Here is a 49,659-nt window from a genome sequence, read left to right on the forward strand (position 1 = left end):
GCGCGAGCTGCACCTCGGTCGGCGTCGCGACGCCGGGAAGGATCGGGATGCCGGCATCCTGCGCCGCCCGCACGACGACCGGGTCGAGTCCGGGCGACACGAGATAGGCGGCGCCCGCGGCCTGGGCCTGCGCGACCTGCTCTGCCGACACGATCGTGCCCGCGCCGACGAGCTTGCCGCGCTCGGCGCCGAGGCGCACGAGCTCGCGCAGCGCGCGCTCGTCCTCGTCGGTCTGCAGCGGCACTTCGACCGAGTCGATGCCGAGGTTCCACGCGGTGGTCGACAGCTCGGCGGAGCGCTCCACGCCCATGCCGCGCAGGATCGCCATGACCGGCACGCGCCCGAAGATGGTCTCGAAGTCGGTCATGTCGTGGTCCTCTCGTCGACGGAGTCGCTCGTGGTCTGCAGGGTGAGCGCCGCGCGGTGATGCCCGCGCCGCAGGCGCTCGGCCGGGGCGAGGCCCTCGAGGAGCGCCGAGAGGTAGCCGCCCGCGAAGGCGTCGCCCGCGCCGACGGCTTCGACGACCTCGACCCGCAGCGCGGGCTCGAAGACGGCCCCCGAGCCGACGAAGGCCGTCGCGCCGACGTCGCCGTCCTTCACGACGAGCTCGGCGACTTCGGGCATGAGATCGCGGATGGATGCGGCATCCCCCGTGTCCCAGAGCACTTCGGCCTCATCCCGCCCGACGAACACGATGTCCGCGCGAGCCGCCAGCGCGAGCAGCGCGGGTCCTGCCGCAGCAGCGGACCACAGCGGCGCTCGGTGGTTGACGTCGAAGCTCACCGTCACCCCCGCATCCCGGGCCCGCCCGATCAGAGCCTCGAGGAAGGATGCCGCCGAGGAGGAGATCGCCGCCGTGATGCCCGACACGTGGAGCACGGCGACGCCGTCGAGGTCGACCGCCGAGGCGTCCGCGGCGGAGAGGAAGGAGGCCGCCGATCCCGCGCGGTAGTACCGCACGCCGTGGCCCGGGTCTTTGAAGTACACGCCGGTGGGATGCCGCGCATCGAACTCGACCGCCGAGACATCCACTCCCCGCTCGCCGAGCTGCCGCGCGATGCGGTGCCCGAGCGGGTCGTCGCCGAGTCGGCTGAACCACCGCGCCGGAACGCCGAACGAGGCGACGTGCGCCGCGACGTTCGACTCGGCGCCGCCCGCGTCGACACGGAAGTCCGCGGCATCCGTCAGCCTCTCCGCGGTCGCCGGCGTGACCATCGCCATGGTCTCGCCGACCGCGAGAAGTGCTCCCATCATCGCAGGTCGGTGACCGGAGCCGGGTCCATGTCGTCGAACGCCTGGTTCTCGCCCGCCATCGCCCACACGAACGAGTAGGCCGCGGTGCCGACGCCCGAGTGCAGCGACCAGCTCGGCGAGATGATCGCCTGGCGGTCGGCGACGACGAGGTGGCGCGTCTCCTCACGCTCGCCCAGCAGGTGGATGACGCGGGCGTCCTCGGGGATGTCGAAGTAGAGGTAGCACTCGGTGCGACGGTCGTGCGTATGGGCGGGCATCGTGTTCCACATCGAGCCCGGGTGCAGCTCGGTGACGCCCATCACGATCTGGCACGAGCGCACGCCGTTCTCGTGGATGTACTGGTTGAGCGTGCGGCGGTTCGAGGTGAGCTGGTCGCCGAGCTCGCGCACGGTGCCCTCACCGGGCGAGACGAGCGCGCTGGGGTACGACGTGTGCGCGGGCGCCGAGAACAGGTAGAACTGTCCTTCCCCGTCGAACGTGACGGACAGGATGCCGCGGCCGAGGTACAGGCACGCGCCCTTGACGAGCGTGTAGACCTCGCCGTCGGCGGTCACGGTGCCCGTGCCGCCGACGTTCACGATGCCGAGCTCGCGGTGCTCGAGGAAGTGGTCGCTGCGGATCTCGGGGTAGCCCGTGAGCTCGAGCGGGGCACCTGAGGGCACCGCGCCGCCGAGCACGACGCGGTCGTGGTGCGTGTAGACCAGACGGATCTCGCCGGGCACGAACACGTCGGGCACGAGGTACCGCTCGCGCAGGTCGGCCGTCGTCATGCCAGGGATCTGGTCGGGGTTGGTCGCGTAGCGCTGCTGCATGGCTGCTCCTGGATATCGGGGTGAAGGGGGTCTCAGCGCACGAGCCAGCCGCCGTCGACGGGCACGATGGCGCCCGTGACGTAGGCCGCGGCGTCCGAGGCGAGGAAGACGAAGGCGCCCTGCAGGTCGGCGGGTGTGCCCCAGCGGCCGGCGGGGATGCGGGAGACGATGGATGCCTCGCGCGCCGTGTCGGCACGCAGCGCCGCCGTGTTGTCGGTCGCCATGTAGCCGGGGGCGATCGCGTTGACCGTGACGCCCGAGGCGGCCCACTCGTTCGCGAGCGCTTTCGTGAGGCCCGCGACGGCGTGCTTGGACGCCGTGTAGGCGGGGACGAGGATGCCGCCCTGGAACGACAGCATCGACGCGACGTTGATGATGCGGCCATGGCCCTGCGCGATCATGTGCCGCCCCGCGGCCTGCGAGAGGTGGAAGACGGCGTCGAGGTTGACCGAAAGGACGTCGGTCCAATCCTCCGCGGCGTACTCGGCGGCCGGCGCACGGCGGATCGTGCCGGCGTTGTTGACGAGGATGTCGACACGGCCGAGCTCGCCGACGACCTCGTCGACCGCCGAGGCGAGGTCGGCGGGGGCCGCGCCGACGAGGTCGCGGCGCACGCTGTGCACGCGACGGCCGGCCGCCTCGACGAGGGCGATCGTCTCGGCGGGGTCGCCGCGATCGATGAGGGCGATGTCGGCGCCGGCCTCGGCGAGCGCGACCGCGGCGCCCTGGCCGAGCCCGCGGCTCGACCCCGTGACGAGGGCGACGCGACCGTCGAGGCGGAACGAGTCGAGGATCATGCGGCGGCCTCCTGTGCGGCGACGAAACGGGTGGTGAGCTCGCCGAGGCGCGAGACGCGCACCGTGACGGCGTCACCGTCGGCGAGCGGCCGGTGCACGGCCTGCGCGTCGGAGAGCTTCTGCGGCGTGCCTGTCGAGACGATGTCGCCGGGCTCGAGCGTGAGCACCTGGCTCAGATGATGGATGACGAACGCGACGCTGAAGATCGTCGTCGACGTCGACTGCGACACGGTGACGACGCCGTCGCGCACGACCTCGACGAGAAGATCCTGCGGATCGGGCACCTCGTCGGGCGTCACGACCCACGGCCCGAGCGGCGCGAACCCGTCGGAGCACTTGCCGAGCGCCCACTGGCTCTGCCGCCGCTGCCAGGCCCGATCGGAGACGTCGTTGAGGATCGTGTAGCCGCCGACGTGCTCGAGGGCGTCTTCCAGCGACACGCGCTGCGCGCGGCGCCCGATGACGATCGCGACCTCGCCCTCGTAGTCGACGTCGGTCGCGCCGGGCGGGATCACGACGGCGTCGCACGGACCCGCGAGCGTGTTCGGCGTCTTGACGAAGACGTCGGGCCACTCGGGGTCGTTCGCCGTCGGGTCGACGCCGTCGGGGACGTGCCCGCGGTAGTTGTAGCCGAGGCAGAGGATCTTTCCGGGCACGACGGGGGCGAGCAGGTCGGCGTCGTCGAGCCGCGGCAGGCGGGCCCGATCGTGGGCGTCGGTCTCGGCGCGGACGGCGGCGAGCAGGTCGGGGTCGCCGAGGATCGCGACGAGGTCGGCCGCGGCATCCGCGAGTTCGACGACCCGGTCGGTGCCCTCGGCGTCCGTCACGACGGACGCCGCGCGTGGACCCGCCGACGTGCCGATGGTGACGAGCCTCACCAGTAGGGCTTCCAGCCCGGGAGCGCGCGCCGCGTGAGCGCCTCGAGGTAGAAGTAGTCGCCCCAGAGGTTGCCCTCGTCGACGCCGTTGTCCTTCGGCAGGTCGTAGACGCCGTGCAGGAGCAGCGCGTCGGAGTCCTCGGAGCGCTCGGGCGTGTAGTTCTCGATGAGCGAGACGAGGATGGCGTGCGCCGCCGCCGTCGCGCGCGCAGCGCGCTCGGTGCCCGGCTCGAGGTCGGCGAGCTCGAAGAGCCCGCACACGGCGATCGCCGCCGCCGAGCTGTCGCGGGGCGCGTCGCTGCCGTCGTGGTAGACGAGGTCCCAGTACGGCACGTCGTCGGAGGGGAGGTGCGCGAGGAAGTAGTCGGCACACCGCCACGCCGCCTCGAGAAGCTCGGGGTCGCCCGTCGCGCGGTGGTTGAGCGCGAAGCCGTACACGCCCCAGGCCTGGCCGCGCGCCCAGCACGAGTCGTCGTGCGCGCCCTGCTCGGTCGCGCCGCGCAGCGGCTCGCCGGTGGAGGCATCCCAGTAGAAGGTGTGGAAGGTGGAGTCGTCCTCGCGGAGGATGTGCACACGGAGCTCGGTCGTGTGGCGGCGCACCGCCTCGGCGAAGCGCTCCTGGCCGGTCTGCTCGTACGCCCACGTGAGCAGCGGCATGTTCATGAGGCTGTCGATGATCGTGCGGCCGCGCTGCGCGGGGTCGGACAGGTCGCCCCACGCCTGGATGACGCCGGCAGGCTCGAGGTAGCGCAGCATCAGGTGGTCGGCCGCGAGGAGCGCCGCCTCGCGCGCGCTCTCGTCGCCGAGCAGGCGCCAGGGGGCGACCGAGGCGAGCGTGTACAGGAAGCCGAGGTCGTGCGTGTCGAGGTCTTCGCCCGCCCGCACGCGACGCTCGAAGTCGGCGGCGTGGCGGAGCGCGGCATCCCGGAATTCGCCGTCGCCCGTGAGCTCGAACGCGAGCCACTGCATGCCGGCCCAGAAGCTCGTCGTCCAGCCGCGGTTGCCGCCCTCGGGGAAGCGCCCCTCGGCGGGCCGCAGCGGGTAGCGGCCGTCGGTCGTGGTGTCGTCGGGATACAGGTCGCCGAAGGCGGTGATGTTGCGGCGAACGGTGGCGAGGGCTCCGGCGAGGGCCGGCTCCGCCGCCACGGCGGTCCGCTCCTGGGTCGGGGGCGTGGTCGTCATCGGTGTCGTGTTCCTTCGTCGGTCTTTCAGGCGGTCTTCGTGTCTTCGATGGCGAGCACGGGCCGGAGGGTGAAGCGGGAGTTGGCCCACGCGAGGTAGAGGGCGGCGGATGCGGCGATCCCGATCGCGATGGCGGGCAGCGACGCGAAGAGCGCGGCCTGCGCCGCCAGCACGAGGAGCGAGACGGCCGATAGGTACCAGCGGCGCACGGCGAGCCAGGCGCTCGCGCGGAGGAGGTCGCGCAGCCGCGCGCCGGGCTCCTCCGCGATCGCGACGAAGGCGAGGAGTCCGATCCCGAGGGCGAGCAGAGTCAGCACGCCGAGAAAGGGGATCGCCACGACGCCGAACGGCGAGTCCGAGAAGAACCGCACATCGACGAGCAGCACGACGACGAGTGCCGACAGCATCCCGCCGAGGGCGACTGCGGGGCGCCAGGTCGCCCGCCAGCCCCGCACGAAGTCGCGGGCGACGCTCGTCGAGCCGGCGGCGTGCTCGCGGAACACCGCGAACGCCGCCGTGACGCCGGGTGCCGCGAAGGGCGCCGCGATCGCGAGGAGCGGCCACGACCGCGCGGGGTCGGTCATCACGAGCAGCACGACCAGCGGGAGGCTCGCGACCAGCAGGAGCGCGTTCGTCATGAGGCCGAGGTAGACGACGCCGAAGACGTTCGCGTACGACTCGTGAGAGATGCGGCGCAAGGCGTTCATCCCTTCATTCCGCTCGTCGCGATGCCCTCGATGAAGAAGCGCTGGCCCAGCAGGAAGATGATCGCGATCGGGATGATCGAGATCGTCAGGCCCGCGAACAGAAGCGCGTAGTTCGTGTCGTACAGGTTCGAGACGAAGCTCTTCAGGCCCAGCTGGATCGTCCAGAGGTCGGGGTTGCGCAGGTAGATGAGCGGTCCGAGGTAGTCGTTCCACGTGCTCACGAAGGTGAGCAGGGTCAGCGAGGCGAGAGCGGGGATCGACAGGGGCAGCATGATGCGGCGCCAGATCGCGTACTCGCTCAGGCCGTCGAGGCGGGCCGCCTCGGAGAGCTCCTCGGGGATGGTCTCGTAGTACTGCTTCATGAGGAACACGCCGAACGCGCCGAACGCCTGGATGAGGATGATGGCCCACAGCGTGTTGGAGACCTTGAAGTTCGAGAGCAGGATGAACTGCGGGATCATGTACGACTGCCACGGCACGGCGATCGTGCCGATGTAGACGAGGAACAGCACGTCGCGACCGGGGAAGCGCATCTTGGCGAAGCCGTAGGCGGCGAACGATCCCGTCAGCACCTGCAGGAACGTCACGACGACCGCGAGCACGAGGGTGTTGCGGATCCACGTGAGCATGTTCGACTGCGTCCAGATGTCGACGTAGTTGCTCCACACGAATGTCTCGGGGAACCACTTGATCGGCACCGAGAAGACTTCGTTGGCCGACTTCAGCGAGCTCATGACCATCCAGAAGAACGGCAGGAGAAGGCCCGCGGCGGCGATGACGAGCAGCGTGTAGCCGACGATGCGGAGCAGACGCTGTCGCGGCGTGAGCTTCGTCTTGTCGACGGGCGGCGGGGACTGCTCCTCCGCGACACCCTGCAGCTGCCGGCGGGTGATGGGGCTTTCGATGGCGGTCATCAGTAGCTCCTCCGCTTGTTCCAGAAGAACTGGATGATCGTGACGACGATGCACATGAGGAAGAGCGCGACGGCGGCGGCGGACGCGTAGCCGAACTGGCTCTCCTCGAAGCCCTTCTTGTAGATGAACTGCGACAGCACGAGGGTCGACTGGCCGGGCCCGCCGTTGGTCATGACGAGGATGAGGTCGAAGATCTTGAACGAATTGATCGTGAGCATGACCGTGACGAAGAACATCGTCGGGCGCAGGCACGGCAGCGTCACGTTGAAGAACCGCTGGAAGACGTTGGCACCGTCGACGCGGGCGGCTTCGTGCAGCTCGCGGGGCACCGTCTGCAGGCCCGCGAGGAACAGGATCATGTAGTAGCCCATGTCGCGCCATGTGCTCACGATGACGACGGCGGGCATCGCCCACTCCGCCGAGGTGAGCCATCCCGGCGGATTCTCGAAGCCGATGAACCGCAGGATCTGGTTGATCGGCCCGTAGTCGGGGCTGAAGAGCAGGTTCCACACCACCGCGATCGCGACGATCGAGGTGATGTAGGGGAAGAAGGCCGCGGTGCGGAAGAACGCGATGCCGCGGAGCTTGTTGTTCAGGAGCAGCGCGAGGCCGAGCGACACCGCGATCGTCAGCGGGATGTGCATGACGGAGTAGTACAGCGTGTTGACGACCGCGATGCGGAAGCTGCCGTCGCCGAGCAGGCGCTGGAAGTTCGCGAGGCCGATCCAGTCGGCCTTGCCGAACACGTTCCAGTTCGTGAACGACATGTAGAACAGCGTCACGACGGGCACGAGGGTCAGCAGAGCGAACCCGAGGAAGTTCGGGAGGATGAAGCTCCAGCCGATCAGGGTGTTGCGCAGCGCCAGCTTCGACCGCCGTCGGCGGGGTGATGCGGGCGGTTTCGCGGCGGTGGCGACGTCGTCGGCGACGAGGCTCGTCATGGGGTCCTCCTGAGGGGGAAGGTCGAGATGGCGGGGCGGCCGGACAGCTCACGCAACGGCCCGGCCGCCCCAGGTCGGTCAGTCGAGACCGACCTCGTTCTTCACGCGGTCCTCGGCGGTCTTGATCGCGTCGTCGATGCTGGAAGAGCCCGACATGACAGCCGTGTGCAGGTCGCCCAGGATGCCCTGGATCGCCGCGGTCTTGCTCGACGTCGGGTTCTCGGGCTTGGTCTCGTGCGTCGAGAAGGCGAACTTCGACAGGTCGTCGGTGGGTGCGCCCTTGACCGAGAAGTACGTGTCGACGACCGAGTCGTTCAGGAGCGCCGGCGTGATGCCGATCGCGGCGAGCGCCTTGGCGGCGTCCTCACTCGAAGCGAACTCGAGGAACTCCTTGGCGGCGGTGACCTTCGCCTTGTCGACGTTGGCGTTGATCGAGAAGCCGGTCGGGTCGCCGAACGTCACCGGAGTGTTGTCGAGTCCCGTCGTCTTCGAGTCGAGCTGCGGGATCGGCGCGATGCCCCAGTTGAAGGTGTCGGCGTCGCCCGAAGCCTGCTGCGCGATGAGCGTCGCGACGAACCACGTGCCCATGGGCAGCATCGCGGCGTTCTGCTTGCCGAACTCGCCCTGGTAGGTGAGCTGGTTCGCGCTCGAGGTGTTGAAGTCGACCTGCGAGCCGTCGTTCTGCAGGGCGAGGACGCGGTCGTAGTAGGGCTTGAGGTAGCCGTAGTCGCCGCTCAGGATGTCGCCGTCCTTCGACTGCGCGTTCGCGAAGCCCTGGACCGTCGACTGCCAGCGGTGCTGGTAGGTGCCCTTCGCGGCGCTGCCGGCGGCGCTGAGGCCGTCGGTGAGCTTTGCTGCGGCTTCGTCGTAGTCGTCCCACGTCCATGTGCCGTCGGGGTAGTCGACGCCGGCCTTGTCGAAGAGGTCCTTGTTGTAGAAGAGCACCCAGGAGTCCTGGCGGTAGGGCACGCCGTAGGCCGTGCCGTCGACCTCGTACGACGAGGTGCCGCTGATGCCGTCGGGCAGCTTGACGTCGGAGACGTCCATGAGCTGGCCGCCCTCCTGGAAGGTCGTGACGTACTTGACCTCCTTCTGCGTGATGATGTCGGGGCCGACGCCCGCGGCGAGGTCGGCGGTCACGAGCGTGTTGTAGTTCGCCGGGTCGTACTCCTTGAGCTCGACCGTGACGTCGGGGTGCTTCTCGTGGAACGCGTCGGCGAGCGTCTGGAACTCGGGCGTCGTCTGGAGGCTCCAGCCCGAGAGCGTCAGGGTCACAGGACCCGACGATTCGGTGGGCTCGTCGCCCGAGCCGCCGCTGCAGGCGGCGAGCGACAGCGTTGCCACGACGGCGATGCCCGCCGCTGCTGCGAACTTGCGCTTCATTGTGATGCTGCTCCTTTGCGAGTGCAGATTCGGGACCCTCCATCGGGTCCGGGGGGTCACCGGGTCGTTTGGACGATCCGGAGGTCTGGAAGGGGCGTCGTCGTCGCGACGCCGTCGGGCCACGTGACGCGGGCCTCGCCCGCGACGGTCTCGAGCCGCGCGGCGCCGAGGTCGGCGGCCGCGCCGGCGAGCTCGACGATGACGGCCACGCGCTCACCCGCGATCGCGGGGAACGTCACGACGGGCACGCTCGCCGTCGCCCCGAGGGGCGTCGAGTCGGGGCGCTCCTCGACGCCTGCGCTGCCCGGCCCGAGGAGGGGATGGATGCCGCTGCTCAGCCGTGCCGTCGTGGCGCGGGCCGTCTCGTTCACCGCCGCCGCCGCGTCGGCGACCGCCCACCCGCCGACGCGGAGGGTCAGGACGCGGTCGAAGCCCGGCTCGAGCGAGTCGACGTCGACGATCCGCACCTCCCACGGGCCGCGCGCGAGGGAGCGGACGGTGAGGCGGCCGGCGACCATGACGTCGCCCTGGATGCCCGAGCCGTGGCGCACCTGGGTGTCGGCGGGCTCGATCCAGTGCGCGGGCCAGGTCGAGGCGGCGACGCCGACCGGGGTCTCGCCGTCCGCGTCGACGTGCACGTCGAGAAGCTCCATGGCGGCGCGGTGCGTCGCCTCCCCCGCGTCGTCGACGAGGGCGACGGACTGCTCGAGCGGCTCGCGCCAGGCACGGCCGTTGGCGAGCGGAGCCGTCGCCGTCGAATAGCCGAGCCGCGCGTACAGCGGCGAGTCGCCGACGAGCGAGCCCTCGATCGCGTGGTCGGTGCCGTGGTTGATCACCCGCACGATGCCGTCGGCGCGCGTGCCCGAGACGAGCCAGCCGGCCGCGCGCACGGCGCGCAGCGAGTCCGACGTCTCGACGGGCAGCGGCTCGGCGGGCGCGCTCCACACGGGGTGGTCGGCGGGGAGCGAGATGCCGAGGAGCCCCTTCGTGGCCCAATACGGCGACGCGGGCCCGGAGTAGGCCTGCGCGAGGCGACGCCAGTCGCCGTGCCAGCCCATGCTGAGCAGGTCGCGGGAGTCGGGCACGCCGTTGCCCTCGAAGTGGCCGACGACGCGGTTCGCGGCGTGGCGCAGGGCCCCGAGCGAGGTGGAGGGGACCTCGGCGAGCGCGCCGACCCAGAACGGAGCGGCGGCGGCGAAGCGGTAGATGAGGCTGCGGCCCTGGATGAGGGGCGACCCGTCGGCGCCGACGAGCGCGACGGCGTCGCGAAGGAAGCGGTCGAGCAGCGCGATGTCCTTGACGGTGCGGCCGCCCGCGAGCTCGGGCGCGCCCTGCATGCGCGACCACAGCACGGGGTAGAGGTGCAGCGCCCAGCCGACGTAGTGGTCGTAGGAGCGCTCGTCGCCGTCGGAGAGCCAGCCGCCCGGGCGGGCGAACGAGTCGTGCAGGGCGAGGTCGTCGGCCACGTCGCGCGGCGACCACGGCCCGCCCACGGAGCGGAGGAAGGTCTGCACGACGAGCCGGAACCAGAGCCAGTTCGTGCGGGGGTAGGTCGCGTCGCCGACGGCGGGCGAGAAGTAGGCGATGACCCGATCCTGCGTGACGCGGTCGAGCCGGTCCCAGATCCACGGGCGCGTCATGTCGAGGATGAGGGCGAGCGAGGCGGCCTCGACCTTGGCCTGAGGGTGCTCGTCGAGCCGCACCCAGCGGTCGGGTGCGTCCGGGTCGACTCCGGTCTGGATGCCGCGGGCATAGAACTCGATGAGGTCGTCGACGCCCTGGCCGCGCTCGCCCGCGATGCGGAAACCCGCGAGCAGGAACGTGCGAGCGAACCCCTCGAGCCCGTCGACGGCGTTCCCGTAACCTCCTTCCGCACCGGGAGGCGTGATGCGAGCGTGGCCGGGCGAGGCCCAGGCCTGCGCGCCGGCGAGGAGACGGTCCGCGTACCGGAGCCACTGCGCGCGGCTCCAGTCCGGCGTCGATGCGCCCTGCGGGGTGTCGTCGTTGCGCGTCACCGTCGTTCTCCTTTGAAGTCCTTCGCGGCCCAGACTGCGGCCGTTTGGGAGATTAGCAATCAATTTCGTTCATAGCAACACATTGTTTTTCCTTCTTGATCGTTTATGATCGTTTACATGACGACCGATGTGGCATCGCGGCTGCTCGACGAGCTGCTCCCGTGCTCGGAGGCGCTTCCCGTCGCGCCCGCGAGCGACCGCACGGTCTGGGATCCCCGAGCCCTGGACGCCGTCACGATCGCCGATCTCCTGGGTCGGGCCGAGGCGGATCTCGACACGTCCTGGCCTCTTCCCCTCGCGAGCCAGGCGGCGCGCGTGCATCGCGACGGCGACCGCTCGGAATGGGAGTCGCTCGCCTTCGCGCGCCAGCGACGCCTGAGCCGCGCCGCCGTCGCCGCAGCCGTCACGCTCGAGGTGCGCTGGATCGACGAAGTGGCCGACGGCGTCGTGCTGCTGTGCGAGCAGAGTTCGTGGTGCTGGCCCGCCCACGACGACACCTCCGTGCGCCACGGCGCGGTCCTCGCGACGGTCGACGACCCGTTCCTCGACCTCGGCGCCGGCGAGGTGGTCGGCCAGCTCGCCTGGATCGACCGGCTCCTCGGCGCGCAGCTCGACGACCGCTACCCGGGGCTGCGCACCCGGATGCGCCGCGAAGCACACCTGCGTGTCGTCGACCCCTTCCTGCGCCGCCGCGACTGGCACTGGCTCGGACTCGACGGCGACGTGCACAACTGGAACCCCTGGATCCACGGCAACGTGCTGCTCGCGGCGCTGCAGCTGCTCGACGACCCCGCCCTCCGTGCCGAAGTCGTCGCCCTCGTCGTCGAGGGGCTCGACCGCTACATCGCGGCCCTCCCCGACGACGGCGCGATCGACGAGGGCTACTCCTACTGGTGGAACGGCGCGTGCCGTGCCCTCGAGGCTCTCGACCTGTTCGCCTTCGCGACCGAGGGGCGATGGGATGCCGCGTCCAGCGTCGCCGGGTTGCGCGAGACCGTCGCGTTCCCGCACCGAACGCATCTCGGCGGCGACTGGTACCTCAACCTCGCCGACGGGCAGGCCCGCCCGACCTGGGAGCAGCCCTGGCACGCGCTGCACCGCGCCGCGCGGCGCGTCGGCGACGACGACGCGCGGCGCCACGCGGCGGCGCAGCGACGCGACGGCGAACCGCTCGTGACCGAGCGTGAGGGGCTCGGCCGCCTGCTGCGCGGGCTGACCGACGCCGCCTGGCGCGCCGAGGAGCCGACGACCCCGCCTCTCCCGCGCGATGTGTGGCTGCCGTCGACGCAGGTGCTCCTCGCGCGCGAGCACGCCGGCTCGACACAGGGCCTGACGCTCGCGGTGAAGGGCGGGCACAACGCCGAGCACCACAATCACAACGACGTCGGCTCGTTCGTGGTCGCGGTCGACGGCGTGCCCGTGCTCGTCGACGCGGGCCGCCCGACCTACACGGCGGCGACCTTCGGACCGGACCGCTACGAGATCTGGACCATGCAGAGCACGTGGCACAACGTGCCCGAGATCCGCGGCACCGCGCAGCCCGCGGGCGCCGAGTACGCGGCATCCGCCGTCGCCGCCTCGGTCGCCGACGCGCGGTCTGCGCTCGCCCTCGAGCTCGCGGGCGCCTACGACGCGCACGGGCTCGTCTCCTGGCGGAGGGATGCCGCGCTGGAGCGCGCCGCGGGACGCGTCGTCGTCGACGACACGTGGGAGCTCGAGCCGTCGACGGGTGCCGACGAGCCGCCCACGACCGTGCGCCTGCTCGCCGCGGGGCGCGTGGAGCCGCTGTCCGACGGTGTGCGCGTGACACCGCTCGACGGTGCGCGCCCCGTCGTCGTGCGCTGGCCCGCCGAGGTGCCCGCGACGCTCGTCGCGAAGCCGCTGCACGACCCGATGCTCTCCGACGTGTGGGGCGACACGCTGACACGCGTCGACCTGCTCGTCACGGACCGCCGAACCCTCCGCGTCACGGTAGAACTGGACGCAGCCACCGACAAGGACCCCCGATGACCGATCAGCCGAACCACGCTCCGCTCGCCCCGGCGCGTCGCGCCCACGTGCTCGCCGCGCTCTCGCGCGACGGCATCGTGCGCGTCTCGCAGCTCATCGACGACCTCGGCGTGACGCCCGTCACGGTGCGGCGCGACCTCGCGCAGCTCGAGGAGGAAGGCCTGCTCGTGCGGGTGCACGGCGGCGCCGTCGTTCCTGACGGCAACGGGCACGCCGAAGCCGCGGGCACGGCGGACGACGCCGTGACCGACGCATCCGATTCCCTCGCCGTGCTCGTTCCCTCGCTCAACTACTACTGGCCCAGCGTCGTGCGCGGCATGGAGCGCGAGGCGCGCCGCCGCGGCTATCGGCTCCTGCTGCGCGGCGCCTCGTACGAACTGCAGGACGAGCGGCCCGTGCTCGAGCGGCTCGTGCACTCGGACGGGGTCAAGGGCCTCATCGTCGCGCCGAACACCGACACGCCCCACGCGCAGGACGTCGTCCAGTGGCTCGCGCAGTGCGGGGTGCCGAGCGTCCTGACCGAGCGCGACGCGTTCGTGCTGCCCGATCGCACGCCGGTCGAGTCCGTGACGTCGGACCACGCGCTCGGCGCCGTGCTCGCCGCTCGTCACCTCGCCGATCTCGGACACCGCAAGGTGGGACTCGTGCTCTCGCGCGACTCCCCCACGTCGCGGAAGATCGCCGCCGGATGGGAGGCGGTGTGCGACGAGCTGGGCCTCACGCCGACGCAGCATTTCGAGCACTTGCTGCCCGACCGCAGCAGCCTCGACTTCTCCGACGCAGTGAACGCGTCGCTCGACCGGGCGATGGAGAGCGGCACGACGGCCCTCCTCGTGCATCCTGACGCCGAGGCGATGGCCTTCGTCGACCTCGCACTCGCCCGGGGCATCTCGGTGCCGGGGGATCTGTCGCTCATCGCCTACGACGACGAGGTGGCGGAGCTGTTCACACCGGCCCTGACGGCCGTGAGCCCGCCGCGGATGGACGTCGGCGCCGCCGCCGTCGACCTCCTCATCCGCCGCATCCAGGAGCCCGACCGCCCCGTCCACCGCGTGACCCTCAACCCGACGCTGCACGTGCGCGAGTCGACGGCGCCGCCGCGCTCTCACTGATCGATGATCGACCCGTTCGAGTTCTCGCCGTGGGACTTCTGGACCCGCGCCGACGCAGCGGCCCACGACCGCCAGCGCGCCCTGCTGTCCGGGCTGGGTGAGCGCCCCGGGCATGAATTGGGTGAGGGATGCTTCGTCTCCGAGCTCGCGTCCGTCGACAACGACGCGCTGCGACTCGGAGACCGGACATACGTCGCGGCCGGCGCGTACCTGACCGGATCGCTGCGGGCCGGGACCGACTGCAGCATCAACCCGTACGCCGTGGTGCGGGGCACGGTCGAACTCGGCGACGGCGTGCGCATCGGCGCGCACACGTCGATCCTCGGCTTCAACCACACGATGAGCGACCCCGAGCTGCCCGTCTTCCGGCAGCCGCTCACGGCGAAGGGCATCCGTATCGGCGACGACGTGTGGGTCGGGTCGCACGTGGTGATCCTCGACGGCGTCACGGTCGGCGACCACTCGGTGCTCGCGGCGGGAGCCGTCGTCACGAAGGACGTCCCCGCCGGAGCGATCGTCGGCGGCAACCCCGCGAAGCTGCTGCGGTGGCGCATCCCTCCCACCGGACCCCGTGGCGACCTGGGCGCCCGGCTCGCGGCGTTCGCCGATCGGGCCCGCGACCAGGCCGGCGACGTGCTCGACCGTTCGTGGGAGGGCTCGCTGTTCGCCGACCGGCCGGGCGTGGCGCCGACCGTGCGTGCGCAGGCCGACGCGATCGAGATCGCCGACCTGCTCCTGGGCACGGCGCCGCCGCAGGCGCCCCTCGAGACTCAGATCGAACGGCTTCGGGGATGGCAGGATGCCGCGACCGGCCGTGTGCCGCGGCTCTGCTCGCCTGCAGCAGAGCCCGACGACCCCGATGTCGCGTATCACGTGCTGTCGGTCGGCTACGCGCTCGACCTGCTCGACTCGGGGTTCGCGCATCCGCTCACGCTCGTGACGGCGTCGTCGGCGGGCGAGATCGCATCGTTCGTCGACGGCCTGCCGTGGGGCGACCGGGCCTGGCACGCGGGGCACTGGGTGGACGCGCTCGGCACGGCGCTGCTCTGGTCGAAGCGCCGCGGCGACGCGCTGCCGACGGGCATCCACGAGTCCCTCCTCGGCTGGCTCGTGACGCACGCCGACCCGGCCACCGGCATGTGGGGCCCGATCGGGGCCGACGGCAGCCGACTGCAGATCGTGAACGGCTTCTACCGCGCCTCGCGCGGCACGTTCGCACAGTTCGGGATGCCGCTGCCCTACCCCGAGCGCGTCGTCGACACCGTGCTCGCGCACGTGCGCGACGACCGGTACTTCCGGCCCGACCGGCACGATGCGTGCAATGTGCTCGACGTCGCGCATCCCCTGTGGCTCACCCGAGCGACCGGCTACCGCGCCGAGGAGGTCGCGGCGACCGCCCGCCGGCTGCTCGCCGACGCGCTCGACCGGTGGGTGGACGGCGAGGGCTTCGGCTTCCGCGCGCCGAGCCGTGACGACCCGTCGCGCGAGGCATCCCGACCCGGGCTGCAGGGCACCGAGATGTGGCTCGCGACGATCTGGTACCTCGCGGACCTCGCGGGCGTCTCGGACGCGCTGGGCTACCGCCCGCGCGGAGTGCATCGTCCCGAGCCCGCCCCGCTCTGACCCGAGCGGCTCAGCGACCGAATCCAGGGTCACCCCACCCCCGGTCCCCGAGCTTGTCGAGGGGTCGACGCCGAACGACACGCTCCTCGGGAGCGCGGGCCTCGACGCTTCGACAAGCTCAGCGACCGAATCCAGGGTCACCGACGACACAAGAGGGATGCCGCGACCCTCTACGGCCGCGGCATCCCGTTTCTTGCTGTCCGTCAGTTGCAGGACGCCGCCGGGTAGGCCGCCTCCAGCGTCGCCTGGGTCGGGTGTCCGTCCACCACAGCGGACACCACCACCCCTGCCGACCCCGCCGGAACGCTCGCGAGCTTCGACGTGAACGTCGCCGACGTCTTCTTGCCCGCCCCGAGGTCGTCGATCTTCTTCGTGCCGTACGCCGTCGTCAGCGCCACGTCGAGCGGCACGTCGTCGGTGTTCTCGACCGACACGACGAGGGTCACCTTGCCGGCGACGCAGCGCGTGACCGCCGTCGCCGTCGCCTGCAGAGCCGGCGCGACCTTCTTCTGGAACGCGACCGTGTAGGTCTTGCTCGCTCCCGACGGCGCGGTCACGCCGATGGTCGCCGTCGGCGTCGCGGCCGTCGCCTGCGCGACGTTCACCGTCGCGTTGCGGTCTACCCCGATCGCCGCGACGGTCGGCAGTGCGCCGCCGTCCCAGTCGACCGTGTACGTGGTCTGCTCCGGCGTGAAGGTCGGCAGCGCGACGCCGTTCACCGTGATCCGCGCGAGATCGGCGACCGCCGAGGCCGACGGCGTCGCGGCGTAGATCTCGACCTCCGACACGATCATGTGCGTGTTCGCATTGGCCGTCAGGACGAAGCGCACGGCATCGGCGTCGACATTCAGCGGGATGTCGATGATCGGCGCGGTGCCGCTCGCCGGCGTCGAATCGGTCACCGTCGGACCGGTCGTCCACGCACCCGTGCCGGTGCGGTACTCGACCGTGATCGACTGCGCCCAGCTGTTGGTGCCGTCCTTGTAGAAGTACAGCTTGGCGTGCTGCACCTTCTCACTCTTCGCGAGCGTGTAGGTCAGGGTGTCGGTCGTGTTCTTCGTGCCCGACTTCCAGTTCGACCAGCCCTTGTCGCTCGTCACCCCGTTCTTCGTGCGGTCGACGCTGTAGCTCGCGCTCTCCGTGAAGGTCGCCGCGGCCGTCGACGCCGGGGCGACGTTCTTCTCCGTCGCCGTCGTGAGGATGACCGACAGCTTGGCGGGCACCTGCGGGTTCGCGGGGTCGGTCGTGGTGGCCGTGCCGGACACGGTCACGACTCCCGGCGACGCGAGCTTCGCGGCATCCACTCCCGTCCAGTCCCACGTGACGGGCACGGCGACGGTGCCGCCGCTCGTGCCGGCCTCGGCCGGGACCGTCGTGGGCGCGGCGCCCTTCACCTGCGCGAGCGAGATGCCCGCGTAGGTCGTGAGCGAGACGGGCTGCGTCGCGGCGAGCGGTCCGACCTCGACCGTGGCCGTGGTCTGGAAGGCCGTCCCGAAGACGTCGGTCCCCGTGCCGGGCACGGTCTTGGAGCCCGCGGCCGACCAGTCGATGCCCGCCGTGTTCCACGTGATGGCCGCCGTGCGCTCGACGTTGCCGGCGTAGACGAGCGTCACCTGAGCGGGCAGCTGCGGTGCGACACCGGTCGCCGTCGCGGTGCGCACGTCCTTGACGCCGGTGACCGCGACATCCGCGAGCGTCCAGCGCTGGTTGCTGCCGCCGTTGGAGGTGTAGAGCCCCACCGACGCGCCGTCGGCCGTGCTCTGCCCGTTGACGTCGAGCACCTGCTCGCCCGCCACGCTCAGCAGCGAGTAGGTCTTGCCGTCGGTCGTCGACGCGATCCACTGGAGGGCGGGGTCGGATGCCGCGGCTTCGACTGTCTTGGTCGAGAGCGTCGTGCCTCCGCCCGACGTGCCGAGCAGGCGTCCGTCGCGGTTCTGCAGCACGAAGCGCTGACGGTCGGTGCCGGCGCCCTCGAGGGTGTGGACCGTCCACGCCTGAGCCGTCGCACCCGCGGCCGTCGTCGCCGACGTGCGGATCGCGAGCGACGACGGGTCGGCCGCGAGGGCTTTGCCGCTCTGCACGCCGAGGAGCTGGTAGGTGTGTCCGTCGCGCAGCACGGGCGCGTTCGCCGAGACGCCCGAGACGCCGCTCACGACGAACGTCGTGACCGACTTCGCCGGGACGCTGACCGTCGCGGTCTTGGACACGCCGTCGATCGCGACGGGTGCGCCCTGCGTGAGGGCGTTGGCCTCGGGGTCGGACGCCGGCGACTGCGTCGTGACGATCGGGGTCACCGTCGCACCGGGTGCGATCGTGCCGAACTGCGAGAGGTCGATCGTGACGTCGCGCGCCGACGCGTCGGTGTTGACGTGCACGAGCGTCACGCCGTCGCCGTCCGCCTGAAGGGCGGCCGTCGTCTGCGTGTTGTCCGTCGGGATGATCTCATCGCCCGGGTGGATGTAGTGCGTGAAGTTGCGCGTCGTGTTGTACTTCGCGTTGGTCAGCACCTTGCACGTCGGGTCGGCCTCGCCGGCCGCGATGCGGCGCAGCGACTTGCCCTCGGCGTTGCAGTCGAAGTCGATGAAGACGCTGCCCCAGTTGAGGTTCTCGACCTTCTGCATGTTGTACAGGTCCTCGACGGGCTGCCAGAACACCCACGCGCTCGGCTCGAGCTCGCGCAGGTCGTCGACGATGCGCCCGGCCATGCCGAGGCCGTTCTCGATGTTGACCTGGTTGAAGCCCGTGCCGTCCCAGTCGCCCTCGACCTCGCTCATCCACAGCGGCTTGTCGGAGCTCTTCGCGATGTCGCGCGCGACGAGGCGGTCGCCCGTGCCGTACGTGTGCACGTTGAGCTGGTCGACCTTCGACTTGGAGTCGGCCGACCAGGCCTTCCAGTTCGTCGTGAAGATCGTCGGGTTGGTCTCGTCCATCGCCGAGATCTTCACATCTGTGCTGGTGCCGGGCTGCGCGAGGCGCGCGGCGAGCTTGCCGATCATCTCGTTCTGCGCGGCGGGGCCGATGTGCGCGCCCTCCTGCCGGCTCGCCGTGGTCGGCCAGCCGTTGGTGCCGAGCCGCGTCGACCAGTAGTTCGTGTTCGGCTCGTTGAAAGGGTCGAGCGTGTCGAACTCGATGCCGTACTGGTCCTCGAGGTGCTCGACGACGTTCACGAGGTACGACGAGAACTTGTCCATGTCGGCCGAGCCGAGCTGCTCGGCCGTCGCGTTCGTGCCGCCCGAGACGAAGCCGCTCTGCGTCAGGAAGTAAGGCGGCGAGTTGCTGAAGGCCTCCCAGTGGGTGATCTTGTCCTTCAGCGCCTCGATCCACCAGCGCTGGGTCGCATCGGCGTTCCAGTCGTAGTTCACCTCGCTCTCGCCGTCCCAGGCCGCGTTGTAGCGCAGGCGGTCGGCGAAGGTCGAGGTGATGGGCCCCTGCGCGTCGGAGAGGTTCGCGTTCGCGTTCCAGTAGCCCTCGACGGCGCCGCCGGGACGCAGGTACGACGGCACGTCGGTCGCGTTGCCCCCGCCGATGTTGTAGCGCGCGATGTTGAGGTTGAGGCCGTCTTCGCCGAACACCTTGTCGAACAGCGCCTGGCGCACGTCCGCCGGGTAGCCGCCGGTCGCGTTGGCGAACCAGACGAGGCTCGTGCCCCAGCCCTCGAAGGGCGCAGAGGCGTACGCGGGGTTGGGGGTGATCCGCACCGGCGTGTTCGCTGCGGACGCGGCGGGCACCACCGCCGTGGCCGTGACCGAGGCGGCGATCATGGCGGCGACCGCGGTCGTCGCCAGGACTCTTCGTGACGGCATTGTCTTCCACTCCTTTGCGGCGAGCCTTCGTCGGCCCGGGATCGGATCGCGTTGTTTACGTAAACAGTTAGCGAGAACATTCGGATCCTAGCGATCAGGCTCGGCGGCGCGCAAGGTTCCCGCGGTCGGGCCTGTGGGAAGTTCGGGGTCCCGTTCTGCGGAAATCAGCGGGCATTCCCGCAGGTGGAGTCCCGGAACCCGCCGGGCTCAGTTGCGCCGAATTCCCGGATGCCGCGCGAAACACCGCAACCGAACCGCAGACGTCAGACTCGCTTGCGTCGATTCGCGACCCGCACGGCAAGACGGCGCAAGTGGCCACGCAAGGGCCCGGCATCCCTCACGCCCTGGCACCGTTCGGGTGTCACGACACGCGGCGTGCTCGCCGGGCTTGCGGCGTGTTGCGTCACCCGAACCAGGAGGGACGGGATGCCTCGACCCCGGCGCCGACGGCGGTCAGGCGCGCGGCGGGGCGGAGCTCGCGCGCACGACGAGCTCGGTCGGCACGAGGGCGGTGTCGTCGACGTGGGCGTTCTCGATCGAGGCGACGAGCGCCTGCAGCGCAGCGACCCCCACCTCGTGGAAGTGCTGGCGGACCGTCGTGAGCGCGGGCCAGAAGCTCGCGGCCTCGGGCATGTCGTCGAAGCCGACGACGCTCACGTCGCCGGGGATGGCCCGGCCCGCCTCGTGCAGCGCGTGCATGACGCCGAGGGCCATCTGGTCGTTCGCGGCGAAGACCGCGGTGGCCTCGGGGATCGACGCCAGGAGCGCGCCTGCCGCGCGACCCGATTCGGCCGTCCAGTCGCCGATGATCGGCTCAGGGACGGGGGCTCCGTGCGCGCGCAGCGTGCGCTCCCACGAGTCGCGGCGGCGCTGGGCCGAGAACGACTCCTCGGGGCCGGCGACATGCCACACGGTGCGGTGGCCGAGCCCGAGCAGATGCTCGGTCGCGAGCCGCGCGCCCTGCGCCTGGTCGGTGTCGATGACGGGGAGGTCGTATTCGGCGCTCGAGTCGAGCACGACGACGGGGAGCCCCGAGGGCAGCACGATCTCGGACTCGTTGAGCCGGTGCGCCTCGATGATGATCACGATGCCGTCGACGGACTCCTCGCCGAGCCGCGCGAAGGCACCCGAGACGCTGCCCTGCGTCGCCGCATCCAGCGGGATGAGCGTGATCGAGTAGCCCGCCGCCGTCGCTTCGCCGGCGATGGCCTCGAGGGTGCGCATGTTGCCGTACGTCGCCAGCGAGAACATGATCACGCCGATGCTGCGATAGCGGCCCGCCTTGAGGGCGCGCGCGGCGCCGTTGGGGCGGTAGCCGAGCCGGCGCATCGCGTCGACGACGCGCTCCCGGGTGGCCGCCTTGACGACGTCCTTGCCCGTCGCGACGCGCGACACCGTCTGCGCTGAAACGCCCGCCTCGCGAGCGACGTCGAGGATCGAGGGCTCGCGTCGCGGCGCCGGCGCATCCGTGCGCTCCGGTGATGCAGCCATCGTCACCTCCAGATTGTTTACGTTGACATCGTAGAGTGATCCGTGCGAATGTTTGCGTAAACACCCGTTCGGAACCATCCCAGAAGAGGCCCGTCGATGACGACTACCGTCGCGCCCCCCGCACTCGCGAGTGCCGCCCGCCTGCGGCGTCCCCGCACGGATTGGCGTGGCTGGTGGTTCGTCGGCCCGTTCATGCTCGTGTTCGCGCTCGTGTTCCTCGCGCCGCTCGCGTACGCGCTCTACCTGAGCCTGTTCCGCGACCAGCTGATCGGCGGCACGGCCTTCGTCGGCCTCGCGAACTACGGCGCGGCGCTGACCGACCCGCAGTTCTGGGAGGCGTTCGGCCGCGTGCTGATCTTCCTGGTCGTGCAGGTGCCGATCATGCTCGCCCTCGCCCTGGGCGCGGCGCTCGCGATCGACAGCGCACGCCTTCGCGGAGCATCCTTCTTCCGCATCGTGCTCTTCCTGCCGTACGCGGTCCCCGCCGTCGTCGCGGTGCTCATGTGGGGCTACATCTACGGCGACCAGTTCGGCCTGACGGCGAACATCAACGGCTTCTTCGGATTCGAGCTGCTGACGCCCTTCGCGAAGCAGTGGATGCTCGTCGCGATCGGCAACATCGTCACCTGGGAGTTCGTGGGCTACAACATGCTCATCTTCTACTCGGCGCTCAAGACGATCCCGACGGAGCTGTACGAGGCGGCCTCGATCGACGGCGCGGGCGCCTGGCGCACCGTCTTCTCGATCAAGATCCCGTCGCTGCGCGGCGCCATCGTCATCGCGACGATCTTCTCGATCATCGGAAGCTTCCAGCTCTTCAACGAGCCCAACATCCTGCGGCCCCTCGCGCCGAACGTCATCACGACGTACTACACGCCGAACATGTACGCCTACTACCTGTCGTTCTCGGGCCAGCAGTTCAACTACGCGGCCACCGTCGCCATCATCATGGGCGTCATCACGGCCGTCATCGCCTACGTCGTGCAGTTGCGCGGCTCCCGAGCGGAGGTGCGCTGATGACCGCCACGATCGACTCCCGCAAGACGAATCGGGATGCCGCGAAGAAGCCCGGCCGCAAGCCTGCACTCGTGCACACGAACCCGCTGCGCCCGCGCAGCTCGAAGATCCTGCTCGCCGTCATGGTGCTGTACGCGCTGTACACGCTGATCCCGCTCGCGTGGCTCGTCATCAACGCGACCAAGACGCAGGGCGGCCTGTTCTCGAGCTTCGGCCTGTGGTTCGGCTCCGACTTCGCCCTCTGGGACAACCTCGTGGCGACCCTGACCTACCACGACGGGATCTTCCTTCGCTGGTTCGGCAACACGCTGCTGTACGTCGTGATCGGCGCGGGCGGTGCGACGCTCCTCGCGACGCTCGCCGGCTACGGCCTCGCGAAGTACCGCTTCCCCGGACGTCGCGCGGTCTTCGCGATCGTGCTCGGCGCGATCGCGGTGCCCGGCACGGCCTTGGCCGTCCCCACGTTCCTGCTGTTCAGCCAGCTCGGCCTCACGAACACCCCGTGGGCCGTCATCATCCCGTCGCTCGTGACGCCCTTCGGCCTCTACCTCATCTGGGTGTACACGGTGGATGCCGTGCCCACCGAGCTGCTGGAGGCGGCGCGCATGGACGGAGCCGGTGAGTTCCGCACGTTCTTCACGATCTCGATCCGGCTCCTCGTGCCCGGCATCGTGACGGTGCTGCTGTTCGCCGTCGTCGCGACGTGGAACAACTACTTCCTGCCCCTCATCATGCTGAGCGACCCGTCGTGGTACCCCCTCACGGTCGGCCTCAACCAGTGGGCGGCGCAGTCGATCGGCGCCGGATCGCAGCCGATCTACAACCTCGTGATCATGGGCTCGCTCCTCACGATCATCCCCATCATCGTCGCGTTCCTCCTGCTGCAGCGGTTCTGGCAGTCGGGGCTGAGCGCGGGAAGCGTCAAGCAGTAGCCGGGGCCTGCAGTTGACGAAGAACAACCCGGTGGGGCCGCACCCGCGGTCCTGTTCACCTGAAAGGGACACAGCAATGACGCACAGGTCACACGCACGCCGTATCGCCGCCATCGCGGCGATGGGCGCCGTCGCCGGACTCACCCTCGCCGGCTGCGCCGGCTCGGGCGACTCGGGCTCCTCGGACGCCCCCAAGGAGGGCTTCTCGGCCGTCGAGTCGGCTCTCAAGGAGGGCGGCGAGCTCACGTACTGGTCGTGGACGCCGCAGGCCGAGGACCAGGCCGCCGCCTTCGAGAAGGCGTACCCGAACGTCAAGGTCAACGTCGTCAACGCCGGCACCGGCAACGACGAGTACACGAAGCTGCAGAACGCCATCAAGGCCGGCTCGGGCGCCCCCGACGTCGTGCAGATCGAGTACTACGCCTTCCCCCAGTTCACGCTCACCGACTCGCTGGCCGACCTCTCGGGCTACGGCTTCGGCGACTTCGAGGGCGACTACACCCCGTCGACGTGGGGCTCGGTCACCTCGGGCGACAAGATCTTCGGCCTGCCGCAGGACTCGGGCCCCATGGCCCTCTTCTACAACAAGGCCGTCTTCGACCAGTACGGCATCGCCGTCCCGACGACGTGGGACGAGTACGTCGCCGCGGCCAAGACGCTGCACGAGGCCGACCCGACGAAGTACATCACGGCCGACATGGGCGACGCGGGCTTCACGACGAGCATGATCTGGCAGGCCGGCGGCCAGCCGTTCCAGACCGACGGCACGGACGTGACGATCGACCTGCAGGACGCGGGCTCCAAGAAGTGGGCCGACACGTGGAACACCCTCGTCGAGGGCCAGCTCGTCGCGCCGATCTCGGCGTGGAGCGACGAGTGGTTCACGGCTCTCGGCAACGGCACCATCGCGACGCTCGCGACGGGCGCCTGGATGCCCGGCAACCTCGAATCCGGCGCCCCCGCCGGCTCGGGCAACTGGCGCGTCGCGCCCATGCCGACCTACGACGGGACGCCCGCGTCGGCCGAGAACGGCGGCGGCGGCCAGGCCGTCACGAAGCAGAGCAAGAACGCGGCTCTCGCGGCCGGCTTCCTGTGGTGGCTGAACAACAGCGACGACAGCATCTCGATCTTCCTCGAGTCAGGCGGCTTCCCCTCGACCACGAAGCAGCTCACGTCGGACGAGTTCCTCAGCGCCGCACCGGACTACTTCGGCGGCCAGAAGATCAACGAGGTGCTGGCGGATGCCGCTACCTCGGTCGTGAAGGGCTGGCAGTACCTGCCCTACCAGGTCTATGCGAACAGCATCTTCGGTGACACCGTCGGCCAGTCCTACGAGAACCACTCCGACCTCAACGAGGGCCTGACCGCATGGCAGGACGCCCTCGTCGAGTACGGGAACTCGCAGGGCTTCACGGTCAACAAGTAAGAGAACGACAGACGCGCAGGGGCGGTCGGCCGAGCCGGCCGCCCCTCGTGCTTCAGAGAGAGCCCCTGTGCCTGACTTCACCATCGGCGAGACCGACTTCCTGCTCGGCGGAGAGCCGCACCGCGTCATCGCCGGCGCGCTGCACTACTTCCGCGTGCATCCCGACCAGTGGGCCGACCGCATCCGCAAGGCCCGGCTCATGGGGCTCAACACGATCGAGACGTACGTCGCGTGGAACGCGCACGAGCCGCGGCGCGGCGAATGGGATGCCACGGGCTGGAACGACCTCGGCCGCTTCCTCGATCTCGTCGCCGCCGAGGGCATGCACGCCATCGTGCGCCCCGGCCCCTACATCTGCGCCGAATGGCACAACGGCGGCCTGCCCGTATGGCTCACCGGGATGCCGGGCATCGGCCTGCGCCGGTCGGAGCCGCAGTACCTCACCGAGGTCACGCGCTACCTCGAGCGCGTCTACGAGATCGTCGTTCCCCGGCAGATCGACCGCGGCGGCAACGTCGTGCTCGTGCAGATCGAGAACGAATACGGAGCGTACGGCTCCGACAAGGACTACCTCGCGGAGCTCGTGCGGGTCACGCGGGATGCCGGCATCACGGTGCCGCTCACGACGGTCGACCAGCCGCAGCCCGAGATGCTGCGCGACGGCAGCCTGCCCGAGCTGCACCTCACGGGCTCGTTCGGGTCGCGCGCGACCGAGCGCCTCGAGACGCTGCGCGAACACCAGCCCACCGGCCCGCTCATGTGCTCGGAGTTCTGGGACGGCTGGTTCGACTGGTGGGGGGGCCTCCACCACACGACCTCCGTCGAAGAGGCCGCGACGGAGCTCGACACGCTGCTGGCCGCCGGGGCGTCGGTGAACATCTACATGTTCCACGGCGGCACCAACTACGGACTGACCAACGGCGCCAACGACAAGGGCCGCTACCTGCCCATCACGACGTCGTACGACTACGACGCGCCGCTCGACGAGGCCGGCAACCCGACGGCGAAGTACGAGGCGTTCCGCGAGGTCATCGCCCGCTACGCCGAGGTGCCCGCCGAGACCCCCGCGCCCGCCGCCGCGGCGCCCGCGTTCGCGGTGGCGCTCACCGCCATCGTCGGCGACGGCGTGAAGCGCGCCGGGACGCGGCACCCCGCTCCCCCGTCGTTCGAAGCGCTCGATCATCTCGGCGCTCTCGTGCTCTACGAAGCCGACCTGCCCGGGGGCGCATCGCGCGACGGCGAGCCGACCGTGCTCGAGGTGGACGAGCTGCGCGACCAGGCGTGGGTCGCCGTCGATGGCCGCCCCGTCGGCACGCTCTCGCGCACCCGCGGCGAGCGCACGCTGCTCGTGCCCGCAGGCTCCCACCTCGCTCTCCTCGTGGAGGAGCAGGGACGCGTCAACTACGAGCACCGCCTCGGCGAGGAGAAGGGCCTGCTCGCGGTGCCGCGCCTCGGCGGAGTGCCGATCGAGGGCTGGAGCGCGACGCCGATCGACCTCGCCGAGCTCGCTGCGTCGGGGTCGCCGCTCGCGTGGGGCCCGCGCGTCGCGCGCGGGTCGTTCACCCTCGACGCCCAGGCCGACCTCTTCCTCGACACGGCCGGCTTCGGCAAGGGCTTCGCATTCGTGAACGGCCTTCTCCTCGGCCGCTACTGGAGCAACGGCCCGCAGCGCACCCTCTATGTGCCTGCGCCCGTGACCCGCGCGGGAGTCAACGAGGTCGTCGTCATCGAGCTCGACGGCGCCGACCCTGCCGTCGCCCGCTTCGTCGCTGCGCCGGAGCTGGGCCCGCTCGAGGAGTAGAGCTCGCACACGATGGATGCCGCGTCCCCGCCGGGGCGCGGCATCGTCGTTTCCACACCACGGTGTCGGAGATCGCCGGTTCTGGGGGGCTTCGCCGCCTGAGGGTCCCGACGTCGTGGTGATCTCCGATGCTGTGGCGTGCGAGAGGCATAGACGACCCATAGACCGCGGCGACGACCCGCCTAAGTCGGGTGCGTACCCATGAAGCATGGACAAGCACCGCACGCGCCGCCGCCACCCCGTTCGCAACAGCCTGATCGCCGCAGGTCTCGTTGTCGTGCTCGCGGGCGGCGGCGGCGCTGTGTGGGCCGCCGAGCGGTTCCTCGTGGAGCACGTCGAGATCGCCGACGTGTCGGAGTACGAGGCCGAGAACTCGACCACGACCCCCACGGCGACCGAGGCATCCGGTTCCGTCTCGGGGTCGACCTACACGAACGGCTCGACGAGCGTGACGGTCTCGACAGTCACGACGGGCTCGGGCGACGACACTGTGACCTACTACGTCGCCGACGTCCTTCTTGGCGACGCGACCGACCTGCGCTCGGCGTTCGCGAAGGACCAGTTCGGCCAGAACATCACCGAGACCACGAGCGCGATCGCCGGGGACAACGGCGCCGTCTTCGCCATCAACGGCGACTATTACGGCTTCCGCGACACGGGCATCGAGATCCGCAACGGCGTGCTCTACCGCGACGAAGGCGCCCGCGAGGGGCTCGCCTTCTACACCGACGGCACCGTGAGGGTGTACGACGAGACGACCACGACGGGTGCCGACCTCCTCGCCGCGGGAGTCTGGAACACCCTCAGCTTCGGCCCCGCGATCGTAGAGAACGGGCAGATCGTCGACGGCATCGAAGACGTCGAGGTCGACACGAACGTCGGCAACCACTCGATCCAGGGCGAGCAGCCCCGCACGCTCGTCGGCGTCATCGACGAGAACCACCTCGTGTTCGTCGTCGTCGACGGGCGCGACCCCGGCTACAGCCGCGGCGTCACGATGACCGAGGCGGCCCAGATCATGATCGACCTCGGCGCGACGACCGCGTACAACCTCGACGGCGGCGGCTCGTCGACGATGTACTTCGACGGCGAGGTCGTCAACCAGCCGTCCAACGGCGGCGAGCGCGGCACGAGCGACATCCTCTACGTCGCAGGGTGACGCCGTGATCGTCCTCATCCCCGCGTACGAGCCCGGCCCCGCGCTGCCGCGTCTGGTCGGCGAGCTGCTCGCGGCCGACCCCGACGTCGAGGTGGTCATCGTCGACGACGGCAGCGGACCGGACCACCGCGCCTTCTTCGCGCAGGCGCACGCGCTCGGCGCGACGGTGCTGACCCACGACGTCAACCTCGGCAAGGGCGCCGCCCTCAAGACCGGCTTCCGCCATGTGATGACGGAGCACGAGGGCGACGACGTCGTGACCGCCGACGGCGACGGGCAGCACACGGTCGCCGACATCGTCCGGGTGGCCGATGCGATCCGCGAAGACGCCGCCGCCCTTCGACAGGCTCAGGGACCGGCGCCCACGATGGTGCTGGGATGCCGCGCCTTCGCCGGCCGCGTTCCCCTCCGCAGCCGCGTCGGCAACGCCCTCGCGCGCGGAGTCTTCCGCCTCGCGACAGGGTGGCACCTGTCCGACACCCAGACGGGACTGCGCGGCATCCCCTCCGCCATGCTCCCGTGGCTCCTCGAGCAGCACGGTGACCGCTTCGAATACGAGCAGAACGTGCTCCTCGCGAGCCGCCGCGCCGGCTGGAGCGCGCGCGAGGTGCCGATCCAGACCGTCTACCTCGACGGCAACGCCTCGAGCCATTTCCGCCCGATCGTCGACTCGCTGCGCGTCGCCCTGCCGCTCGTGCTCTTCGCGGGGTCGTCGGTGCTCGCCTTCCTCGTCGACACCGTCGCCCTGCTCGTGTTCACCACCCTCACGGGATGGCTCGTGCCCTCGATCGTCGCGGCGCGGGTCGTGAGCGCGAGCGTCAACTTCGCCGTGAACCGCCGCGTCGTGTTCCGCCACGCGCGAGGCCCTGGACTCCGCCGGCAGATCCTCAGATACGCGGTGCTCGCGATCGCGCTGCTCGCGTCGAACGTCGTCTGGATGACGGCGCTGACCGAGTTCGGCATCCCGCTCCTGCTCGCCAAGATCGCGACCGAGATCGTGCTGTTCGTCACGAGCTATGGAGTTCAGAAGAGCTTCGTGTTCCCGCCCGAAGCCGTAACCGCGGCAAAGACGGGTCAAAGGAACCGCATAGAGCGGGGCGGTCGAGTAGAAGCCGAGACATCCACGACCGGGAGACACCAATGACCCCCCAGACCCTGATCCTCATCGGGATCGACCTCGCCGCCGCCCTCGTGCTGAGCCTCGGGCTCTACTACCGCCGGCACCACCGCCGCGACCTCGTCGTCGCCTTCCTCGGCGTCAACGTCGGCGTGCTCGCGGTCGCGACCGTGCTCGGCACGGCCGAGGTCGCCCTGGGCCTCGGGCTCGGCATCTTCGGAGTGCTGTCGATCATCCGGCTGCGCTCATCGGAGATCTCGCAGCGCGAGGTCGCGTACTACTTCGCGGCTCTCGCGATGGGGCTCATGGCGGGGCTGCCGACGACCGATCCGTGGCCCGTCGGGGGGCTCATCGTGCTGCTCCTCGTCGTGCTGTGGGCCGCCGACCACCCCGCCGTGCTCGCTCGCAGCCGCCACCAGGTGGTGCGCCTCGACCGTGCGATCGCCGACGAGGGAGAACTGCGCGACGAGCTCGCCGAGCGCCTCGGCGGCCAGATCGCCTCGTTCACGATGCAGGAGCTCGACCTCGTCAACGACACGACGCTCGTCGACGTGCGGTACCGGCTGGGCGCCTCGCGGCGCGTCTCGGCGGGTGTGCGATGAGCGCCCTCCCCCTGAACGGCTTCGGCGCCGTCTCGCTCGACGAGCTGGTGATGGATGCCGCGCTCCTGACCCGCGTCGACCGCAAGTACGTCGTGCCCTGCGGCAGCGCCGCACGGCTGCTCGAGGAGCTCGACGCCGGCACCCGCGTGCTCGAGATCGACGGCGCCCGCGACTTCGCCTACGAGTCGGTGTACTTCGACACGCCCGACCTGCTGAGCTTCCGGATGGCGGCCCAGCCGCGGCGGCGACGGTTCAAGCTGCGCACCCGCACGTACCTCGACGTGGGCTCGGCCTACCTCGAGCTCAAGACCCGAGGCGCGCGCGGCACGACCGTCAAGGAGCGGTCGGAGTACGACCTGCACCTGCGCCGCATCCTCACCGACGACGCCCGCGACAACGCGGCGACGGCGTTCGACGCCATCGGCGTCGAGGGATCGCGCGCCGACGAGCTCGCCGCGACGCTCACGACCCGCTATCGGCGTGCGACGCTCCTCGCCGCCGACGGCGCGGGCCGGGCGACGATCGACACCGACCTGCGGTGGGATCAGCCCGACGGCTCCGGCTTCGCCCTGACCGACATCGCGATCGTCGAGACGAAGTCGCCGGGTGCGGCATCCCGAATCGACCGCCTCCTGTGGCGAGCCGGACACCGCCCCTCGACCGTCAGCAAGTACGCGACGGGACTCGCGGCGCTGCACGCCGAGCTGCCGCACAACCGCTGGGCCCGCCTGCTGCGCGGACCTTTCGCCCCCTCAGACCGAACCACCCGAACAGAGGAGCCGCCATGCGCCCCCGCCTGATCCTGCCCGTCATCCCCCTCGCGATCGCCGGACTCGTGCTGGCCGGCTGCGCGACCCAGACCCAGGCGACCTCACCGGCGTCCGGCTCCGACACGACGACAACGCAGGCCACCGTCACGATCGACTCCGACCTCGCCGCCGACGCCGTCCTCTCAGCGAACGACGACGCGACGGTCGTGCGCGACGACGAGTGGTCGGCCTCCGACGCCGTGGACGTGGACCTGTCGTCACCGTCGGCCGCGTCGGGCGTTGAGATCGACGGCTCGACCGTCACGATCACGGCCGCGGGCGTCTACCGCCTGAGCGGCTCGCTCGACGGCTCGGTCGTCATCGCGGCGCCCGACGACGCGCAGGTCGTGCTGATCCTCGACGACGCGTCGATCTCCAACTCGTCCGGCCCCGCGATCGAGGTGTCCACCGCCGACGACGTCGCGATCTCGCTCGCCGACGGCACGAGCAACAGCGTGTCGGATGCCTCGTCCTACGCCGACGACGCCTCGGCGAACGCCGCGATCTATGCCGACACCGATCTCACGATCTCGGGGACGGGCTCGCTCGACGTGCAGGGCAACGGCAACGACGGCATCGCGAGCACCGACGACCTCGCGATCCTGTCCGGCTCGATCACCGTCGACGCCGCCGACGACGGCCTGCGCGGCAAGGACGCGCTCGTCGTCGAGGGCGGCACGCTGAAGGTCACGGCGGGCGGCGACGCTCTCAAGAGCGACGACGACCAGGACGCCACCCGCGGCTACATCTCGATCTCGGGCGGCACGGTCACCGCGACGAGCGCCGACGACGGCCTCGCCGCCGCGACCGACGTGGTCGTGACGGGCGGAAGTGTCGACGTGACGACGACCGGCGCCGACGGCGCGAAGGGCATCGTCGCGGGAGTCGTCGTCGCGATCGACGGCGGCGACGTGACGATCGACGCGGCCGACGACGCGATCCACTCCGACGGCTCGGTCGGCATCGGCGGCGGCACGGTCGAGCTCGGCTCGGGCGACGACGGCATCCACGCCGAGGCGACGCTCGAGATCCGCGCGGGCGACGTGACGGTCGCGAAGTCGAACGAAGGCCTCGAGGGCAAGGACATCGCGCTGTCGGGCGGAACGGTCTCGGTGACCTCCGACGACGACGGCCTCAACGCGAGCGCCGGGTCGAGCAGCTCCGGCGGTGGCGGTATGGGAGGAGGCAGCATGGCCGACGGCGGCGAGACGCTCGTCATCTCGGGCGGCACCCTCACAGTCTCCGCGCAGGGCGACGGACTCGACTCGAACGGCTCCATGACGATCTCGGGCGGCGACACCGTCGTCTACGGGCCGACCGGCCAGGGCAACGGCGCGCTCGACTCGAACGGCGGCATCACGGTCACGGGCGGCAGCGTGGTGGCGCTCGGCAGCGCCGGCATGGCCGAGACGCCCGACTCGTCGTCGGCGCAGCAGTGGGTCGCGGCGACGGTCAGCGGGTCGGCGGGAGACGACATCGAGATCACGGATGCCGCAGGCACCGTCGTCGCCTCGTTCACCGCTGAGAAGGACTACGCGACCGTCGTGTGCACGTCGCCCGACATCGTCGACGGCGCCACGTACTCGTTCGTTGTCAACGGTTCGAGCGCGGCGACCGCGACGGAGGGCACGGCCCTCGCCGGTGGCATGGGCGGCGGTCCTGGACGCCGCTGACCCCTGTCACACCGTCCTCCCGCGCCCGACGGCGCGGGAGGATGGTGGCATGGAGATCCCCTCCCTTGTCACCGAGGTCCCGCCGCCGACGTTCATCATGACGGCAGACGGCGACCGCATCGCCACCTACAGCTGGGGCGACCCGGATGCCCCCACCGTCCTGTGCGTCCACGGCTTCGCGTCGAGCTGCAAGGACAACTGGGTGAGCACGGGATGGGTGCGCGATCTGCTGCGCGCCGGGTTCCGGGTGCTCGGCGTCGATCAGCGCGGACACGGCGCGAGCGACAAGCCGCACGACCCCCGGCAGTACTCGATGCCCGCGCTCGTCGGCGATCTGCAGATGGTGCTGGACACCTACCTCATCGACACCGCGATCTACGCCGGGTATTCGCTCGGCGCGCGGGTCGGGTGGCAGTTCGCGCTCGACGCCGGCGACCGCGTGACGCGGGCCGTGCTGGGCGGCATTCCCGACGGACGTCCGCTCGCGCGCATGCAGCTCGACCAGGCGCGAGGCTACGCGGAGGAGGGCACGCCCGTCACCGACCGCGTGACGATGAACTACATCACGCTCGCGGAGCGCGTCGAGACCAACGACCTGCGTGCCCTCATCGCGCTCGGCGAGGGCATGCGCCTGGGCGACAGCGACCCCGACACGGCCAATCCGCCGCAGCAGCCCATCCTGTTCGCGACGGGCACGGAGGACGCGATCATCGAGCGCTCGCGCCTGCTCGCCGAGGCGACGCCGAACGGGACCTTCTTCGAGATCCCGGGGCGCCACCACTTCAACGCGCCCGGCTCGCGCGACTTCCGCCGGGTGGCGATCGAGTTCCTCGCGGCGTGACGCGCGACCGGAGGCCGTGCACAACGGCGGAGATCCTGCGCGACACGCCGCGCCGCGGCATCCGGAACCGGCGTGTCGTCCGCGATCTCCGCAGCTGAGCACACCGGATGCCGCGGGGCGAGCCGCTAGAGCCCCTCGGCGATCCGCTTGATGGCGGCCAGGCGGCGGTCCCACTCGGCGCCGATGGCATCGAGGCGGTGCGCCGTCGCGCTCAGCTCGGCGCCGACGACCCGGAAGCGCACTTCGCGTCCGACGCGCACGGGCTCGACGAGCCCGACCTGCTCGAGCACGGCGAGGTGCTTCGCGATCGCCTGGCGCGTGACGGGCAGGCGCCCGGCGAGAGCGGATGCCGAGGCATCCCCCTCGCCGAGCGCCGCCAGGATGCTCCACCGGGTCTCGTCGCCCAGGGCGGCGAACACGGATACCAGCGTCTCTGCCGTCATGAGCCGCTCTCGAGCAGCGTGACGAGCTTGTCGAGCTCGTCGTTCCAGCCCTGCCGGTGCGACTCGAGGTTCGCGACCGGGTCGGACGTGCTCTCGAAGCCGCTCTCGACGACGGTGAGCTGCGTGCCGCCCTCGACGGGTTCGAGCGTAAAGGTGAAGACCGTCGAGTGCGCGGCGTCGAGCTCGGCGGCCGGGGAGCCGAGGGCGTCGTCGTTGCCCCACCGGTAGGTCACCGACCGGAACGGGTCGAAGCCCTCGACGCGCACCGGCACGACGCCGTAACCGTCGAAGGTGAGCGAACCCATCGCGCCGACGCCGGCGCCGGCGAACTCGGCGATGCCGAACCACTGCGAGATGTGCGCGGGCTCGGTCACGGCCGACCACACCTTCTCGACGGGGGCTTCGATGCGGATGGTGCGCCGCACGGTGAATCGGCCCTCGTCGACGATCGAGCCGGGGTTGGTCGTCATGCTCATGATGATGGTTCCTCTCCTAGGGATCATGCAACTCTGACGTTGCACTTGTGAGCAACCTCAGAGTTGCACATCATCGTTCACAACGCAACCCTACGGTTGCAAGAGCCTAGGCGCGGAAGGCGGGGATGCCGGTGAGTCGCTGTCCGAGGATGAGCGTGTGCACTTCGTCGGTCCCCTCGTAGGTGCGCACCGACTCGAGGTTGAGGGCGTGACGGAGGGGCGAGAAGTCGAGCGTGATGCCGTTGCCGCCGAGCAGCGAGCGCGCGTCGCGGGCGATGTCGATCGCGATGCGGGTGTTGTCGAGCTTGGCCGCCGAGATCATGTGCGGCTCGAGCCGACCGGCGTCCTTGAGGCGCCCCACGCGCAGGGCGAGCAGCTGCGCCTTCTGGATGGCGAGCGCCCAGCTGACGAGCTTGAGCTGTGTCAGTTGATACCCGGCGAGCGGAGTGCCGAACTGCGTGCGCTCCAGCGCGTAGCCCAACGCCTGCTCGAAGCTGTCGCGCGCCGCGCCGACGGCGCCCCACGCGATGCCGTAGCGCGCCTCGTTGAGGCAGGAGAACGGTCCCCGCAGCCCGACGGCGCCCGGCAGGACGGCGTTCTCCGGCACGCGGACGTCGGCGAGCACGATGTCGCATTGCACCGACGCGCGCATCGAGAGCTTCGGCTCGATGGGCGTCGCGGTGAACCCCGGCGTCGCCGTCGGCACGAGGAATCCGCGGATCCCCTCCTCGGTCTTGGCCCACACGACCGCGACCTCGGCGATCGACGCGAGCCCGATCCACCGCTTGGCGCCGTTCAGCACCCACTCGCCACGCTCGAGCCGGGCGGTCGTCGCCATGCTCGACGGGTCGGAGCCGGCGGTCGGCTCGGTGAGGGCGAAGCATCCGATCGCCTCTCCGCGTGCCATGCGCGGCAGCCAAGCCTGCTTCTGCTCCTCCGACCCGTGCTTGTGGATGGCCGACATCGCGAGCGAGCCCTGCACCGAGACGAAGGTGCGGATGCCGGAGTCGCCGGCCTCGAGCTCCTGCATCGCGAGCCCGTACTCGACGGCCGAGCGGCCGGCGCAGCCGTAGCCGACGAGGTGCATGCCGAGCAGCCCGAGCTGCGCGAGCTCGGGGACGAGCTCGGCGGGGAAGACGGCGTCCTCGAACCAGCGGGCGATGCGAGGGCGGATGCGGCGGTCGACGAATTCGCGGACGGTGTCGCGGACCTCGCGCTCGGCGTCGGAGAACTCGTCCTCGAGGTTCAGAAGGTCGGCGGCGGCGCGCAGGTCGTGCAGGGACGGGGTGACGGTCACGGTGACTCCTCTGTCGGATGCCCTCCCCCGAGTGTGCCCGAGCCTCCGCAGTCGTGCGCGAGTCAGCGGCCGCCGAACTCGCGCACCTGCTTCATGACGAGGTGCCCGTTCTCGAGGATCTTCACCTCGAGGTCGAGCGAGTTCTCCTTCTCCTCGCCGTTGGCGCCCGCGACGTTCGCGCAGCCCCCGTCGAAGTACCCCGGCGTCGCGCGGCAGTAGGCGCGCTCGACACGCTTGGCGAGGTCGACGAGCTCGAGCATGCGCTCGGTCGGCAACACCGGCTCGGTGCGCTGCGGCGCATCGGGCCGAGGCTTGGCGAATCGCGTGATCGACAGACTCATCGGCTCGTCGTCGCCGTAGAAGCCTGCCACCGTCACCTCGGAGTACGTGCCCGGATCGGGGTTGGTGACGAGGTTGTTGCCCACCTGCACCGACAGGGAGTAGCCGTAGACGTCGTCGGTGTTGAGGACGCGCGTCACGATGACGGCGTTGGCGGCGACCTCCGACTCCGCGTCGTAGACGGGCAGGATCGCGAGACCCATCGCGATCGAGGTCTGGTCGATGCGCGCGAACGATCGCTCCTCGACGGCGCGCTTGTTCCACAGGCTCGCATAGACGCCCTTGATGGCGCAGCCGACCGACTTCGGCTTGATCTTGCGCTTGACCTCGCCGTCTCCGCCGTCCTCCTCCTCGACCATGCACGGGCCGATCGGCCGGTCGCGCTTCGTCGTGTCGGCGGCGTAGCTGTCGTAGAGGCCCGCCCCGTCGAACCCCTTGACGTCCTCGGCGTTGGCGCTCGACCGCACCTTGACCTTCTTGACGCCCGGCAGCACCTCCTCGAGCTTTGCGCGCACCGCCTCGAGCGCTCCGGGAGGGAAGGATGCCGCCATGATGCCGTCCTGGATCTCCTCGACGCGCCGCACCCGCTGCTTCGGGGCCAGCATCCCCGCCTGCTCGTCCTTGACGAAGGCATCGATGAGCGCCTTCACGTCGGAGTTCGGCGGATGGTCGATGAAGTCCTGATACGCCTGCAGCGGCACGGCGAACCCCTGCGGCACGAGGTCGTAGCCGCGCGTGCCGCTCGGGCTCGTGGCATCCATCACCCTCCCGAGCACCGTGCGATGCGCGAGGAACCCGAGGTTCGCGGCCTTCGACCCGTACCGCTGCGCCGCCGCCTTCGCCGCCTGCGGTGTGCCCGACGCGAGCTCGGTGAACGAGCGCAGCGCTGTCTCGGGCTGCCACGTGAGGGTCGTGAGGGGCGCGCTCAGCTTCTCAGCGAGCTTGGCTCTGACGATCTCGTCGGTCGTCGCCTCCAACGTGAAGTCGTCCTTGCCGACGACGAAGTGCACAGGCTGGTCGGCGAAGGGTGCGAGCCGCGGATTGTCGCGCGCAGCGTCGCGGAGCACCGCGTTAGGGGTCTTGCGCTCCTTCGACTTGAGGTTGACGTGCGAGTTGGTGTCCTGCACGGCGTGCGTCAGCACCCCCGCGACGACGGAGAGGTCGAGGGGCAGCTCGTCGAACACGGGGATGTCGGAGGGCGAGAGGTCGTCGTTGTCGGGCGGGAAGATCCGCAAGTAGCCCCACGCCTCACCCGTGTTGAGAGGGATGTAGCGGATGCCGTCGAGGATGCGATCGATCGGCAGCACGGGCGCCCCGAGGTCGGCGAGCCGGTCGGCGACCGTCGCCGTCGTCTGCTGCGACCCCGTCGGCACGAACGCGAATCTGGCCCCCGCGATGGGGATCTTCGCCATGAGCAGCGTGATCGCCTCGACGACGAGCTCTTCGCGGATGAGGTCCTGCGGGTAGAACTGCAGCCCGTACACGGGGTCGGGGCTGTCGCTCAGCTGATACGTGCGCAGCGTGCCGGCGATGTAGCGCTTGTCCTGCGTGAAGTAGGTCACGCTGTTGAACTCGTCGAGCGACTCGGGGATGCCGTAGGCGACCTGCGCGAAGTAGTAGTGGTACTTCGCGGCGTCGGGTGTGCGGCCGTTCTGCGTGTAGTTGCCGTTGACGAACCGCACGACGGGCGCCGCGGCGTCGCGCCGGTCGATGAGGAACTTCGCGACGCGGCCGTTCGCGACGAGGTCGCCCGCGACGGTCGAGATCGCGGCGAAATCGTCGGCGGTGTCGAGCTCCTCGATCGCGAGCGGGAGCGCGCTCACCTCGCGCGGATGTGGCACCAGAGGGGCAGGATGCGGCACCGGGCGCGCGAGGATCGTCGGGTCCTCTTCGACCGTGCCGAGCAGCCCGCGTGCGCGGCTCTGCGGCTCGACCGCTGTGAGCTCTGTCCGTTGTGCGTCTGCCTCTGCCTGCTCCGCGCCGGCGCGCGGGCGCGCCAGGAATCCCGTCATCCACCCAGTCCTCTCGCGAGCCCCCCCGCGTCGATGCAAGCGGTCCCGGCCACCCCGGGTCAACCCCTGTGCCTGTTCAGGTGGCGCGACACGCGGTCACGCGTCGCGGGATGCCGTGCGTTGCGCCACCCGAAGCGCGTCGGAACCCTCGACCCGGCGGGCGCCCGGCGCTACCCTGAGGCACGGGGGTCGAGGGAGATCGGGCATCGGGGGGTGCTGTGGGCATCAGCGTGACATTCCCGCGCTACGACGACCGCCAGCGTGCGTACGTCACGTGGCGGCCCGTCGAAGTGAAGGTCGCCGTAAAGCCGGCGCAGGCCGGTGGGCCGGTGGCAGTGACGGTGTCGGGACGAAGCTCCGCGGGCGGCGGAAAGCTGCTGTTCGCCGACCAGCTGACGCACGCGGGTGCGGCATCCATCGATCTGAACCTGCCCGCGAACGGCACGGCCGTGAGCGTGTGGGTGGGCGGTGCGTTCCCCGCAGCGAGCGTGCGGTTCGGCGACGTCGTGATCGAGGTGCGCGACAAGGCGACCAACGCGCTGCAGACCAGCCATCCGACGATGGTGCGCGTGCGCAAGAACGCCGACGCTCTCTCGACGGCCGAGCGCGACAGGTTCCTGCGGGCCTTCGCGATGCTCAACGGCGCGGCGAGCGGGCGGTTCATGGACTTCCGCGACATGCACGTCGGCGGCCCGCCCGACCGGGAGGCGCACGGCGGCTCGGGCTTCCTGCCGTGGCACCGCGTCTACCTCCTCGACCTCGAGCGCGAGCTGCAGAAGATCGACGGCGAGGTCGCCCTGCCGTACTGGCGCTTCGACCGCGCGGCGCCGAACGTCTTCAACCGCTCGTTCATGGGCATCCCCGGACCGCAGGACCGGGTGCAGTTCACGATGGGCAATCCGCTGCGCGCATGGGTCGCGGGCAACCTGCCCGGCGTCGAGCGCGGGCCGGGCGTGGGGCCGCAGACCGTGCCCCTCGTTCGCACCGAGCAGCAGACGCTCTCGCTCGGCGGCTCGCCCTCGGCGCAGTTCGCCGGCTTCGAGATCATGCAGGGCAACCCGCACGGCCGCGCGCACATGGCGCACATCCGCGGCGTCATCACCGATCCCGCCACGGCCCCGCAGGACCCCCTCTTCTTCCTGCTGCACTGCAACGTCGACCGACTGTGGGCGAAATGGCAGTGGGCGTTCAAGCGCCACGACCCGCAGGCCGCGCGCTCGTTCGACCCCGCGTCGACGCTTCCGGGCCACCGCCTGGCCGACAAGCTGTGGCCGTGGGGCGGCCCGCTGGCAGCTCCGCGCCCGACGACGGCTCCCGGCGGCGGGCTGACCGCGTCGCCCCTGACGGATGCCCCGGGCAAGAGCCCGCGCATCCGCGACACGATCGACTACCTCGGCGCGATCGGGCCCGCGCAGCTCGGGTTCGCCTACGACGACGTGCCGTTCCAGACGGTGTGAGGCATCCATGAGCGACGAGACCGACATCGAAGCCCTCCGCAAGGCGTACGTCTCGGAGGTGACCGAGATCCGCAAGGCGCGGCCGAAGGCGCGCACGCCCAAACAGGTGATCGGAGCCCGCTCGCCCGAGCTGTCGCAGGACGACCTCGAGGCGCTGCTGGTCGACGCCGAGACGTTCGAGTCGGCGATGCGGATGCTGCTCGACATCCTCGCCGATCAGACGTCGACGCCCGACCTGCAGCTGACCGCGCTCGAGCGGCTCGGCGCCGCGACGTTCCAGCCCGTGCGCTTCGCACCGTTCCATGCCGAGTACATCGAGCGGCTGCGCGAACTCGCCCTCTCGCCCGACAAGGACGTGCGGCACATGGCGCTCGACCGCCTGACGCTCGAGAACGACGAGGTCGGCCAGCAGCTGCTGCGCGAAGGGCTCGAGGGCACGCGCAAGCCTCTCCTGCCTGCTGCGACGGCGGCGCGGTTCCTCGCGCGCGACGAGCACGGCGACGCGGCGCCGCTGTTCCGCGAGCTCGCGCAGTCCAGCACGGGCCGCGTGCGCGAAGAGGCCCTCCGCGCCCTCGCCGCCGACCCGGAGTCGGTCGAGCTGCTGGCCTCGATCTCGTCCGACAAGTCGGAGCGGACGGCCGTGCGGGAACTCGCCGCCATGAGCCTCAAGGCGCAGTCGCCGACCCGGTTCGCCGACGTCGCGCGCGGCCTCGTGCTCGACGACGACGAGGACGACCACCTCCGCACGACGGCACTGTCGGCGGTCGCGTTCACGCCCGAGGCCGCGGCGGCCGTCGACGACCCCGACTTCCGAGCCGGCCTCGACAGGGTGAAGGACGCCACGACGTCGCGGTCGCTCAAGACGTCGATCGACCGCTTCGCGCAGGCGCGTCCTGACGAGCCCGAGAAGTGACCGGATGCCGCAGCCCGTCGACGCGCTGATCGCCGACCTCCTCGCGCGCCCGGTGACGGCTGCCGACCTCCGCCAGGACGCCGCACACGCGCAGGGCCTGTCTGCGGCCGACGCCGAGCGGGTCCGCGCGCACCTGCTCGCGTCGTTCGAGGCGCGGGGCATGCCCGCCGATGTCGCCCCCGTGGTGGCGGAGGAGCTGCGCACGAGCCAGAGCCCCGTCGTGCTGGCCGGCGCGGCGCGCGCCGTGCGCGGCGACCGCGGCGGCGACTGGGCCGAGCTGCTGCAGGGTGCCGCCGACCGCATCGCGACGAGCGACGTCTTCGTCCGCTGGCAGCCCGGGGTCGTGGCGCCGTCGTGGATGCGCACGGCGCGCGGCGAGCTGCTCGCGACGATCGACGAACTCCACGCTGCGCGAGAAGCGCCGAGCATCGGCATCCCGACTCCGTCCTTCGAGGTGGATGCCGCGGCCCTGCGCGCGATCGCGGTCGAAGACCAGGACGGCCGGGCCTCGACCCTCGCCGACCTGATCGAGGGCGAGACGGTGCTCGCTTTCTTCTACACGCGGTGCATGAACCCCGCGCGCTGCTCGCTCACCATCACGCGGCTCGCGGCCCTCGCCGGCGGCGATCGGGCCGTCGTCGCGATGTCGTACGACCCGGCCTTCGACTCCCCCGCGCGCCTGCGCCGCTACGGCGCCGACCGCGGATTCGCCTTCGGCGAGCGCGCCCGCCTGGTGAGGACGGTGGATGCCTGGCCCGCCGTGCGCGAGCTGTTCGGCCTGCGCGTCGGCTACGGCCCGTCGACCGTCAATGAGCACGCCCGCGAGCTCTTCCTCGTTCGACGCGCGGGCGAGGGCGTCGTCGTGCAGGGCCTCGATCCCGACGCCATCGCCGACGTTGCGACGCTCGATCGCTACTTCGTGGCCAGCGAGTAGTCGCCCTCGGCGCAGCCGGTCGCGAACCAGCCGCCCGTGACGAGGGTGGTCTTCAGGTCGGTGATCCCGGTCACCTCGAGCGAGGGCTCGGCCGGGCCCGGGAACCACACCCGCAGGCCGCATCCCTTCTCGCCGACCGTGCCCTTCATCGAGAAGCCGGTGTCGCTCGCCGACAGGTCGTACACGGCGCCGGGGGCCGACTGCGGGTACGCGCGCCCCAGGATCTTCAGCAGGTCGTCGCGCTTCGGGAGGCCTTCGCCGCTCGCGCAGTCCTGCGGGACGAGGGCGTCGCCCACGTCGCCGATGCCACCCTGTGGGTCGCCGCACGCCTGCTTCCACACCCAGTAGGCGCTGCCGAGCACGTACTGGTCTTCGAGCGTCGCGTAGCGATCGAGGCGGGCCACGCGATCGGCCGCGTCGCCCCAATAGCCGTACTCGCCCGACCACAGCGGAACGCCGTAGGCGTCGGCGACGCGCTGGGCGAGCGCGAACTGGCGCTCCATCGAGACGATCGGCGCGATGCCGAGCGAGCGGTCCATCGTGATCGACTCCGCGTACAGATGCGGCGAGAAGGCCCAGTTCGCATCGTGCGTGAACCCGGGCTGCGGACCGCTGTCGAAGCCGAGCCCCGACCACAGGATGCTGGGCTCGACGAACACGATCTGCGGCGCGCCGGTGGCGCGGATCGCGCCGATCGCGCGGTCGTAGAAGCGGCCGAGCAGCAGCGACGTCGTGACGGGGGCCGTCTCGCCGAAGCCCGGCTCGTTCAGGAGGTCGTAGCCGGCGACCGTCGGATCGTCGCGGAACAGCTCGGCGAGGCGCCCCCACGTCTCGACGAGCGCCGTCTGCACGCCGTCGGTGTCGAAGTAGAAGTTCTGGAACGCGCGGTCGCCGGCGGGCGAGATGTCACGCCCCTGGAACTGGCAGCGCGGCGCGCCGTCGGTGATCGTCGCCCACGCCGGTGCGCCGTCGTAGCCCCACATCGAGTCCGTGCCAGGGCGGCAGAACGTGCCGTCGGGCGTCGCGCCGTTGAACCACGAGTCCTGATGCATGTCGAGCACGACGTACAGGCCGTGCGCCTTCGCCCAGCCGACCGCCTGCGTGATGCGGTCGAGGTAGTCCTGGTCGAGTGTGCCGCGCGAGGGCTCGAGCGCCGACCACGACAGCCCGAGCCGTACGACGTCGAACCCTTCGGCGGCCATGCCGGTGAAGTCGTCCTCCGTCAGCGGCCAGGTCGTGGGCACGTCGGCGCGCGGCGCGTAGAAGTCGACGAGCTGGTTCACGTTGACGCCGCGCAGCAGCACCTGGTTGCCGTCTCCGTCGGAGATGATCCCGCCGTTCGCGCGCAGGAATCCCGAGGGGATGGATGCCGCGGCAGCCTGCTCCTCCGCGGCCGCCTCACCGGCATACGGCGCGACGACCGACACCAGGAGGGCGACGACCGCGACCCCTGCAGCGGCGTAGAACGGCACGCGCGCCGCGCGGCCCTCGCGCAGGCGATCGGCGACGAGCGCTCCGACGCCGGCGATCCAGCCCACGCACACGCCGAACGACAGCCCGTCGGCGACCGTGACGTAGGCGCTCATGAGCGGCCAGAGGTCGCCTTGCAGTCCATCGGCGATCGTCGCGACGAGCGCCTGGACGACCCCGACCATCGCCCCCGCCACGATCGCGGCGAGCCAGCCGCCCAGCACACCCGGCACGCGCGAGCGCATCCAGCGGAGAGAGAGCGCAGTCGCGACGGCGATCAGCGCCATCGCGACGAGCGTCGAGAGCAGGCCCCGATCCGGCCGCGCGACGGGCACGGCGGCCGCGTACACGGGAGCCGTGCCCCACAGGCCGGCCAGCAGCGGGGCGACGGCGGCGAGGAGGAGAGCCGGCGCCCAGACCGAGCCCGGGTCGCGGCGCTGCCGATCGGTCGGTCCGCCGAGCCGGCGGGCGAACCCTGCGACGATGAGCGCCGCAGGGATGGCCTTCGCCGTGACGTAGCCGGCCGCCCACGCGGAGAGTGCGAGGTCGCCCGTCATCGCGAGCACCGTCGCGGCCTGCGCAAGGAGCACGGCGAGCACGAGGCCCGGTACGAGGGTCCAGTAGCGGTCGCCCGCGCGCGCCGCCGTCCACCACGTGATGCCAAGCAGGACGGGGACGAACACAACGTACGGCGCGACGGGCCACAGCCCGCGGTCGAAGGCGGGGAGGGCTCCCGACCAGCCGACGAGCGCGAGCAGCCCCGTCGGATCGAGGATCGCCTGGACGATGACCAGGACGAGCATGGCGCAGAGCGCGACGAGGGGACGCCGGATGGCGGGGTTCATTGACACTCCATCGTGACAAGCAGGCCCGCACAGCATCCGCGATCGCGACGCGCAAGTCAAACCGAGCGGCGCTCGGTCTGTGGAGAACCCGCGGGACGCTCAGCCGTCGACGGTCGTGAGCGACGAGGCGAGGAACCTCCTCACTTCACCCGACGGGAACGCCACGTTCACGACGCGCTCGATGAAAACGCCCTCGAGCGGATCGAAGAACTCGACCGGCGGGCCCGATGTCGGATGGATGACGCGCCCCTCCTCCCCCGTGGAGGTCGTCACCTTTTCGGCGTGGTCGAACATGGGCACCGATCGCATGACCTGGATTCTGCTCCTCCCGGCGGCTCGCGCGAGATGGTTGACAGCATCACGCGACGGGGGTAGCGCTCAGACCGGCGCCGTGAAGAGCAGGTAGAGCGCCGCGACGATCGTCAGGATGAAGACGATCCGCTCGAAGACGTCTTGGCGCATGCGCCCCGCGAGCGCCCGGCCCATGAAGGCGCCGATCAGCACGGCGGGCACGAGCAGCAGGTCGATGAGCAGACTCTGCGGAGTCAGCAGACCGAGGCCGATCGCGAAGGGGAGTTTGGCGATGTTGACGATCGCGAAGAACCACGCGGCCGTGCCGAGGAACGCCTTGACCTCGAACCGCGCCGCGACGAAGTACATCGACATGACGGGTCCGCCGGCGTTGGCGACCATCGTCGTGAAGCCGCCGAGCGTGCCGTAGCCCGCCGCCGCGACGCGGCCGCCCCTGCCGACGAGCGACGTGCCGGTGCCCCGCCGTCGCAGCCACAGCGTGAACGCGACGACGAGGAGGAGGATGATCGCGATGGTGCGCTGCACCCACGCGTCATCAGCGAGCGCGAGGAAGCCCGCCCCGACGAGCAGGCCGCAGACGACGGCCGGTGCGAGCCGGATGAGGGTCGGCCAGTCGGCGTGGCGTCGGTACGTGATGAGGGCGAAGGCATCGCCGACGATGAGCAGCACCAGGAGCGTCGCCGTCGAGTGCTTCGCAGGGAGCACGCTCGCGAAGATCGCGACCGCGAGCGTCCCGGCGCCGGGCAGGGCCGTCTTGGACACGCCGACCACGAGCGCGCCGACGGCGAGCAGCGTCCACGCCCAGGCGGTCAGGTCGGTCACAGATCAAGGCTAGGTGCTCCCTCGGGGTTGTCCTGACAAATGACGTTCCCCCGGTGGCGCGACACGCGGCATCCCGTCGCAGGTCGCCGCGTGTCGCACCCTCTGAACCCGCGAAGAGTCAGTCGCTCAGCACGACCTGATCGACCATCAGGTGTCCCCACGCGCCGGTCGCATCGTCGAGGATCTGCAGCTGTGCCGTCTTGCCGGCGAGGTCGCGCAGGTCCCACTCCACCGGGCGCAGCGTCGCGTCGTCGGCGCCGGTCGCCGTGCGCACAGGCTGGCCGTCGACGAGGAGCTGCACGGAGGTCGCCGGCTCGACTCCGAGCGGATGCCGCCCTCCGCCCACGAGGAGGTGCAGGAAGTCGCGGTCGATCGTGAACGGCGGCGAGGTGACGACGCCGGTGGCGGCATCCGATCCCGCGAAGGTGTCGGCGACCTGAGCCCCGACCTGGCCCGCAAGCGCCGAGGCCGACGGGGCCGCCGAGGCGAGCGCCGCCGTGGCCGTCCAGCCGAGCCCCCACGAGCCGCCCTCGAAGTCGGCGATCACCCGCGCGGGCCGCTGCACGACGCTGCCGAACTCGGTGATCGTCAGGTCGTGGAAGGTCGCCGACCCGCCGGAGGTGTACAGCGCGAGACCCCGATCGCCAGGAGGGGCGAAGACCTGACTCGAGTGCACGTACCGGCCGTCGTCGACGAAGACCTCGATCGTCGTGCGGTCGACGAGGATCTCGAGGTGCACGGTTGTCGCCGACGACGGGAAGGGCGTGCGGCTCTCGAGCTTGAACGGATTGTCGGGATGCCCCGTCTGCGCGCGGTTCACATAGGCGTAGGTATCGGTCACCCCGACGTCCGCGTGTCGCGAGCCGTCGGCCGAGCGGCGCAGCTGAAGGCCGATGTTCGTCGCGGTGCTCCACGAGACGTCGGTCTCGATGCGGTACGCGTCACCCTGGTAGGCCAGCGGCAGGAAGCCGTCGACCGTGACGTCGCCCAGGTTCGTGCGGGAGGTCGCGATGCCGTCGAGCGCGGGGACCGGCTGCGACACGAGGCTGTAGCCGGAGTCCGCCTCCTTCAGCGAGATGAGGCGCGTGATCGAGTCGGTGCCGTTGTAGCCGTCGGCGGCCCAGGTCGGCGTCTTGTGCGCGTAGTCCCAGTTGTTCATCCAGCCCACGGCGTATCGCCGCTCGAGCGGCGCCGCCGGGTCTTCCCACGTGACCGCGCCGTACCAGTCGAAGCCGTGGTCGAGCCACTGCGGAGAGGCCGTGTCGACGTGGAAGCTCGAGCCGTCGAAGTCGCCCGTCCAGTAGGCGAAGGTCGCCGGCTCCCCCGTCGCGTACCCGTTGGCGCTCACCCCGAAGACCCAGTGCGTCGTGCCGTCGTCGGCGCGGATCCGGAAGAGGTCGGGACACTCGATCGTGCCGATCCCCGAGTTGACGTATTCTCCGCGCCGCGTCCACGTCCTGAGGTCGGGCGAGGTGTAGAAGCTCACCCGGTCGCGTTCGGCGATGAGGGCGACCCAGCGGCCGCGCTCGGTATCCCACACCACCTTCGGGTCGCGGAAGTCGGCGCGCCCGCCGTTCGCGATGACCGGCTGATCGCCGTATGGGCGGAAGGTGCGGCCGCCGTCGATCGAGTACCAGAGGAACTGGGCCTGCGGGCCCGACGCGTTCGCCTGCTGCGCCGGCGTGGGGTGGTCCATCTGCGTCACGAGCATGACGACGGCGCCCGCGCCGAATCCCGCCGTGTTCGCGGTGTCGACGACGGTCGACCCCGACCACAGGTCGTAGTTCGCGTTCGTCTTCTTGGGGGCCGCGATCCCCTGGTCGGCGAACACGACGCCGTCGTGCGTCGTGGCGAGCCGCCACGCCGTGCCGAAGTTCGCCGCGGGGTCGGCGTCGTAGTCGGAGTTGTACAGGTAGTAGTAGTGGAACTTCCCGTCCACGAAGACCGGCCGCTGCGGGTCGTTCTTCCAGTGGTCGGGCACGGTGAGGTGGTATTGCGCGCGATAGGTCACGGGCTCCTCGGCGCCGGCGGTCGCCGGCGCGACGGCGGGCACGGCGACCGCCGTCGCGGTCAGTGCCGCGACGGCGGTCAGCCGCAGAATGCGGGTGGTGCGGGGAATCGACATCGTCGGCGTTCCTCTTTGCTCGGTGGATCAGTGACTGGCGATGGCCGCCGTTCCGTTCTCTGTCGCCGGGGCGAGCCCGGCCTCGACCGTGAGCCGTCCGTGCCGCCACGCGACCGGCATGGGGTCGCTGATGCCACCGACGAAGGAGCCGTCGGGTCCGGCGTTGCGGAACGCGAACAGCAGCCACTGCCCGTCGTCGCGTCGGCGCAGCAGGCGGCCGACGTACAGGCTGTCGTCGGTCACCGGGTAGGCGGCGTCCACGTCGAACGGACCGGTGAGCGACTCGGCGGGCACCGCCCACGTGCCGCCGGGCGTGCCGCGCCGCGCCGCCGAGGCGTGCTCCGCGAGGCAGGAGAACAACAGCACGGGGCGTCCGTCCACGACCTCGACCTGCGTCACCTCGAGCTGCCCGAATCCGCGCGGGCTCGGAACGCTGAGCGGGGGCCGGAGTTCCCACCGGCGCAGATCCCACGACCGTGCGTGCCCGACGACGCCGCGTCCGTCGGCCGGTCCGTGCGGCGCCCGCGCCGTCACGAGCATGTGCCAGCCGTCGCCGTCGGGGTCGGCGAAGACCCACGGGTCGCGGAACGCCTCGTCGTGCCACGCATCGCTCTCGAGCGTCTCGTACCAGGGCGCCGCGGCCTCCAGCACGGGGCCTGGGGCCTTGGTCCAGACGTGCAGGTCGGAAGAGGTCGCGTAGCCGATCCGCTGCACGTTCTTGCCGTGGGCGGCGAGCGTCGAGCCGGTGTAGAAGAGGAACCACGTGCCGTCGGGATGCCGCACGATGGAGCCCGTCCACGTCGCGAGGTCGTCGAAGGCCGGGCCGTCGCTGCGCACGAGGGCATCGGCGACCTGCGTCCAGGACACGAGATCGGTCGAGACGGCGTGGCCGATCGAGGCGCGGTAGTGCCGCGCGTCGGGGTCTTTCAGCGCCCGCGAGGCGTAGAGGAAGAACAGGTGGTACTGCTCGCCGTCGTCGGCGAACCAGAAGTCCCAGACCCAGGAACCGGGGAGGTCGAACACAGCGTCAGCCCTTCGTAGAGGTCGCGGCCTGCAGGCGCGCGGAGATGGTGGAGTCGAGCTCGGCACGCGACGGCGGGTCGGCGCCGGGACGCGAGACGGCGATCGCCGCCGCTTCGGCGCAGACGCGGAGGATCGCCTCGAGCTCGGCGGGAGGGATGCCGCGCAGCCGCGCACGATGCGTCACGTCGCGGTAGCCGGCACCGAGGAGGCCGTCGATGAGCGTGCCCATGAAGGTGTCGCCCGCGCCGACGGTGTCGACGACCGAGACCGTGACGGCGGGCACCTCGAGGACGCCGGCATCCGTCACGGCGAGGCATCCCTCGCCTCCCCGCGTGACGACGACGACGGCGGGGCCCGCGTCGTGCCACCGCTGCGCCGCCTCGAGCGGCGACAGATCGGGATGCAGCCACGCGAGGTCCTCCTCGCTGGCCTTCACGACGTCGGCGACGCCGAGGTAGCCGGTGACCCGTGTGCGGGCCGCCGCGGGATCGCCCAGGAGCGACGGCCGCACGTTGGGGTCGAAGGTCACCAGCGCCGTACCCGCCAGGTCGGCGGCGAGGCGCGCGACCTCGTCGCCGCCGGGCGGCAGCAGCGCGCCGATCGACCCCGCGTGCACGATGTCGGCATCGGCGACGGAGGCGCCCTCGAGCGCCCACTCGAGATCGAACTCGTATTCGGCGGCGCCCGCCGCGTCGAGCCGCGCCGTCGCGGTCGCGGTGCGCAGTGCGGGCACCGCGTCGACCGTCACCTCCGAGTCGATGAGCCACGCGCGCACGCCGCGCCCGTGCCGATCGTCGCCGAGCCGCGTGACGAGCCGCGGCGCGCGGCCGAGCCGCCCGAGGGCGAGGGCGACGTTCGCGGGGCTCCCGCCCGGCGACTCGTCGACCCTGCCGTCCGCCCGGTGGACGATGTCGACCAGGGCCTCGCCGACCACGACGACGCGGGGTGCGGCATCCCGATCAGTCATCCCTTCACCCCGCTCGCGGCGATGCTGCTCACGAACGCCCGCTGGAAGATCAGGAACACGATGAGCACGGGCAGCGTGATGAGCGACGTGTACGCCATGACCTCGCCCCACGCGGTGTTGAGCTGGAAGAAGTACTGCATGCCGACCATGACGGGGCGAAGGTTCTCCTTCTGCACGACCATGAGGGGCCACAGGTACTGGTTCCACGCCGGGAGGAAGGTGAGGATCGCGACGGTCGCGAACGCGGGACCCGACAGCGGCGCGACGATGCGGCGGTAGATCGTGAACCAGCTCGCGCCGTCGATGCGCGCCGCCTCGTCGAGCGATTTCGGGATCGTCGAGAAGTACTGCGCGAACAGGAAGATCGAGAAGGCGTTCGCGATGAACGGCACGATCTGCACCTGGTAGGTGTTGAGCCAGCCGAAGTCGTACTTGAGGACACCACCCTCCATGACGAGCGTCGGCAGCTGCGCGACCCAGTAGACCATCGGCACCGCGATGGTCTCGAACGGCACGATCAGCGTCGCGATGACGAGCGCGAGCACGACGATCCGGCCGCGCCACTCCAGTCGCGACAGAGCGAACCCGGCCATCGAATTGACGATCAGTCCGAGCCCGACGGTGAGCACCGTGATGAGCACGGAGTTGAAGAGGAACTGCCCGACCGGCACGCGGTCGAAGACGCCGAAGTAGTTGTCGAGGGAGATGTCGCCCACCGGGAGGAAGGCGGACGGCGTGCCGATGTCGCGGAGGATCTGCGCGTCGGGCTTCAAGCTCGAGACGAACATGAAGACGAGCGGGAAGAGGAAGATGACGCCGAAGACGCTCAGGGCGATGTAGGTGAAGACCTTCCCCCGCACGGCAGCGGCCTTCGCCCCAGACGTCGTGCGGGCGACGGGGCGCTCCGCGGCGGTCGTGATGACGGCGGTCGTGGTCGCCATGTCAGCCCTTCTCTCGGGTGAGGCGCCGCTGCACGAGCGCGACGAGCAGCACGGCGACGAAGAAGATGAGCGAGATCGCCGACGCGTACCCGATCTCCTGCTGGTCGTAGCCCTTGCGGACGGCGTGGAAGACGACCGTCGTCGTGGAATTGATCGGCCCGCCCTGAGTCATGACGTCGACCTGCACGAACAGGCCGAGGGCGGCGATCGTGATCGTCACGAGCACGAAGACCATCGTCGGGCGCAGGCCCGGCCACGTGACGTTCGTGAACTGGCGCCACGGGCTCGCGCCGTCCATCCTCGCCGCCTCGTACAGCTCCTCGGGGATCGTCTGCAGGCCCGACAGCCAGATGATCATGTGGAATCCGACCGCCTGCCAGATCGACAGCACGATGATCGCGCCGAGGGCCGTGCTCGGGTTGTTCAGCCAGTCGACGCCGCTCCACGCCCCGAAGGTCAGCGTGTCGATCATCGAGTTGATGAGGCCGTCCTTCTGGTACATGAACTTCCAGAGGATCGACACGACGACGATCGAGGTCACGACGGGCACGAAGAAGATGACGCGGAACGCCGTGACCCCACGCAGCCGCCGGTTCACGAGCACGGCGAGCAGCAGGCCGAGGCCCGCCTGCACCGGCACGACGACGAGCGCGAAGACGAACGTGTTCCACGCGGAATCGAGGAAGACCGGATCGGCCGTGAAGGCGCGGACGAAGTTGTCCATTCCCACGAACCGCGGCGGGTTCGGCGAGATCAGTCGCGCATTCGTGAACGAGAGCGTGAACGCGAGGATCACGGGGATCGCGAGGAACAGGATGAGCAGGATGCCGGCAGGGGCCATCATCCCGAGGCCGGCCCACGTCTCCCGGCCCTTGATGGAGCGGAAGCGGCGGAGCGAACGACGCGGCGTCTCAGCCGCCACCGTCGGAGGGGTGACTGTCATGGAGGTGCCTTTCCAGGTGGCGGGGGGGGGGGGGGGGGGCGC

Annotated in this window: 40 protein-coding genes and 1 pseudogene; 16 read left to right on the top strand and 25 right to left on the bottom strand. The window is 70.7% G+C overall.

From position 1 onward, the window contains the following. From ACH3VR_RS18095 to ACH3VR_RS18145, 11 genes and pseudogenes are all read right to left on the bottom strand, one after another. Positions 1–367 (bottom strand): annotated as a pseudogene (locus ACH3VR_RS18095) (2-dehydro-3-deoxyphosphogluconate aldolase); the annotation flags it as partial. Then, positions 364–1,254, bottom strand: a complete 891-nt coding sequence (locus tag ACH3VR_RS18100) for a sugar kinase (RefSeq protein ID WP_397557711.1) — start codon at positions 1,252–1,254, stop codon at positions 364–366. The pseudogene ACH3VR_RS18095 and the gene ACH3VR_RS18100, both read right to left, overlap by 4 nt. Next, positions 1,251–2,066, bottom strand: coding sequence for a 5-dehydro-4-deoxy-D-glucuronate isomerase (gene kduI / locus ACH3VR_RS18105; RefSeq protein ID WP_397557712.1), 816 nt, complete (start codon positions 2,064–2,066; stop codon positions 1,251–1,253). Before kduI ends, ACH3VR_RS18100 begins: the two co-directional genes overlap by 4 nt. A gap of 32 nt (positions 2,067–2,098) precedes the next feature. Further along, positions 2,099–2,863 (bottom strand): 2-dehydro-3-deoxy-D-gluconate 5-dehydrogenase KduD, encoded by a 765-nt coding sequence (gene kduD, locus ACH3VR_RS18110; RefSeq protein WP_397557713.1) that lies wholly within the window; start codon positions 2,861–2,863, stop codon positions 2,099–2,101. Continuing rightward, positions 2,860–3,741: a fumarylacetoacetate hydrolase family protein gene (locus tag ACH3VR_RS18115; protein ID WP_397557714.1), complete on the bottom strand. Its 882-nt coding sequence runs from the start codon at positions 3,739–3,741 to the stop codon at positions 2,860–2,862. Before ACH3VR_RS18115 ends, kduD begins: the two co-directional genes overlap by 4 nt. Beyond that, positions 3,738–4,922: a glycoside hydrolase family 88 protein gene (locus ACH3VR_RS18120; protein WP_397557715.1), complete on the bottom strand. Its 1,185-nt coding sequence runs from the start codon at positions 4,920–4,922 to the stop codon at positions 3,738–3,740. The genes ACH3VR_RS18115 and ACH3VR_RS18120 overlap by 4 nt, the downstream gene beginning before the upstream one ends. Before the next feature lie 26 nt (positions 4,923–4,948). Next, positions 4,949–5,629, bottom strand: a complete 681-nt coding sequence (locus ACH3VR_RS18125) for a DUF624 domain-containing protein (RefSeq protein ID WP_397557716.1) — start codon at positions 5,627–5,629, stop codon at positions 4,949–4,951. Then, the gene (locus ACH3VR_RS18130) at positions 5,626–6,543 is read right to left on the bottom strand and encodes a carbohydrate ABC transporter permease (RefSeq protein ID WP_397557717.1); all 918 of its coding nucleotides are present in this window, start codon (positions 6,541–6,543) and stop codon (positions 5,626–5,628) included. The genes ACH3VR_RS18125 and ACH3VR_RS18130 overlap by 4 nt, the downstream gene beginning before the upstream one ends. Further along, on the bottom strand, positions 6,543–7,484 hold the full coding sequence (locus ACH3VR_RS18135; protein ID WP_397557718.1) for a carbohydrate ABC transporter permease: 942 nt from the start codon (positions 7,482–7,484) through the stop codon (positions 6,543–6,545). Before ACH3VR_RS18135 ends, ACH3VR_RS18130 begins: the two co-directional genes overlap by 1 nt. Before the next feature lie 78 nt (positions 7,485–7,562). Further along, complete coding sequence (locus ACH3VR_RS18140; RefSeq protein WP_397557719.1) at positions 7,563–8,867, bottom strand: ABC transporter substrate-binding protein; 1,305 nt, start codon at positions 8,865–8,867, stop codon at positions 7,563–7,565. Positions 8,868–8,923: 56 nt separating this feature from the next. Beyond that, positions 8,924–10,882 carry a DUF2264 domain-containing protein gene (locus ACH3VR_RS18145; protein ID WP_397557720.1) on the bottom strand — a complete coding sequence of 653 codons (1,959 nt, stop codon included), beginning with the start codon at positions 10,880–10,882 and terminating at the stop codon, positions 8,924–8,926. Between the two features lie 117 nt (positions 10,883–10,999). On the opposite strand from ACH3VR_RS18145, the gene ACH3VR_RS18150 reads away from it, so the two are divergent. From ACH3VR_RS18150 to ACH3VR_RS18160, 3 genes are read left to right on the top strand one after another with little or no spacing between them, the layout of a single operon-like run. Continuing rightward, on the top strand, positions 11,000–12,892 hold the full coding sequence (locus ACH3VR_RS18150) for a heparinase II/III domain-containing protein (RefSeq protein WP_397557721.1): 1,893 nt from the start codon (positions 11,000–11,002) through the stop codon (positions 12,890–12,892). Beyond that, positions 12,889–14,004 carry a substrate-binding domain-containing protein gene (locus tag ACH3VR_RS18155; protein ID WP_397557722.1) on the top strand — a complete coding sequence of 372 codons (1,116 nt, stop codon included), beginning with the start codon at positions 12,889–12,891 and terminating at the stop codon, positions 14,002–14,004. Before ACH3VR_RS18150 ends, ACH3VR_RS18155 begins: the two co-directional genes overlap by 4 nt. Before the next feature lie 3 nt (positions 14,005–14,007). Continuing rightward, entirely contained in the window at positions 14,008–15,627 is a 1,620-nt protein-coding gene (locus tag ACH3VR_RS18160) for an acyltransferase (protein WP_397557723.1), read from the top strand. Between the two features lie 203 nt (positions 15,628–15,830). Here the strand turns inward: ACH3VR_RS18160 and ACH3VR_RS18165 are convergent, their stop codons facing one another. Together ACH3VR_RS18165 and ACH3VR_RS18170 are read right to left on the bottom strand one after the other, a co-directional pair. Then, the gene (locus tag ACH3VR_RS18165) at positions 15,831–19,430 is read right to left on the bottom strand and encodes a glycoside hydrolase (protein ID WP_397557724.1); all 3,600 of its coding nucleotides are present in this window, start codon (positions 19,428–19,430) and stop codon (positions 15,831–15,833) included. Between the two features lie 453 nt (positions 19,431–19,883). Further along, complete coding sequence (locus tag ACH3VR_RS18170) at positions 19,884–20,921, bottom strand: LacI family DNA-binding transcriptional regulator (protein WP_397557725.1); 1,038 nt, start codon at positions 20,919–20,921, stop codon at positions 19,884–19,886. Between the two features lie 96 nt (positions 20,922–21,017). Here ACH3VR_RS18170 and ACH3VR_RS18175 point away from each other — a divergent pair, with 96 nt between their 5' ends. The 10 genes from ACH3VR_RS18175 (at position 21,018) to ACH3VR_RS18220 (ending at position 32,298) form a co-directional block, all read left to right on the top strand. Then, positions 21,018–21,938, top strand: a complete 921-nt coding sequence (locus ACH3VR_RS18175; RefSeq protein WP_397557726.1) for a carbohydrate ABC transporter permease — start codon at positions 21,018–21,020, stop codon at positions 21,936–21,938. Continuing rightward, positions 21,938–22,870 (top strand): carbohydrate ABC transporter permease, encoded by a 933-nt coding sequence (locus tag ACH3VR_RS18180; RefSeq protein WP_397557727.1) that lies wholly within the window; start codon positions 21,938–21,940, stop codon positions 22,868–22,870. Before ACH3VR_RS18175 ends, ACH3VR_RS18180 begins: the two co-directional genes overlap by 1 nt. Positions 22,871–22,946: 76 nt before the next feature. After that, the gene (locus tag ACH3VR_RS18185) at positions 22,947–24,296 is read left to right on the top strand and encodes an ABC transporter substrate-binding protein (RefSeq protein ID WP_397557728.1); all 1,350 of its coding nucleotides are present in this window, start codon (positions 22,947–22,949) and stop codon (positions 24,294–24,296) included. A 67-nt stretch (positions 24,297–24,363) separates the two neighbouring features. Next, entirely contained in the window at positions 24,364–26,097 is a 1,734-nt protein-coding gene (locus ACH3VR_RS18190) for a glycoside hydrolase family 35 protein (RefSeq protein ID WP_397557729.1), read from the top strand. Positions 26,098–26,305: 208 nt separating this feature from the next. After that, entirely contained in the window at positions 26,306–27,256 is a 951-nt protein-coding gene (locus ACH3VR_RS18195) for a phosphodiester glycosidase family protein (protein WP_397557730.1), read from the top strand. Positions 27,257–27,260: 4 nt separating this feature from the next. Beyond that, positions 27,261–28,400 carry a GtrA family protein gene (locus ACH3VR_RS18200; RefSeq protein ID WP_397557731.1) on the top strand — a complete coding sequence of 380 codons (1,140 nt, stop codon included), beginning with the start codon at positions 27,261–27,263 and terminating at the stop codon, positions 28,398–28,400. Further along, positions 28,397–28,975, top strand: coding sequence for a DUF4956 domain-containing protein (locus ACH3VR_RS18205; RefSeq protein ID WP_397557732.1), 579 nt, complete (start codon positions 28,397–28,399; stop codon positions 28,973–28,975). The genes ACH3VR_RS18200 and ACH3VR_RS18205 overlap by 4 nt, the downstream gene beginning before the upstream one ends. Continuing rightward, positions 28,972–29,775, top strand: a complete 804-nt coding sequence (locus ACH3VR_RS18210; protein WP_397557733.1) for a polyphosphate polymerase domain-containing protein — start codon at positions 28,972–28,974, stop codon at positions 29,773–29,775. Before ACH3VR_RS18205 ends, ACH3VR_RS18210 begins: the two co-directional genes overlap by 4 nt. Then, a complete protein-coding gene (locus tag ACH3VR_RS18215; RefSeq protein ID WP_397557734.1) occupies positions 29,760–31,457 on the top strand; it encodes a carbohydrate-binding domain-containing protein in 1,698 nt (565 codons plus the stop codon). The genes ACH3VR_RS18210 and ACH3VR_RS18215 overlap by 16 nt, the downstream gene beginning before the upstream one ends. A gap of 49 nt (positions 31,458–31,506) precedes the next feature. Further along, the gene (locus ACH3VR_RS18220) at positions 31,507–32,298 is read left to right on the top strand and encodes an alpha/beta fold hydrolase (RefSeq protein ID WP_397557735.1); all 792 of its coding nucleotides are present in this window, start codon (positions 31,507–31,509) and stop codon (positions 32,296–32,298) included. Between the two features lie 125 nt (positions 32,299–32,423). On the opposite strand, the gene ACH3VR_RS18225 is transcribed toward ACH3VR_RS18220, so the two are convergent. From ACH3VR_RS18225 to ACH3VR_RS18240, 4 genes are all read right to left on the bottom strand, one after another. Then, a complete protein-coding gene (locus ACH3VR_RS18225) occupies positions 32,424–32,741 on the bottom strand; it encodes an ArsR/SmtB family transcription factor (RefSeq protein ID WP_397557736.1) in 318 nt (105 codons plus the stop codon). Then, positions 32,738–33,217 (bottom strand): SRPBCC domain-containing protein, encoded by a 480-nt coding sequence (locus ACH3VR_RS18230; RefSeq protein ID WP_397557737.1) that lies wholly within the window; start codon positions 33,215–33,217, stop codon positions 32,738–32,740. The genes ACH3VR_RS18225 and ACH3VR_RS18230 overlap by 4 nt, the downstream gene beginning before the upstream one ends. Before the next feature lie 106 nt (positions 33,218–33,323). Then, positions 33,324–34,466, bottom strand: a complete 1,143-nt coding sequence (locus ACH3VR_RS18235; RefSeq protein WP_397557758.1) for an acyl-CoA dehydrogenase family protein — start codon at positions 34,464–34,466, stop codon at positions 33,324–33,326. A gap of 110 nt (positions 34,467–34,576) precedes the next feature. Then, positions 34,577–36,865 (bottom strand): PEP/pyruvate-binding domain-containing protein, encoded by a 2,289-nt coding sequence (locus tag ACH3VR_RS18240; RefSeq protein WP_397557738.1) that lies wholly within the window; start codon positions 36,863–36,865, stop codon positions 34,577–34,579. Between the two features lie 230 nt (positions 36,866–37,095). Here ACH3VR_RS18240 and ACH3VR_RS18245 point away from each other — a divergent pair, with 230 nt between their 5' ends. Genes ACH3VR_RS18245 through ACH3VR_RS18255 form a run of 3 tightly spaced genes read left to right on the top strand, consistent with a single transcriptional unit; the run spans position 37,096 to position 40,169 of the window. Then, entirely contained in the window at positions 37,096–38,322 is a 1,227-nt protein-coding gene (locus tag ACH3VR_RS18245; protein ID WP_397557739.1) for a tyrosinase family protein, read from the top strand. 7 nt (positions 38,323–38,329) lie between these two features. Continuing rightward, positions 38,330–39,235 carry a HEAT repeat domain-containing protein gene (locus ACH3VR_RS18250; protein WP_397557740.1) on the top strand — a complete coding sequence of 302 codons (906 nt, stop codon included), beginning with the start codon at positions 38,330–38,332 and terminating at the stop codon, positions 39,233–39,235. Between the two features lie 4 nt (positions 39,236–39,239). Further along, a complete protein-coding gene (locus ACH3VR_RS18255; RefSeq protein ID WP_397557741.1) occupies positions 39,240–40,169 on the top strand; it encodes an SCO family protein in 930 nt (309 codons plus the stop codon). Here ACH3VR_RS18255 and ACH3VR_RS18260 read toward each other — a convergent pair. The 8 genes from ACH3VR_RS18260 to ACH3VR_RS18295 all read right to left on the bottom strand — a co-directional run bounded on the left by ACH3VR_RS18260 (position 40,148) and on the right by ACH3VR_RS18295 (position 49,617). Beyond that, positions 40,148–42,484, bottom strand: a complete 2,337-nt coding sequence (locus tag ACH3VR_RS18260; protein ID WP_397557742.1) for a glycoside hydrolase family 5 protein — start codon at positions 42,482–42,484, stop codon at positions 40,148–40,150. The two genes, ACH3VR_RS18255 and ACH3VR_RS18260, sit on opposite strands and share 22 nt — an antisense overlap. Positions 42,485–42,583: 99 nt before the next feature. Further along, positions 42,584–42,793 carry a hypothetical protein gene (locus tag ACH3VR_RS18265; RefSeq protein ID WP_397557743.1) on the bottom strand — a complete coding sequence of 70 codons (210 nt, stop codon included), beginning with the start codon at positions 42,791–42,793 and terminating at the stop codon, positions 42,584–42,586. Between the two features lie 69 nt (positions 42,794–42,862). Continuing rightward, the gene (locus ACH3VR_RS18270) at positions 42,863–43,618 is read right to left on the bottom strand and encodes a sulfite exporter TauE/SafE family protein (RefSeq protein ID WP_397557744.1); all 756 of its coding nucleotides are present in this window, start codon (positions 43,616–43,618) and stop codon (positions 42,863–42,865) included. 118 nt (positions 43,619–43,736) lie between these two features. Further along, positions 43,737–45,743, bottom strand: coding sequence for a glycoside hydrolase family 32 protein (locus ACH3VR_RS18275; protein WP_397557745.1), 2,007 nt, complete (start codon positions 45,741–45,743; stop codon positions 43,737–43,739). A 27-nt stretch (positions 45,744–45,770) separates the two neighbouring features. Beyond that, positions 45,771–46,766: a glycoside hydrolase family protein gene (locus tag ACH3VR_RS18280; protein ID WP_397557746.1), complete on the bottom strand. Its 996-nt coding sequence runs from the start codon at positions 46,764–46,766 to the stop codon at positions 45,771–45,773. A 4-nt stretch (positions 46,767–46,770) separates the two neighbouring features. Further along, the gene (locus tag ACH3VR_RS18285) at positions 46,771–47,733 is read right to left on the bottom strand and encodes a carbohydrate kinase family protein (protein WP_397557747.1); all 963 of its coding nucleotides are present in this window, start codon (positions 47,731–47,733) and stop codon (positions 46,771–46,773) included. Beyond that, positions 47,730–48,521, bottom strand: a complete 792-nt coding sequence (locus ACH3VR_RS18290) for a carbohydrate ABC transporter permease (RefSeq protein ID WP_397557759.1) — start codon at positions 48,519–48,521, stop codon at positions 47,730–47,732. The genes ACH3VR_RS18285 and ACH3VR_RS18290 overlap by 4 nt, the downstream gene beginning before the upstream one ends. A 154-nt stretch (positions 48,522–48,675) precedes the next feature. Beyond that, positions 48,676–49,617 (bottom strand): carbohydrate ABC transporter permease, encoded by a 942-nt coding sequence (locus tag ACH3VR_RS18295; protein WP_397557748.1) that lies wholly within the window; start codon positions 49,615–49,617, stop codon positions 48,676–48,678. Positions 49,618–49,659: the final 42 nt, after the last annotated feature.

This window comes from Microbacterium alkaliflavum (genome assembly GCF_044325405.1).
Taxonomy (GTDB): Bacteria; Actinomycetota; Actinomycetes; order Actinomycetales; family Microbacteriaceae; genus Microbacterium; species Microbacterium alkaliflavum.

What these genes read in the sequence shown, in the direction of transcription:
- ACH3VR_RS18100 (WP_397557711.1), bottom strand. Translation starts at nt 1,254, where the DNA reads ATGATGGGAGCACTTCTCGCGGTCGGCGAGACCATGGCGATGGTCACG.
- kduI (WP_397557712.1), bottom strand. Translation starts at nt 2,066, where the DNA reads ATGCAGCAGCGCTACGCGACCAACCCCGACCAGATCCCTGGCATGACG.
- kduD (WP_397557713.1), bottom strand. Translation starts at nt 2,863, where the DNA reads ATGATCCTCGACTCGTTCCGCCTCGACGGTCGCGTCGCCCTCGTCACG.
- ACH3VR_RS18120 (WP_397557715.1), bottom strand. Translation starts at nt 4,922, where the DNA reads ATGACGACCACGCCCCCGACCCAGGAGCGGACCGCCGTGGCGGCGGAG.
- ACH3VR_RS18125 (WP_397557716.1), bottom strand. Translation starts at nt 5,629, where the DNA reads ATGAACGCCTTGCGCCGCATCTCTCACGAGTCGTACGCGAACGTCTTC.
- ACH3VR_RS18130 (WP_397557717.1), bottom strand. Translation starts at nt 6,543, where the DNA reads ATGACCGCCATCGAAAGCCCCATCACCCGCCGGCAGCTGCAGGGTGTC.
- ACH3VR_RS18135 (WP_397557718.1), bottom strand. Translation starts at nt 7,484, where the DNA reads ATGACGAGCCTCGTCGCCGACGACGTCGCCACCGCCGCGAAACCGCCC.
- ACH3VR_RS18140 (WP_397557719.1), bottom strand. Translation starts at nt 8,867, where the DNA reads ATGAAGCGCAAGTTCGCAGCAGCGGCGGGCATCGCCGTCGTGGCAACG.
- ACH3VR_RS18150 (WP_397557721.1), top strand. Translation starts at nt 11,000, where the DNA reads ATGACGACCGATGTGGCATCGCGGCTGCTCGACGAGCTGCTCCCGTGC.
- ACH3VR_RS18155 (WP_397557722.1), top strand. Translation starts at nt 12,889, where the DNA reads ATGACCGATCAGCCGAACCACGCTCCGCTCGCCCCGGCGCGTCGCGCC.
- ACH3VR_RS18160 (WP_397557723.1), top strand. Translation starts at nt 14,008, where the DNA reads ATGATCGACCCGTTCGAGTTCTCGCCGTGGGACTTCTGGACCCGCGCC.
- ACH3VR_RS18165 (WP_397557724.1), bottom strand. Translation starts at nt 19,430, where the DNA reads ATGCCGTCACGAAGAGTCCTGGCGACGACCGCGGTCGCCGCCATGATC.
- ACH3VR_RS18170 (WP_397557725.1), bottom strand. Translation starts at nt 20,921, where the DNA reads ATGGCTGCATCACCGGAGCGCACGGATGCGCCGGCGCCGCGACGCGAG.
- ACH3VR_RS18175 (WP_397557726.1), top strand. Translation starts at nt 21,018, where the DNA reads ATGACGACTACCGTCGCGCCCCCCGCACTCGCGAGTGCCGCCCGCCTG.
- ACH3VR_RS18180 (WP_397557727.1), top strand. Translation starts at nt 21,938, where the DNA reads ATGACCGCCACGATCGACTCCCGCAAGACGAATCGGGATGCCGCGAAG.
- ACH3VR_RS18185 (WP_397557728.1), top strand. Translation starts at nt 22,947, where the DNA reads ATGACGCACAGGTCACACGCACGCCGTATCGCCGCCATCGCGGCGATG.
- ACH3VR_RS18195 (WP_397557730.1), top strand. Translation starts at nt 26,306, where the DNA reads ATGGACAAGCACCGCACGCGCCGCCGCCACCCCGTTCGCAACAGCCTG.
- ACH3VR_RS18205 (WP_397557732.1), top strand. Translation starts at nt 28,397, where the DNA reads ATGACCCCCCAGACCCTGATCCTCATCGGGATCGACCTCGCCGCCGCC.
- ACH3VR_RS18210 (WP_397557733.1), top strand. Translation starts at nt 28,972, where the DNA reads ATGAGCGCCCTCCCCCTGAACGGCTTCGGCGCCGTCTCGCTCGACGAG.
- ACH3VR_RS18215 (WP_397557734.1), top strand. Translation starts at nt 29,760, where the DNA reads ATGCGCCCCCGCCTGATCCTGCCCGTCATCCCCCTCGCGATCGCCGGA.
- ACH3VR_RS18220 (WP_397557735.1), top strand. Translation starts at nt 31,507, where the DNA reads ATGGAGATCCCCTCCCTTGTCACCGAGGTCCCGCCGCCGACGTTCATC.
- ACH3VR_RS18225 (WP_397557736.1), bottom strand. Translation starts at nt 32,741, where the DNA reads ATGACGGCAGAGACGCTGGTATCCGTGTTCGCCGCCCTGGGCGACGAG.
- ACH3VR_RS18230 (WP_397557737.1), bottom strand. Translation starts at nt 33,217, where the DNA reads ATGAGCATGACGACCAACCCCGGCTCGATCGTCGACGAGGGCCGATTC.
- ACH3VR_RS18240 (WP_397557738.1), bottom strand. Translation starts at nt 36,865, where the DNA reads ATGACGGGATTCCTGGCGCGCCCGCGCGCCGGCGCGGAGCAGGCAGAG.
- ACH3VR_RS18250 (WP_397557740.1), top strand. Translation starts at nt 38,330, where the DNA reads ATGAGCGACGAGACCGACATCGAAGCCCTCCGCAAGGCGTACGTCTCG.
- ACH3VR_RS18255 (WP_397557741.1), top strand. Translation starts at nt 39,240, where the DNA reads ATGCCGCAGCCCGTCGACGCGCTGATCGCCGACCTCCTCGCGCGCCCG.
- ACH3VR_RS18260 (WP_397557742.1), bottom strand. Translation starts at nt 42,484, where the DNA reads ATGAACCCCGCCATCCGGCGTCCCCTCGTCGCGCTCTGCGCCATGCTC.
- ACH3VR_RS18265 (WP_397557743.1), bottom strand. Translation starts at nt 42,793, where the DNA reads ATGCGATCGGTGCCCATGTTCGACCACGCCGAAAAGGTGACGACCTCC.
- ACH3VR_RS18275 (WP_397557745.1), bottom strand. Translation starts at nt 45,743, where the DNA reads ATGTCGATTCCCCGCACCACCCGCATTCTGCGGCTGACCGCCGTCGCG.
- ACH3VR_RS18285 (WP_397557747.1), bottom strand. Translation starts at nt 47,733, where the DNA reads ATGACTGATCGGGATGCCGCACCCCGCGTCGTCGTGGTCGGCGAGGCC.
- ACH3VR_RS18290 (WP_397557759.1), bottom strand. Translation starts at nt 48,521, where the DNA reads ATGTTCGTCTCGAGCTTGAAGCCCGACGCGCAGATCCTCCGCGACATC.
- ACH3VR_RS18295 (WP_397557748.1), bottom strand. Translation starts at nt 49,617, where the DNA reads ATGACAGTCACCCCTCCGACGGTGGCGGCTGAGACGCCGCGTCGTTCG.